The sequence below is a fragment of the Embleya sp. NPDC056575 genome (assembly GCF_042793325.1).
Classification (GTDB): Bacteria; Actinomycetota; Actinomycetes; order Streptomycetales; family Streptomycetaceae; genus Embleya.
Genome location: NZ_JBHTVA010000011.1, coordinates 129,038 through 186,176, shown reverse-complemented (window position 1 = coordinate 186,176; position 57,139 = coordinate 129,038). Strand labels below are relative to the sequence as shown.

At 70.1% G+C, this 57,139-nt stretch carries 53 protein-coding genes, 1 tRNA gene and 1 pseudogene (2 of these 55 cut by a window edge); 22 read left to right on the top strand and 33 right to left on the bottom strand.

What is annotated here, in order from left to right; translation table 11 throughout:
• The 4 genes from ACFRCG_RS11590 to ACFRCG_RS11575 form a co-directional block, all read right to left on the bottom strand.
• Positions 1–213, bottom strand: the 5' portion of a protein-coding gene (locus ACFRCG_RS11590; RefSeq protein ID WP_380030623.1) for a hypothetical protein. Its footprint begins 30 nt before the window's first position; only the first 213 of its 243 coding nucleotides appear in the window; it begins with the start codon at positions 211–213; its stop codon lies beyond the left edge, outside the window.
• Positions 210–482 carry a hypothetical protein gene (locus ACFRCG_RS11585; RefSeq protein ID WP_380030622.1) on the bottom strand — a complete coding sequence of 91 codons (273 nt, stop codon included), beginning with the start codon at positions 480–482 and terminating at the stop codon, positions 210–212. Before ACFRCG_RS11585 ends, ACFRCG_RS11590 begins: the two co-directional genes overlap by 4 nt.
• Positions 483–655: 173 nt before the next feature.
• Complete coding sequence (locus ACFRCG_RS11580) at positions 656–844, bottom strand: DUF397 domain-containing protein (RefSeq protein ID WP_380030621.1); 189 nt, start codon at positions 842–844, stop codon at positions 656–658.
• The gene (locus tag ACFRCG_RS11575; RefSeq protein WP_380030620.1) at positions 841–1,647 is read right to left on the bottom strand and encodes a helix-turn-helix domain-containing protein; all 807 of its coding nucleotides are present in this window, start codon (positions 1,645–1,647) and stop codon (positions 841–843) included. The genes ACFRCG_RS11580 and ACFRCG_RS11575 overlap by 4 nt, the downstream gene beginning before the upstream one ends.
• Before the next feature lie 152 nt (positions 1,648–1,799).
• Between ACFRCG_RS11575 and ACFRCG_RS11570 the strand changes: the two genes are divergently transcribed.
• Entirely contained in the window at positions 1,800–2,255 is a 456-nt protein-coding gene (locus ACFRCG_RS11570; protein WP_380030619.1) for a hypothetical protein, read from the top strand.
• Positions 2,256–2,534: 279 nt separating this feature from the next.
• A complete protein-coding gene (locus ACFRCG_RS11565; RefSeq protein WP_380030617.1) occupies positions 2,535–2,726 on the top strand; it encodes a hypothetical protein in 192 nt (63 codons plus the stop codon).
• A 191-nt stretch (positions 2,727–2,917) separates the two neighbouring features.
• Here ACFRCG_RS11565 and ACFRCG_RS11560 read toward each other — a convergent pair whose 3' ends face one another.
• The 11 genes and pseudogenes from ACFRCG_RS11560 to dnaA all read right to left on the bottom strand — a co-directional run bounded on the left by ACFRCG_RS11560 (position 2,918) and on the right by dnaA (position 16,923).
• Complete coding sequence (locus ACFRCG_RS11560; RefSeq protein WP_380030630.1) at positions 2,918–3,313, bottom strand: hypothetical protein; 396 nt, start codon at positions 3,311–3,313, stop codon at positions 2,918–2,920.
• A gap of 39 nt (positions 3,314–3,352) precedes the next feature.
• A pseudogene (locus ACFRCG_RS11555) lies at positions 3,353–3,535 on the bottom strand (GntR family transcriptional regulator); the annotation flags it as partial.
• A gap of 537 nt (positions 3,536–4,072) precedes the next feature.
• A tRNA-Ile gene (locus ACFRCG_RS11550) sits at positions 4,073–4,146 on the bottom strand.
• A gap of 50 nt (positions 4,147–4,196) precedes the next feature.
• Positions 4,197–5,018 (bottom strand): DUF3566 domain-containing protein, encoded by an 822-nt coding sequence (locus ACFRCG_RS11545; RefSeq protein WP_380030616.1) that lies wholly within the window; start codon positions 5,016–5,018, stop codon positions 4,197–4,199.
• Between the two features lie 3 nt (positions 5,019–5,021).
• Positions 5,022–7,646, bottom strand: a complete 2,625-nt coding sequence (gene gyrA, locus ACFRCG_RS11540; RefSeq protein ID WP_126640253.1) for a DNA gyrase subunit A — start codon at positions 7,644–7,646, stop codon at positions 5,022–5,024.
• Positions 7,647–7,727: 81 nt separating this feature from the next.
• A complete protein-coding gene (gene gyrB, locus ACFRCG_RS11535) occupies positions 7,728–9,764 on the bottom strand; it encodes a DNA topoisomerase (ATP-hydrolyzing) subunit B (RefSeq protein ID WP_380003306.1) in 2,037 nt (678 codons plus the stop codon).
• 392 nt (positions 9,765–10,156) lie between these two features.
• Positions 10,157–10,663 carry a DUF721 domain-containing protein gene (locus ACFRCG_RS11530; protein ID WP_380030614.1) on the bottom strand — a complete coding sequence of 169 codons (507 nt, stop codon included), beginning with the start codon at positions 10,661–10,663 and terminating at the stop codon, positions 10,157–10,159.
• Positions 10,656–11,813, bottom strand: a complete 1,158-nt coding sequence (recF, locus tag ACFRCG_RS11525) for a DNA replication/repair protein RecF (RefSeq protein ID WP_380030613.1) — start codon at positions 11,811–11,813, stop codon at positions 10,656–10,658. Before recF ends, ACFRCG_RS11530 begins: the two co-directional genes overlap by 8 nt.
• Before the next feature lie 18 nt (positions 11,814–11,831).
• Complete coding sequence (gene gnd / locus ACFRCG_RS11520; RefSeq protein WP_380030611.1) at positions 11,832–12,773, bottom strand: phosphogluconate dehydrogenase (NAD(+)-dependent, decarboxylating); 942 nt, start codon at positions 12,771–12,773, stop codon at positions 11,832–11,834.
• Between the two features lie 200 nt (positions 12,774–12,973).
• Positions 12,974–14,107 (bottom strand): DNA polymerase III subunit beta, encoded by a 1,134-nt coding sequence (gene dnaN / locus ACFRCG_RS11515; RefSeq protein ID WP_380030609.1) that lies wholly within the window; start codon positions 14,105–14,107, stop codon positions 12,974–12,976.
• Positions 14,108–14,943: 836 nt separating this feature from the next.
• The gene (gene dnaA, locus ACFRCG_RS11510; RefSeq protein ID WP_380030608.1) at positions 14,944–16,923 is read right to left on the bottom strand and encodes a chromosomal replication initiator protein DnaA; all 1,980 of its coding nucleotides are present in this window, start codon (positions 16,921–16,923) and stop codon (positions 14,944–14,946) included.
• Positions 16,924–17,274: 351 nt separating this feature from the next.
• Here dnaA and rpmH point away from each other — a divergent pair, with 351 nt between their 5' ends.
• The 8 genes from rpmH (at position 17,275) to ACFRCG_RS11470 (ending at position 23,263) form a co-directional block, all read left to right on the top strand.
• Positions 17,275–17,412 (top strand): 50S ribosomal protein L34, encoded by a 138-nt coding sequence (gene rpmH, locus ACFRCG_RS11505; protein ID WP_010849920.1) that lies wholly within the window; start codon positions 17,275–17,277, stop codon positions 17,410–17,412.
• Between the two features lie 16 nt (positions 17,413–17,428).
• Complete coding sequence (rnpA, locus tag ACFRCG_RS11500) at positions 17,429–17,932, top strand: ribonuclease P protein component (protein ID WP_126640258.1); 504 nt, start codon at positions 17,429–17,431, stop codon at positions 17,930–17,932.
• Entirely contained in the window at positions 17,929–18,273 is a 345-nt protein-coding gene (yidD, locus tag ACFRCG_RS11495) for a membrane protein insertion efficiency factor YidD (protein ID WP_380003311.1), read from the top strand. The genes rnpA and yidD overlap by 4 nt, the downstream gene beginning before the upstream one ends.
• A 2-nt stretch (positions 18,274–18,275) precedes the next feature.
• Positions 18,276–19,442 (top strand): membrane protein insertase YidC, encoded by a 1,167-nt coding sequence (yidC, locus tag ACFRCG_RS11490; protein WP_380030607.1) that lies wholly within the window; start codon positions 18,276–18,278, stop codon positions 19,440–19,442.
• Between the two features lie 68 nt (positions 19,443–19,510).
• Positions 19,511–20,062, top strand: a complete 552-nt coding sequence (locus ACFRCG_RS11485; RefSeq protein WP_371863052.1) for a protein jag — start codon at positions 19,511–19,513, stop codon at positions 20,060–20,062.
• Between the two features lie 82 nt (positions 20,063–20,144).
• Entirely contained in the window at positions 20,145–20,897 is a 753-nt protein-coding gene (rsmG, locus tag ACFRCG_RS11480; protein ID WP_380030629.1) for a 16S rRNA (guanine(527)-N(7))-methyltransferase RsmG, read from the top strand.
• Positions 20,898–21,170: 273 nt separating this feature from the next.
• On the top strand, positions 21,171–22,103 hold the full coding sequence (locus ACFRCG_RS11475) for a ParA family protein (protein WP_246126980.1): 933 nt from the start codon (positions 21,171–21,173) through the stop codon (positions 22,101–22,103).
• Positions 22,100–23,263 (top strand): ParB/RepB/Spo0J family partition protein, encoded by a 1,164-nt coding sequence (locus ACFRCG_RS11470; protein ID WP_380030606.1) that lies wholly within the window; start codon positions 22,100–22,102, stop codon positions 23,261–23,263. The genes ACFRCG_RS11475 and ACFRCG_RS11470 overlap by 4 nt, the downstream gene beginning before the upstream one ends.
• Positions 23,264–23,746: 483 nt before the next feature.
• On the opposite strand, the gene ACFRCG_RS11465 is transcribed toward ACFRCG_RS11470, so the two are convergent.
• The 9 genes from ACFRCG_RS11465 to ACFRCG_RS11425 form a co-directional block, all read right to left on the bottom strand.
• Complete coding sequence (locus tag ACFRCG_RS11465; RefSeq protein ID WP_380030605.1) at positions 23,747–24,925, bottom strand: N-acetylmuramoyl-L-alanine amidase; 1,179 nt, start codon at positions 24,923–24,925, stop codon at positions 23,747–23,749.
• A 249-nt stretch (positions 24,926–25,174) separates the two neighbouring features.
• Positions 25,175–25,501, bottom strand: coding sequence for a thioredoxin (trxA, locus tag ACFRCG_RS11460; RefSeq protein ID WP_380030603.1), 327 nt, complete (start codon positions 25,499–25,501; stop codon positions 25,175–25,177).
• Positions 25,502–25,566: 65 nt separating this feature from the next.
• Positions 25,567–26,514 carry a thioredoxin-disulfide reductase gene (gene trxB / locus ACFRCG_RS11455; protein WP_380030602.1) on the bottom strand — a complete coding sequence of 316 codons (948 nt, stop codon included), beginning with the start codon at positions 26,512–26,514 and terminating at the stop codon, positions 25,567–25,569.
• Positions 26,515–26,679: 165 nt separating this feature from the next.
• Positions 26,680–27,630, bottom strand: coding sequence for an anti-sigma factor family protein (locus ACFRCG_RS11450; RefSeq protein ID WP_380030601.1), 951 nt, complete (start codon positions 27,628–27,630; stop codon positions 26,680–26,682).
• On the bottom strand, positions 27,627–28,340 hold the full coding sequence (gene sigM, locus ACFRCG_RS11445; RefSeq protein WP_380030600.1) for an RNA polymerase sigma factor SigM: 714 nt from the start codon (positions 28,338–28,340) through the stop codon (positions 27,627–27,629). Before sigM ends, ACFRCG_RS11450 begins: the two co-directional genes overlap by 4 nt.
• 85 nt (positions 28,341–28,425) lie before the next feature.
• Positions 28,426–30,315 carry a protein kinase family protein gene (locus ACFRCG_RS11440; protein ID WP_380030599.1) on the bottom strand — a complete coding sequence of 630 codons (1,890 nt, stop codon included), beginning with the start codon at positions 30,313–30,315 and terminating at the stop codon, positions 28,426–28,428.
• A 370-nt stretch (positions 30,316–30,685) separates the two neighbouring features.
• Complete coding sequence (gene murJ / locus ACFRCG_RS11435; protein ID WP_380030598.1) at positions 30,686–33,331, bottom strand: murein biosynthesis integral membrane protein MurJ; 2,646 nt, start codon at positions 33,329–33,331, stop codon at positions 30,686–30,688.
• A gap of 52 nt (positions 33,332–33,383) precedes the next feature.
• Entirely contained in the window at positions 33,384–35,804 is a 2,421-nt protein-coding gene (locus ACFRCG_RS11430) for a DUF6049 family protein (protein WP_380030597.1), read from the bottom strand.
• A complete protein-coding gene (locus ACFRCG_RS11425; RefSeq protein WP_380030596.1) occupies positions 35,801–36,262 on the bottom strand; it encodes an NUDIX hydrolase in 462 nt (153 codons plus the stop codon). The genes ACFRCG_RS11430 and ACFRCG_RS11425 overlap by 4 nt, the downstream gene beginning before the upstream one ends.
• Before the next feature lie 129 nt (positions 36,263–36,391).
• Between ACFRCG_RS11425 and ACFRCG_RS11420 the strand changes: the two genes are divergently transcribed.
• Positions 36,392–37,879, top strand: a complete 1,488-nt coding sequence (locus ACFRCG_RS11420) for a CCA tRNA nucleotidyltransferase (RefSeq protein ID WP_380030595.1) — start codon at positions 36,392–36,394, stop codon at positions 37,877–37,879.
• A 63-nt stretch (positions 37,880–37,942) separates the two neighbouring features.
• Here the strand turns inward: ACFRCG_RS11420 and ACFRCG_RS11415 are convergent, their stop codons facing one another.
• From ACFRCG_RS11415 to ACFRCG_RS11395, 5 genes are all read right to left on the bottom strand, one after another.
• Entirely contained in the window at positions 37,943–38,605 is a 663-nt protein-coding gene (locus ACFRCG_RS11415) for a hypothetical protein (protein ID WP_380030594.1), read from the bottom strand.
• Between the two features lie 144 nt (positions 38,606–38,749).
• Positions 38,750–39,214: a hypothetical protein gene (locus ACFRCG_RS11410; RefSeq protein WP_380030593.1), complete on the bottom strand. Its 465-nt coding sequence runs from the start codon at positions 39,212–39,214 to the stop codon at positions 38,750–38,752.
• Positions 39,215–39,383: 169 nt separating this feature from the next.
• Positions 39,384–40,703 carry an MFS transporter gene (locus ACFRCG_RS11405; RefSeq protein WP_380030592.1) on the bottom strand — a complete coding sequence of 440 codons (1,320 nt, stop codon included), beginning with the start codon at positions 40,701–40,703 and terminating at the stop codon, positions 39,384–39,386.
• A 144-nt stretch (positions 40,704–40,847) separates the two neighbouring features.
• Positions 40,848–41,927: an inositol-3-phosphate synthase gene (locus ACFRCG_RS11400; RefSeq protein WP_380003326.1), complete on the bottom strand. Its 1,080-nt coding sequence runs from the start codon at positions 41,925–41,927 to the stop codon at positions 40,848–40,850.
• A gap of 48 nt (positions 41,928–41,975) precedes the next feature.
• Positions 41,976–42,635 (bottom strand): PadR family transcriptional regulator, encoded by a 660-nt coding sequence (locus ACFRCG_RS11395; RefSeq protein ID WP_380003328.1) that lies wholly within the window; start codon positions 42,633–42,635, stop codon positions 41,976–41,978.
• Positions 42,636–43,170: 535 nt separating this feature from the next.
• Between ACFRCG_RS11395 and ACFRCG_RS11390 the strand changes: the two genes are divergently transcribed.
• Complete coding sequence (locus ACFRCG_RS11390; RefSeq protein WP_380030590.1) at positions 43,171–45,555, top strand: transglycosylase domain-containing protein; 2,385 nt, start codon at positions 43,171–43,173, stop codon at positions 45,553–45,555.
• Between the two features lie 147 nt (positions 45,556–45,702).
• Positions 45,703–47,160 (top strand): glycosyltransferase family 87 protein, encoded by a 1,458-nt coding sequence (locus ACFRCG_RS11385; RefSeq protein WP_380030589.1) that lies wholly within the window; start codon positions 45,703–45,705, stop codon positions 47,158–47,160.
• A gap of 91 nt (positions 47,161–47,251) precedes the next feature.
• On the opposite strand, the gene ACFRCG_RS11380 is transcribed toward ACFRCG_RS11385, so the two are convergent.
• The 3 genes from ACFRCG_RS11380 to ACFRCG_RS11370 form a co-directional block, all read right to left on the bottom strand.
• On the bottom strand, positions 47,252–48,283 hold the full coding sequence (locus tag ACFRCG_RS11380) for an alanine racemase (protein ID WP_380030588.1): 1,032 nt from the start codon (positions 48,281–48,283) through the stop codon (positions 47,252–47,254).
• Between the two features lie 127 nt (positions 48,284–48,410).
• Positions 48,411–49,529 carry a lipid II:glycine glycyltransferase FemX gene (locus ACFRCG_RS11375; RefSeq protein ID WP_380030587.1) on the bottom strand — a complete coding sequence of 373 codons (1,119 nt, stop codon included), beginning with the start codon at positions 49,527–49,529 and terminating at the stop codon, positions 48,411–48,413.
• A 220-nt stretch (positions 49,530–49,749) separates the two neighbouring features.
• Positions 49,750–50,085 carry a hypothetical protein gene (locus ACFRCG_RS11370; protein WP_380030586.1) on the bottom strand — a complete coding sequence of 112 codons (336 nt, stop codon included), beginning with the start codon at positions 50,083–50,085 and terminating at the stop codon, positions 49,750–49,752.
• A 247-nt stretch (positions 50,086–50,332) separates the two neighbouring features.
• Between ACFRCG_RS11370 and rpsF the strand changes: the two genes are divergently transcribed.
• From rpsF to ACFRCG_RS11325, 9 genes are all read left to right on the top strand, one after another.
• A complete protein-coding gene (gene rpsF, locus ACFRCG_RS11365; RefSeq protein ID WP_020557172.1) occupies positions 50,333–50,623 on the top strand; it encodes a 30S ribosomal protein S6 in 291 nt (96 codons plus the stop codon).
• Between the two features lie 74 nt (positions 50,624–50,697).
• Positions 50,698–51,300 carry a single-stranded DNA-binding protein gene (locus ACFRCG_RS11360; RefSeq protein ID WP_078976287.1) on the top strand — a complete coding sequence of 201 codons (603 nt, stop codon included), beginning with the start codon at positions 50,698–50,700 and terminating at the stop codon, positions 51,298–51,300.
• A 68-nt stretch (positions 51,301–51,368) separates the two neighbouring features.
• Positions 51,369–51,605 (top strand): 30S ribosomal protein S18, encoded by a 237-nt coding sequence (gene rpsR / locus ACFRCG_RS11355; protein ID WP_020557174.1) that lies wholly within the window; start codon positions 51,369–51,371, stop codon positions 51,603–51,605.
• 17 nt (positions 51,606–51,622) lie between these two features.
• Positions 51,623–52,069 (top strand): 50S ribosomal protein L9, encoded by a 447-nt coding sequence (gene rplI, locus ACFRCG_RS11350; RefSeq protein ID WP_078976286.1) that lies wholly within the window; start codon positions 51,623–51,625, stop codon positions 52,067–52,069.
• Positions 52,070–52,227: 158 nt separating this feature from the next.
• The gene (locus ACFRCG_RS11345; protein WP_380030585.1) at positions 52,228–53,772 is read left to right on the top strand and encodes a phenylacetate--CoA ligase family protein; all 1,545 of its coding nucleotides are present in this window, start codon (positions 52,228–52,230) and stop codon (positions 53,770–53,772) included.
• Positions 53,769–54,227 carry a DUF4188 domain-containing protein gene (locus ACFRCG_RS11340; RefSeq protein WP_380030584.1) on the top strand — a complete coding sequence of 153 codons (459 nt, stop codon included), beginning with the start codon at positions 53,769–53,771 and terminating at the stop codon, positions 54,225–54,227. Before ACFRCG_RS11345 ends, ACFRCG_RS11340 begins: the two co-directional genes overlap by 4 nt.
• Positions 54,224–55,336, top strand: a complete 1,113-nt coding sequence (locus tag ACFRCG_RS11335) for a hypothetical protein (protein WP_380030583.1) — start codon at positions 54,224–54,226, stop codon at positions 55,334–55,336. Before ACFRCG_RS11340 ends, ACFRCG_RS11335 begins: the two co-directional genes overlap by 4 nt.
• Positions 55,333–56,295 (top strand): hypothetical protein, encoded by a 963-nt coding sequence (locus ACFRCG_RS11330; RefSeq protein WP_380030582.1) that lies wholly within the window; start codon positions 55,333–55,335, stop codon positions 56,293–56,295. The genes ACFRCG_RS11335 and ACFRCG_RS11330 overlap by 4 nt, the downstream gene beginning before the upstream one ends.
• 155 nt (positions 56,296–56,450) lie before the next feature.
• Positions 56,451–56,660, top strand: a complete 210-nt coding sequence (locus ACFRCG_RS11325; protein ID WP_380030581.1) for a heavy-metal-associated domain-containing protein — start codon at positions 56,451–56,453, stop codon at positions 56,658–56,660.
• A gap of 69 nt (positions 56,661–56,729) precedes the next feature.
• Here the strand turns inward: ACFRCG_RS11325 and ACFRCG_RS11320 are convergent, their stop codons facing one another.
• Positions 56,730–57,139 carry the end of an MATE family efflux transporter gene (locus ACFRCG_RS11320; RefSeq protein WP_380030628.1) on the bottom strand. 874 nt of this gene lie beyond the right edge of the window, so the window shows 410 of its 1,284 coding nt (coding positions 875–1,284); its start codon lies off the right edge, out of view; its stop codon occupies positions 56,730–56,732.

Sequence of the window (57,139 nt, the reverse complement as noted above, 5' to 3'; positions counted from 1 at the left end):
GACGAGGACGCCGGAGCTGACTTCGTACTCGGTGATGACCCCGGCGAGGACGGCGGTGCGCCGGTCGGGGTTGCCGCGTATGGCGTCGCCGTAGGTGCGGGGCGAGTACGACATGGCGTCGACTTCGCTGTCGAATGCCCTCCGGGTCGAGGCGGAGAGGGCGTTGTAGCCGGTGAGCGCATTGTCGGTGTACTGGACCCGGTATTTGCTCATGTCTCGACCGGTGTCCCGTCGGCGTTGAACAGGCCGCGGTTGTCGCCCGCGGCGACTCGGGCGGCGATGGCGTCGTCGTGGGCGCGCATCTCGGGGGTTTTGGCCCAGGCGGAGGCGACGGCGGCGAGGTTGTCGATGTGGGCGTGGGCGATGTCGTGGTCGAACTGTTCGCGTTCGTGTTCGGGGAGGGCTGCGCGGATGTCGTGGAGGGTGCCGGGCAGCTCGATGGGCTGGCCGTTGTGGTGGGTGTGGATGACGTGGTCGCTCATGCCGCCCAGGGTGGCACCGGGGCGGCGGTGATCGGTAGCCGGCGCACTCGGGTGGAGCACGCGCCGGGCAATGCGCCCTGCGGGTGTCGGGCTGCCGGTGCATCATGGTCGGGTCCGGACATGGTTCGAGCCCGCCTCCAGCTGCCCTGGGGACGGGCTCGAACGCTGTCCGCTCAGCGAGTGGCGTCGAGGAATGCTGCCCATGCCTCGGTGCCGGCGCTGATGATCGGCGAATCGTCGACCTTGCTGTCGCGCACGCCGACCGAGCTGGTCAGCGGGGCAACCTCGACGCAGTCGCCGCCCTGATTCCCGCTGTAGCTGCTCTTTCGCCACGTGCCCGTGGTCGCGCGCTCACTGCTCATAGGGCTCCTGCAATCTTCTCGATCAGTTCGACGGACTCTGCCGCCCGGAGGGCTTGCGTCTGGATCCTGCCATGCCGCTGAGCGATCACCGCAGCCTGCTCCGGGTCCGACACCCAGGACCCGCCGGCCTGGCCCTCGATGTACACGAGGTCCCGTCCCTTGTGGGTGCGAATCAGGATCATCGGCCCTTCGAGTCCGCTGTGTTCGTCGATGTCCGTGGGCATCACCTGGATCGTGACGTTGCGCATGTGCGCGCACTCGACGATCCGCTTCAGCTGCTCGCGGAGTACCGGTTTCCCGCCCAGGGAGCGACGCAGCACGGCTTCTTCTATCACGAAGCCGAGCACGGCCTGGGGCTTACGGGTAAGAAGTTCCTGCCGCGCGATTCGGGCGGCGACGAGACGATTCACCTCCTCGTCGTCGAGTGGTGGAACGCTGGCGCTGATGGCCGCGTGCGCGTATGCCTCGGTCTGCAGTAGTCCGGGTACGGCGAGCGGGTTGAACGAGTACAGGCTGACGACCTTGGTCTCCAGCTCCGCGTATTCGCGGAACTTGCCCGGGAACAGGGGGCTGGAGAGGGGTTCGATCGCGGCGATCAACGCGCCGTTGGCCTGGAGGAGTTCGTCGAGTGCCCGGATGGTGTCGGGGTTGGGCACGCGTACTCCGCGTTCCCACGAGCTGATCGTGTGTGGGGAGTTGCCGACGGCTTCGCCGACTTGCGTCACGGTCATGCCGAGTTGGTCGCGCAGGTAGCGCAGTTGGGCGCCGAAGATCTGTGCGGCGGGGTTCGCTTGTCCGTCCACTTGCATGTGCCTCCGGTGTACGGGCGTGTACGTGTGGGGCGTCGTGCTGTACGGGCGTGTACGCGGCCCATGAGGCCGGGCGATCACGTGTACACGTGCTGTACAGGCGTCGCTACTGGTCACGGTAGAGGCTGCACGGCAGGCTCGTGAACATGACAGCGGATCAGTTCCCGTTCGCGGTGGCTGCGGTGCCCTATCGGGCGGCGTGGGTGCCGGCCGACGGTATCGAGCAGGTCGGCGCCGGCGTCGAGTTCGACGCGGTGCGGGTCAAGGGTCTCCTGGGGCACGAGGTGGCGTGCGCTTTGGACGTTGCCACGTCCCACCGGGTGGGCCCGGTCGTCCTGGAGGACGCCGAGGGTGACGATACGGCGGCGTACCTGTACTACCTCGTTGCTCGGGGTGAGGGGATCGCCCGCAAGTGGGCGCCGGGGATTCGAGTGTTCGGATTCCCCGACCAGTTGATTCGGGTCCCGGCGCTGTGGGGCAACACCTTCCCGTTGCGGTGGCGTTGCCCGCCCACTCGCGAGAACGAGTTCGTCGACGCTGAGCTGTTGCACCGGGTGCTGTGCAAGATAACGACCTGGTCTCCGCATTCCTCCGACGGCTGACGAGCCGTCCTCCTGCCGCGATGCACGGGCATGCTCGCGGCCTCCGGCCCGGCCCGCGACCCCCACCGCGCCGCCGGGCCGGCCCCAGCGGGCCGACCGCATCATCCGTTCTGCGGAGCGGCCCTGGCCCGGTCGTCGCTGAATCGACGGCCGGGCCCCGACTCCCGCCTTGCCGAGAACGTTCCCCCGACGGCGGCCGGGCGGGCACCCTGCGGGGCCGCGGCGAGCAAGGGGCCGCCGCGGCCCCGCATCCACCACTCACTCACGATGGAGACCACAATGGCCGACCGACCGCTCCGGCGAGGCGACAAGGTGGAGTACGAGCCGCCGGGCAGCGGCGTGCGCTGGTCCGGGGTCCTCCTCACCAGCGACCCGGCTGCGGACACCCTGGAGGTCTCGGGGTATCCGCCTCACCCGGAGCGCTGGACCGCGCCGCGCGCCGATGTGAGGCTGCGGCGCTCGAACATCTAGGCCGGGCCTGCCTCGCCAATGATCACTGAGCGGAGTCGGTCGGCCGCATGATCTTGCCCGCCCAGGGCAGGCGAGCTAGGAATAGAACCGACATTCCCCCATGAACCACCGCTCGCCCGGGCGGTGCATTCGGGCGGGGCCGCGTCGGGGGAACCTTCCCCGCGGCTGTGGAGGCAATGGCCCCGCCCCTCCTACGAGTTGCGTACCCGCCAGCGATCCCCCGGCAACACCAGGTCCTCCGCCGTAACGGGCCTGCCGTCGGCGGCGAACCACACCAGCGAGACGATGAGGAGACCGGATCCGATGGTCACGCCGAGCACGCCGGCCTCGCCTGCGACGGCGCTGCGCATCCATGTCTCTCCGTGGTGGGTGACGGCGGGTCCGCGGTCCTCCGGCGGCATGCGCACGATGCGCAGGTGCGACGGGCGGGAGTTCAGGTCGAGGTACTCGGTCGTCTCGACGGTCAGCGTCGTGCCCGGTGGGACATCCAGAAGGGCGGCTTGGTCGGGCGTGGCCGCCGCTTCGCTCCGCCAGCGGTCGCCCGTCCCGTGTGGCCAGGGTGCGGTCGGATCCGTCATCGTCCTCACGGCGACAGGGTGCGTGACAACCAGGCGGTACCGCTGCTGGCCGGCCACGAGTCCATCCGCACGGAGGAGCGCTGTCGCCTTCGCGGCGGGCCCATCCCCGATGCCGTAGTGCCTACGGAGTTGGCGTCGGCTGGGGAAGGCGCTACCGGGTGGCAGGTCGCCTTCGAGAATTCGTCTGCGAAGGTCGTCTGCGACGCGTAGATATTGAGCGTCGGCCGGCACGGAGCGACGCTAGCCACGACGTCGTGATCTTGTAACTACAAGATGTTTGCAGTAGACAACGAGCTTCCGCCCTGTTGGGCGGTATGTCGTCCGGCCCGGGTCCACGCTCCGCATCCCCCGGGTCGGGCCCGATGCGGCCCGAGAGGTCGCACGGCCGCCCCGAGTGCACAGACGCGCTCGGGGCGGTCTACTGTTCGTGGCGAAGCAAAAGACCCCCTCCGGTTTCCACGGAGGGGGTCTCTTCCGATGCGAGAAGAACCGGGGCGGCGAACCGCCCCAGCCTCCACTCCCCGATCGGAATCGAGGACGCATCCGACGGGCTGGGCCCGTCCCACACAACTGACCATAGAGGGCGGCGCCGACACTCACCATCGATTCGGAAGATGATCATCCGATCGAGGGAAGATCGACACGTGTCATCGCCGACCGCCGCTCCGTGGGGATGTGGACGGGATGTGGATTCTCAAGATCCAAAAAGCAGTGAGACTCGGCCGCCGAGAACGGCGCCCGAGCCTCTGACCTGCTAATTAACTACCGTGGGCCTAACAGGACTTGAACCTGTGGCCTCTTCCTTATCAGGGAAGCGCTCTAACCGTCTGAGCTATAGGCCCGCGTGCGTGCTCAGAGAGCGTACCGCACCGCTTGCCCGCCACCAAAATCCTTAGTCCTCCTCCGCCAGGGTGACCTCGATGCCTCCGGTGAAGGATGCGGTGAGGTTGTAGAGGAAGGCGCCGAGTGTGGCCAGCGCGGTCACCAGGATGACGTCGACGATGGCCACGATGCCGCTGAAGAAGAGCGTGTTCTTCAGGGACAGGGAGTGTTGGAGGTCGAAGCCGGAGTTGTTCTCCGACTGGGTCGCCTCCTTCACCGTGTCGCCGACCGAGGCGAATACGCCGAGGCCGTCCAGCACCAGCCACAACACGGTCACCGCCACCATCAGCACCACGCCCAGTGCCAGGGACAGCAGGAAACCGACCTTCATCACCGACCACGGATCCACCCGCGCCGCCCGCAGTCGGGCCCGCCTCGTGCGCGCGCTCGGCCGCGGTTGCGGCTCCGGGCCCGAACCGGGCCGGCCCCCCTGCTGCGCCATGGGCTGCCCCGGTTGGTGGGCGGCCGACGGGGTCCCGCCGGCCGGGGTGCCCCGGATCGGGCGCGGCGTGGTGATCGTGCCGCCCGCCGTCGGACGGGCCGCCGCCGGCCTGCCGTTGACCGCGGCCGGCGGCCGCTCCGTACCCTCGCTCGCCGCAGCCGCGGCAGGGAAGGGGGACGCGAACGGGGTCGGCCCCGCGGGACGCGGCGGATGCGCCGCCGCGTCCCGGGAGGGCCCGGCCCCGTGCGCGGGGGGTGGACCGGCCGGCTTCGGCGGCACCGCGTCCGGCGGCACCGCCTCGCCGCGACCCGTGCTGTCAGCGCGCCCGCCGGTTCGACCCCGGTCGGCGCGCTCGCCTCTCCCGCCGGCCGACTTCCGGTCTGTGCTCACGCGTCACCCTTCCTGCCCGCCGGGCGCGACCTCCCCTGCGATGGTGGAGGTCGGCTCGTGCGTGCCATCGGCCGCACCGGCTTCGGCCCCATCGACCTCAGGGTCGATCTCGGCCTCGGGCTCAGGTTCGGCGTTACGTGCGATGCCGACAACGGCGTCGCCCTTACCCAGGTTGATCAGCTGCACACCCATCGTGTCACGTCCGGTGTGCCGGACACCCGCGGCGCGGGTACGGATCACTCCGCCGCCGAGGGTGATGGCCAGGATTTCATCCGTGTCGTCCACCACGAGCGCCCCGACGAGTGAACCGCGGTCCTCGACGATCTTGGCGGCCTTGATGCCGAGGCCCCCACGACCCTGGACGCGATACTCGTCCACACTGGTTCGCTTCGCGAAGCCCCCATCGGTGGCGGTGAACACGAACGTGCCCTCGCGCACCACGTTCATCGACAACAGTTCGTCGCCTTCGCGGAAGCTCATGCCCTTCACCCCGGACGTCGCGCGACCCATCGGCCGCAACGACTCGTCCGTGGCGGTGAACCGGATCGACTGCGCCTTCTTGCTGACCAGCAGCAGGTCGTCGTCCGCGGAGACCAGCTCGGCACCGATCACCTCGTCGTCGTCACCGGCCTCGTCCGAGCGCAGGTTGATCGCGATCACGCCCGCGGAGCGGTTGGTGTCGTACTCCTTGAGCGCGGTCTTCTTCACCAGACCGGCCTTGGTCGCGAGCACCAGATACGGCGCGACCTCGTAGTCGCGCAGGTCGAGCACCTGGGCGATCTTCTCGTCGGGCTGGAACGCCAGCAGGTTGGCCACGTGTTGCCCACGCGCCTCACGACCGGTGTCCGGCAGCTCGTACGCCTTCGCCCGATACACCCGGCCCTTGTTCGTGAAGAACAGGATCCAGTGGTGCGTGGTGGTCACGAAGAAGTGGTCGACGATGTCGTCCTGCTTCAGATGCGCCCCGCGCACACCCTTGCCGCCGCGCTTTTGCGAGCGGTACAGGTCGGTCCGGGTGCGCTTGACGTAGCCGCCCCGGGTGATGGTGATGACGATGTCCTCTTCGGCGATCAGGTCCTCGATGGACATGTCGCCGTCGAAGGGCACCAGCTGGCTGCGCCGGTCGTCGCCGAACTTCTCGACGATCGCGGCCAGTTCCTCGCTGATGATCTGCCGCTGCCGCTCCGGCGAGGCCAGGATCGCCTGGTAGTCGGTGATCTTCGCCATCAGTTCGTCGTGCTCGGCGGTGATCTTCTGGTGCTCCAGCGCGGCCAGCCGGCGAAGCTGCATCTCCAGGATCGCGTTGGCCTGGATCTCGTCGATCTCCAGGAGCCCGATCAGGCCGGTACGCGCCTCGTCCACCGTGTTCGAGGCGCGGATCAGCGCGATGACCTCCTCGATCGCGTCGAGGGCCTTGAGCAGACCGCGCAGGATGTGTGCGCGCTCCTCCGCCTTGCGCAGCCGGAAGCGGGTCCGCCGGATGATCACCTCGATCTGGTGGTCCACCCAGTTGCGGATGAACAGGTCGATCGAGAGCGTGCGCGGCACACCGTCCACCAGCGCGAGCATGTTCGCGCCGAAGGTGTCCTGCAGCTGGGTGTGCTTGTACAGGTTGTTCAGCACGACCTTGGCCACCGCGTCGCGCTTGAGCACGATCACCAAGCGCTGCCCGGTACGCGAGGAGGTCTCGTCGCGCACGTCGGCGATGCCGCCGATCTTGCCGTCCTTGACCAGGTCGGCGATCTTCTGCGCGAGGTTGTCCGGGTTGACCTGGTAGGGCAGTTCGGTGACCACCAGGCACTGCCGGTTCTGGATCTCCTCGACCTCGACCACGGCACGCATGGTGATCGAGCCGCGCCCGGTGCGGTACGCGTCCTCGATGCCGCGCCGGCCGACGACCAGTGCGCCGCTGGGGAAGTCCGGGCCCTTGATCCGCTCGATCAGGGCGTCCTGCAGCTCCTCCGCGGACACGTCCGGGTTCTGCAGGAACCACTGCGCGCCCGACGCGACCTCGCGCAGGTTGTGCGGCGGGATGTTGGTCGCCATACCGACCGCGATGCCGGCGGACCCGTTGACCAGCAGGTTCGGGAACCGGGCCGGCAGAACCGTCGGCTCCTGGTTGCGGCCGTCGTAGTTGTCCTGGAGATCGACGGTCTCCTCGTCGATGTCCCGGAGCATCTCCATGGACAGCCACTTGAGCTTGCACTCGGTGTACCGCATGGCCGCGGCCGGGTCGTTGCCCGGCGAGCCGAAGTTGCCGTTGCTGTCCACCAGCGGCATGCGCATCGACCACGGCTGGGCCAGGCGCACCAGCGCGTCGTAGATGGAGGTGTCGCCGTGCGGGTGGTACGTACCCATGACGTCACCGACGACGCGGGCGCACTTGTAGAAGCCCTTCTCGGGCCGGTAGCCGCCGTCGTACATCGCGTAGAGCACGCGCCGGTGCACCGGCTTGAGGCCGTCACGCACGTCGGGTAGGGCGCGCGAGACGATCACGCTCATCGCGTAGTCGAGGTAGCTGCGCTGCATCTCGGTCTCGAGCCCGACCGGCTCGATCCGCAGGCCGCCGGTGCTGTTGACCGCGTCCTCCTGGTCGCCTTCGGGCGCCGGGGTGTTCTCATCGGCCATTGCTGGTCAATGTCCTTTCGAGCTGTGACGTGGGGCCGACTCGGATGTGGATATCCGCCGGCAGGCGGATGCCCCGGCCGGTCAGATGTCCAGGAACCTGACGTCCTTGGCGTTGCGCTGGATGAACGAGCGACGAGCCTCGACGTCCTCACCCATGAGCACCGAGAACAGTTCGTCGGCCTGGGCCGCGTCGTCGAGGGTGACCTGACCCAGGACGCGGTGGTCGATGTCCATCGTGGTCACCCGAAGCTCCTCGGCGTTCATCTCGCCGAGGCCCTTGAAGCGCTGGATCGAGTCGTCCTTGGCCCGCTTGCCCGCCTGTCGGCCGAGTTCGAGCAGCGCGTCGCGCTCGCGGTCGGAGTAGGCGTACTCGAAGTCGTCCCGGCTCCACTTGATCTTGTACAGCGGCGGCCGGGAGAGGTACACGTGGCCGGCCTCGACCAGCGGGCGCATGAAGCGGAACAGGAAGGTCAGCAGCAGCGTGTTGATGTGCTGACCGTCGACGTCGGCGTCCGCCATCAGGATGATCTTGTGATAGCGCAGCTTCTCGATGTCGAAGTCCTCGTGCACACCGGTGCCGAAGGCCGAGATGAGCGCCTGGACCTCGGTGTTCTGCAGGATCTTGTCGATCCGGGCCTTCTCGACGTTCAGGATCTTGCCGCGGATCGGCAGGATCGCCTGGTACATCGGGTCGCGGCCGGACTTGGCCGAGCCGCCGGCCGAGTCGCCCTCGACGATGAAGATCTCGCACTTGGACGGGTCGTTGCTCTGGCAGTCGCTGAGCTTGCCCGGCAGCGAGGCGGTCTCCAGCAGACCCTTGCGCCGGGTCAGGTCGCGCGCCTTGCGCGCCGCCATCCGCGCGGTGGCCGCCTGGATGCCCTTGCGGATGATGTCCGCGGCCTCGCTCGGGTTGCGGTCGAGCCAGTCGGTGAGGTGTTCGTGCACCACCCGCTGCACGAACGTCTTCGCCTCGGTGTTGCCCAGCTTGTCCTTGGTCTGGCCCTCGAACTGCGGGTCGCCGAGCTTGACCGAGATGATCGCGGTCAGACCCTCGCGGATGTCCTCGCCGGCGAGGTTCTCGTCCTTCTCCTTGAGCAGCTTCTTCTCCCGCGCGTAGCGGTTGATCAGCGCGGTCAGCGCGGACCGGAAGCCCTCTTCGTGGGTGCCGCCGCCATGCGTGTGGATCGTGTTCGCGAAGCTGTGCACACCCTCGGTGTACTGCGAGTTCCACTGCATCGCGACTTCCACCGAGATGGTGCGCGACTTGTCCTCGGCCTCGATGTCGATCACCGAGGGGTGGACCAGCTCGCCCTTGCGCGAGTTGAGGTAGCGCACGAAGTCGGCGATGCCGCCCTCGTAGTGGTACGTGACCGCGAGCTGCTCGCCCTTCTCGTCCACGTGGTCCGGGCGCTCGTCCCGGAGCGAGATGGTCAGGCCCTTGTTGAGGAAGGCCATCTCCTGGAAGCGCCGGGAGAGCGTCTCGAACGAGTAGACCGTGGTCTCGAAGATGTCCGGGTCGGCCCAGAAGGTGACCGTGGTGCCGGTCTCGGTGGCCGCCTCGTGCCGCTCCAGCGGCGCGGTGGGGGTGCCCAGCTTGTAGTCCTGTGTCCAGCGGTAGCCGTCGCGGCGGATGTCCACCGCGAGGCGCGAGGACAGCGCGTTGACCACGGAGACGCCGACGCCGTGCAGACCGCCGGAGACCGAGTAGCCGCCGCCGCCGAACTTGCCGCCGGCGTGCAGGATGGTCAGGACGACCTCGACCGCGGGCTTCTTCTCCACCGGGTGCATGTCGACCGGGATACCGCGGCCGTTGTCCACCACGCGCACGCCGCCGTCGGCGAGGATCGTCGCCTCGATGTGCGTCGCGTGCCCCGCCAGCGCCTCGTCGACCGAGTTGTCCACAACCTCGTAGACGAGGTGGTGCAGACCGCGCTCACCGGTGGAACCGATGTACATGCCCGGGCGCTTGCGGACCGCGTCGAGGCCCTCCAGGACCTGGATGTCGCTCGCGCCGTAGGACTGCCCGTTGCTCGCGGCAGAGGTTTCCGGCGAGCCGGCCACGTCATTCTCCTTGGGGTTGCCGGAATCGGCCACGAAGCGCCCTTTCTGGCACAGCACGGCTCCCTGCCCGGGAGCAGGAACGGCAGGGTGCGTCGAAGGGCAGGCAGCCGGCCCGACGCGCCCCCGGGCACGGAGCCGCGGAAGTCGAAACAGGATCCGCATGAGCGGTATTGCTGGTTCAGTCTACCGGTCGGGGCGACACAAAGATGGGTTCCCAAGGGCCCTGTGTTCGCGTGTGGCGCCCTGATGTGCCCTGTCGCATGTCCCCCCACTTGCCCCGGGGTCCCGAATCGCTCTCATGCCTGTCCACGCGGCGCGGGCGACTCGGATGGTGACAGCGTGTCAGACCGGTATGACACCGGACACATCGCCCCCGCCGGCGCGGTCGCCGGCGGCCGGCGCACCCGCCCGGATCGGCGCGGGCCGCGTGGCCCGTGGCCGAAAACCGTCTACGGCTGGGCGCGCCACGCGCCCCGGCGGCGCTCCTGGGCCGGACCGAGGACACGGATGTAGGTGACGGTGCCGTCACCCAGCTCCTGGTTGAGCCTGGCGAGCAGTTTCGGTGCGAGCCAGCGCAATTGGGTGGCGTAGTTGTCGGATTCGGCGCGCACCACGAGTTCGCCGTCCTCGAAACGTTCCGGACGGCAGTTGGCCGCCAGCGCCGGGCCGACGATTTCCGGCCAACGCTGGAGTACGCCGTGCACCGCCGCCGGGGTCTGCCAGCCGCGCTCGCTGACCAGGCGCCCCATGATCTGCCGCAGGGGCTGGGGGTCGCGGTCGTCGGGTCCGGAACCGCTGCGTTTCAAGCCACGCCGGGCCCGGTCCTGGTCCTGCCGATGGTCGTACCGGGTGCGCGCCTGGGCCCGGGCCTGGGTCAGCGCGGCGCGGGCCAGATCGATGCCGCGCGTCGGCTCGGCCGCGCCGGCGGCGGGCGGGATGTGGTCCTCGTCACTCACCTTCGGCCCCCGTCCCCTCGACCTTCCGCACCTCGCCGGCGGCGACGTCGTAGCGCGCGCCCACGAGCGCGGGCGGCACGTCCTCGGCCACCGCGGCCGTGACCAGCACCTGCTCGCCGTGCGCGACCATCTCGGCCAGCCGCGCCCGCCGGGTGACGTCCAACTCGGCGAACACGTCGTCGAGCACGAGCACCGGCTCGCCCCCGTCCGCGCGCAGCAGTTCGTAGGAGCCCAGCCGCAGTGCCAGCGCGTACGACCAGGACTCGCCGTGGCTGGCGTAGCCCTTCGCGGGCAACGGACCCAGCCGCAACACGAGATCGTCCCGATGCGGGCCGACCAGGGTCTGTCCGCGCTCGACCTCCGCCGCCCGACCGGCGGCGATCGCGGCGGTGAGCACCGCGTGGATCCCCGCCCGGTCCGAGGGCAGCGGGTCCTCCGACATCGAACTGCGGTAGTCGAGCACGATCGGTCCACCGCCTGTGGACAACGCGTCGTACGCCTTGTCCACCAGGGGCTGCAGCGCGGCGACCAGGTCGAGCCGGGCCGCGGTCAACTCGGCGCCGGTCGCGGCCAGATGTTCGTCCCACACGTCGAGCGTGCTCAGCGCCCCGCTGCGGCCTCCGCCCGCCCGCCGGGCCAGCGCCGCGGTCCGCAGCAGCGTGTTGCGCTGCTTGAGCACCCGGTCGTAGTCCTGCCGCACCCCGAGCATCCGGGGAGTGCGCGCGGTCAGCAACTCGTCCAGGAACCGGCGGCGTTCCCCCGGGTCGCCCTTGACCAGGGCCAGGTCCTCCGGCGCGAACAGCACGGTGCGCAGCAGCCCTAGCAGATCGCGCGGCCGGGTGGCGGCCGCGCGGTTGATCCGGGCCCGGTTGGCCTTGCCGGGGTTGATCTCCAACTCGGCCAGCGCGCTGCGGCCGTCCTCGCGGACGATGCTCGCGCGGACGTAGGCCCGCTCGGCGCCGAGCCGGACCAGGGGCGCGTCGGAGGCGACCCGGTGGCTGCCGAGCGTGGCCAGGTAGCCGATCGCCTCGACCAGGTTGGTCTTGCCCTGGCCGTTGGGCCCCACGAACGCGGTCACGCCCGGTTCGAGGGGAACCTCGACCCGGGCGTACGACCGGTAGTCGACGAGTGACAGGTGCGCTACATGCATGGGCGGGCGGGCTGCCGGTCAGCCCGCGTCGGCCTCCTTCGGCGGCGTGACGTCGGCGCCGGGGGCGTCGGCGCCCTTGTGCGTCGACGCGGCGGTGACCGCGTGCCCACCGAACTGGTTGCGCAGCGCGGCGACCATCTTCATCTGCGGCGAGTCGTCCTGACGCGAGGCGAACCGGGCGAACAGCGACGCGGTGATCGCGGGCAGCGGTACGGCGTGGTCGATCGCCGCCTCGACCGTCCAGCGGCCCTCGCCGGAGTCCTCCGCGTAGCCGCGCAGGCCCTCCAGGTGCTCGTCGTCGTCCATCGCGCGCACGGCCAGGTCGAGCAGCCAGGAACGGATGACCGTGCCCTCCTGCCAGCTGCGGAAGACCTCGCGCACGTCGGTGACCACGTCGGCGGCCTCGAGCAGCTCCCAGCCCTCGGCGTAGGCCTGCATCAGCGCGTATTCGATGCCGTTGTGCACCATCTTGGCGAAGTGCCCGGCACCGACCTTGCCCGCGTGCACGAAGCCGGCCGGACCCTCGGGCTTGAGCGCGTCGAAGATCGGCCGCACCTTGGCGATGTCGGCCGCCTCCCCGCCGCACATCAGCGCGTAGCCGTTGTCCCGGCCCCACACGCCGCCGGAGACGCCGCAGTCGACGAAGCCGATGTCCTTCTTGGCCAGCGCCTCGGCGTGCTTGATGTCGTCCGTCCAGCGCGAGTTGCCGCCGTCGACGACCACATCGCCCGGGGACAGCAGTTCGCCCAGCTCGTCGATCGTGGCCTGGGTCGGCGCCCCCGCCGGCACCATCACCCACACCACGCGCGGCTCGGCGAGCGTGTCCACAAGTTCCTTGAGGCTGTGGACGTCCGCCACGTCGGGGTTGCGGTCGTAGCCCACCACTGTGTGGCCCGCGCGGCGCAACCGCTCGCGCATGTTGCCACCCATCTTGCCGAGGCCGACGAGTCCGAGCTGCATCCTGAAATCCTTCGTTCGCTGCTGCGATGCCGGGTGGGGCACCGCCGAGGCCGCTTCCGCACCCCCGGCGCCCTCGTAGGGGCGGGGGCTTTCACCGCGTCGACGGTACGCGGGTAGCGGTTGCCCGTGCGGCCGCGGGGTATGCACCGGCGCGCCGGCCGAACCCGGTTGTGCCCCGGCCCGGTTCGACGCCGCCCGGATCAGCCGGAGAGCCGCACCGGCATGATCAGGTAGCGGTACTCGTCGGTGGCCTCGGCCTCCACGTCGGGCTTGCCGGTCATCACGGCGGGCTTCGTGGACGTGGTGAAGGAGATCTGGGCGACCGGGGAGTTGATCGCGCTCAGCCCCTCGAGCAGGAACGTCGGGTTGAAGGCGATCGAGATCTCCTCGCCCTCCAGGCCCGCCTCGATCGCCTCGGACGCCTGCGCCTCGTCGCCGGAGCCGGCTTCGAGCACGAGTCGGCCGTCGGAGAAGGACAGCCGCACCGGGGTGTTGCGCTCGGCGACCAGGGACACGCGCTTGACCGCGTCCACGAACGGCGCGGTCTCGACGGTGGCGACCGTCTCCGACTGCTCGGGGAACAGCGCGCGGTACTTGGGGAATTCGCCTTCGAGCAGGCGGGTGGTGGTGCGCCGGCCCGAACCCTCGAAGCCGATCATGCCCTCGCCGATCTTGTCCCCGGACAGCGCGATCTGCACGCTGTCGCCCTGGGTCAGCGACTTGGCGGTGTCGTTGAGCGTCTTGGCGGGCACCAGGGCCACCGCCGAGGAGAGGCCGTCGGCCTCGGGCTTCCAGTGGAACTGACGGACCGCGAGCCGGTATCGGTCGGTGGCGGCCAGGGTGACCAGGTCGCCCTCGATCTCGACCCGGACGCCGGTCAGCATCGGCAGCGTGTCGTCGCGGCCGGCGGCGATGGCCACCTGGGCCACGGCGGCGGCGAAGACGTCGCCCTCGACGGCACCCGCGGCGGTGGGCATCTCCGGCAGCGCCGGATAGTCCTCCACAGGGAGTGTGGGCAAGGTGAAGCGGGCGCTGCCGCAGACCACGGTCATCTTGGCGCCGTCCGTGGACACCTCCACGGGACGGTTCGGCAGGCTCTTGGAGATGTCGGCGAGCAGTCGCCCGGACACCAGCACCCGGCCCGGCTCGTCCACCTCGGCCTCGACGCCGCCCCGGGCGGAGACCTCGTAGTCGAAGCTGGACAGCGTCAGCCGCTGATCGGCCGCCTCCAGGAGCAATCCGGCGAGGACGGGAACCGCCGGCCGCGCCGGGAGACTCCGCGCGGTCCACGCCACCGCATCAGCGAGAACGTCACGCTCGACCCGGAACTTCACCGGTTCACCGCCTCCTGCCGTTGCCGGCCGTCTGTCGTTTGGTCGCCGTTCGTTTCGGCGTCGGTGTCGGGCCGTCGGGGCCTACCACCGGGACACAGTCTGACGCACCGCGCCGACAGCCCGCGCAGCCCCCGGCAAACCCGCAGTCCACAGATTCGGCCCGTCCCGACCGTTTTCCGTGGATCGATCTTGAACTACGCGTGGTCGTAGTAGTAGGGGGTGTGGATACCGTGGATAACCGGTATATGCGCAGGTCAGAGCCGCTTTTTTATCCACTTCGGGGTGTGGGTGGACCCGTGGATAAACCCCCTGTGTCTGTGGATGCCCGAATTGGCTCCACAGGCCGTCCCCAGCCGTACCCCCGGTTGTCCCCAATCAATCCCCAGGTTGGGGGCCACTTGTCCCCACCCCCTGCGGACGCCATTCGGCTCGGGATTCACCGTAAGGGGTGAAACCGGCCCGACTGTGGACAGATCCGTGGACAACCTGGGGACAAGCCGCGAATTTCGGTGGACGGGACGTGGACAACCGGACAACGCGGCGATGGACGGCGCGGCACGGGAAGGTTATCCACAGTCTGTGGAGGATCCCGCTCCACATCACCACAGGAACCTGACCTGCCGGCTCGCCGGCGTTTTCCCCAGGTTCTCGCAGCCATTGTGGGGAACTCGACGGTAAACAGGTCGTCCCCATGGTGTGGATGCCCGACTCGGCGCTGATCGGTGGATAACTCACCCTCATCGGAGCCGATGAGATGAAGGTCACATCGCACACAGGAAGGCCGGCGCCCCGAAAAGGGAACGCCGGCCGGCCCGAGCGGGTGATCGGGGCTCGAATCAGCTCTTGATCCGGTTCGTCAACTCGGTCACCTGGTTGTAGATCGACCGCCGCTCGGCCATCAGCGAGCGGATCTTGCGGTCGGCGTGCATCACGGTGGTGTGGTCGCGCCCGCCGAACTGGGCGCCGATCTTCGGCAACGACAGATCGGTCAACTCGCGGCACAGATACATGGCGATCTGGCGCGCGGTCACCAGCACCCGGCTGCGCGAGGTGCCGCACAGGTCCTCGACGGACAACCCGAAGTAGGCCGCGGTGTGCGCCATGATCGTGGTCGCCGTGATCTCGGGCCCCGCGCTGTCCGGAATCAGGTCCTTGAGCACGATCTCGGTCAGCTGCAGGTCCACCGGCTGCCGGTTCAGGCTCGCGAACGCGGTCACCCGGATCAGCGCGCCCTCCAGCTCGCGGATGTTCCGGGAGATCTTGCTGGCGATGTACTCCAGCACGTCCGGCGGCGCGTTCAACCCCTCCTGGATCGCCTTCTTGCGCAGGATCGCGATCCGGGTCTCCAATTCGGGCGGCTGCACGTCGGTCAACAGCCCCCACTCGAAACGATTGCGCAGTCGGTCCTCCAGGGTCACCAGCTGCTTGGGCGGCCGGTCCGACGAGATGACGATCTGCTTGTTCGCGTTGTGGAGCGTATTGAAGGTGTGGAAGAACTCCTCCTGGGTCTGCTCCTTGGTCTCCAGGAATTGGATGTCGTCCACCAGCAGAACGTCGACATCTCGATAACGTCGGCGGAAGCCGTCGGCCTTGCCGTCGCGGATCGAGTTGATGAACTCGTTGGTGAACTCCTCCGAGCTCACATACCGCACCCGGGTGCCCGGATACAGGCTCTTCGCGTAGTGCCCGATCGCGTGCAGCAGGTGGGTCTTGCCCAGCCCCGACTCGCCGTAGATGAACAGCGGGTTGTACGCCTTCGCGGGCGCCTCGGCCACGGCCACCGCGGCCGCGTGCGCGAACCGGTTGCTGGAGCCGATGACGAAGGTCTCGAACAGGTACTTGGGATTCAGCCGCGCGGCCGGCTCGTGCTCGACCACCCCGTGCTCGCGACCGGTGCCCGGCCGGGCCAGCCGCAGCGGCCGATTCCCGGGCACGTCGGCCGGTGGGACCGAGGGCGGCGACTGCTGCGGCGGCTGCGGGGCGCCCGAAATCGGCTCTCTGTCGCCGGATTGATGTGTCGAGGTATCCACAAAGCTGTGGACGGAGGATGTGGAAAAGCCGGGTGCTCCGAAGAGGTCTTCCCGATCGGCGAAGAGTGTTCCGTCGGACGGCGGGATTCCCGGATGATCGGACGAGCCGCCCGGTCCGCCGCCGTATCCGTATTGATCACGGGAATCGCGCGGATCACGGGCGTCCCGGTGGTCGCGATCACGCGGATCCCGACCGTCCCTGCCCTCGCGCGCCTCCCGGGGATCACGCGCCTCGCGCGCCTCGCGGGGATCACGTGCCTCCCGGGGATCACGCTGGTCCCGGTACGGTCCGGGCGCGTAGCGCTCGTGCGGGTAGTCCTGCTGATACTGCGGCTCGGCGTACGGGTCCCGGTCCTGACGATACGGCTGCTGGCCGTACGGCTCCTGCGGGTAGGGCTCCTGGGGGTAGCCGTCGCGGCCGTAGCGGTCGCCGTAGGCGGGACGCCCGTACGGGCCGGGGTTGTAGTCGTCGTGCCGGGGCGAGCGCTCGTGCCGCTCGGGCACCTGCTCCGGCTCGCCCGCCCCCGGCTCGACGCTGACCGCGAAGCGGATCGGCCGCCCGAAACCGTGGCTCAGCGCGTCCGTCACCACCTGGCGGAGCCGGGTCTCCAGCACTTCCTTGGCGAACTCGTTCGGCACCGCGAGCAGCGCGGTGTCGGAGAAGAGGGTCAGCGGCTGGGTGCGCTGGAGCCATCCCTTGTCCTTGGCCGTGACCGAGTCGTCGGTGGCCAGTCGTTCCAGGAACCGTGCCCAGACCGCGGCGAGGTCGCTGGTGATGTCAGCCACAGTGCACGCTCTTTCATTGCATCGACGCAGGTCTCGGGAGGGCTCCCAGTGTCCCGGACCCCGGGAGCGAGCGCTCCGGTCCGACTCCACCAGTTCACGGTAGTGGCGGCCATCCACCTGCTCAAGCCGTTGTCCACAGCCTGTGTACAGCCTGCGCGACGGGGCGTTTCCGCAGGTGGGCGACGTGCCCCGGATCCCCCATTTGACCCCGTCCCCTGTTGGTACGTACCGTGGGCCGGTCTAGTTGTCTGACGACCGCTGCCGCATGTCCGAGATCATGTCGATGCGGACGTACGGTGGTGGCCGGCGGTCTTTTCTGCCGGCCCACGATTCAAATCCTGGAGCCCCCGAGTGAGCAAGCGCACCTTCCAGCCGAACAACCGTCGCCGGGCGAAGACCCACGGGTTCCGGCTGCGCATGCGCACCCGTGCCGGTCGCGCCATCCTTGCTGCCCGTCGCCGCAAGGGCCGCGCGGAGCTTTCCGCCTGAGTTCGCGGATCTCTCCGTGCTGCCTGCCGATAACCGGCTGAGGCGGCGCGAGGACTTCGCGATCGCGGTTCGCCGCGGGCGTCGAGCCGGCCGTCCGAGCCTGGTCGTCCACCTGCATCGCCAGGAGACGAGCGGGCTCGGCGCGCCCACGCACACCCCGGCGACCGCGCAGCCGTCCGAGCCGGACACCCTGCGCCAATCTGTGGCAGAGGACCCGCACGCGGAAGTGGAGCACGCTCCACCACCGCGTGCGGGTTTCGTCGTGAGCAAGGCCGTCGGCCCCGCTGTTGTCCGTAACGTCGTCAAGCGTCGGCTACGCCACCTCATACGCGATCGGATGGCCCTGCTCCCGGCAGGTAGCCTGGTCGTGGTACGGGCATTGCCACCCGCAGCCCAGGCGGACCATTCCGACCTGGCACGGGATCTGGACGCAGCGTTCGACCGGCTCCTGGGCCGGGCCGGGCGCCCCGTCGCGGTTCGAGCGGATGGGCCCGCGGCCAAGCCGGGAGCGACGGCGTGAAGTACCTGTTCATGGGGTTCATTCGGGTCTATCAGTGGACGATCAGCCCGATGCTGGGGCCGGTGTGTCGCTTCTACCCGTCGTGCTCGCATTATGGGTATGAGGCGATGTCCGTGCACGGTGCCGTCAAGGGCACCTACCTCACCGTGTGGCGCATCCTGCGCTGCAACCCCTGGAACTCTGGCGGTGTCGATCCTGTGCCGCCGCGCACACGCCGACCGTGGCGACTTCCCGAGCGGAAGTCGCGCTCGGAGTCGGAGCCGCAGGAGCGGCAGCAGACGTCCAGCACCGGCCGTACCGAGCCCGCGCCCGGTGCGAACACCACCGCCCGAGGAGCTTGACCGTGGGGATTCTTAACCCCCTATATACCGCCGTCTCGTGGATCATCGTCCAATTCCACTCGTTGTTCAGCCCGATCTTCGGCAAGAACAGCGGCTGGTCGTGGGGGCTGTCCATCGTCTGCCTCGTGGTCGTCATCCGGATCTGCCTGATCCCGCTCTTCGTGAAGCAGATCAAGGCGACCCGGGGACTCCAGGCGCTGCAGCCGCGGATCAAGGAGATCCAGAAGCGGTACAAGGACGACCGCGAGCGGCAGTCCCAGGAAATGATGAAGCTCTACAAGGAGACGGGCACCAACCCGCTCTCGAGCTGCCTTCCGATCCTGGTGCAGTCGCCGTTCTTCTTCGCCCTGTTCCACGTGCTCCAGCGGGTGTCGCAGAACAAGACGGTCGGCGTCATCGACCGCGACCTGGTCAACAGCGCCCAGCAGGCGCACATCTTCGGCGCGCCGATCGCCGCCAAGTTCACCGACTCGGCGGCCAAGATCGAAAGCCTCGGGGCCGACATCACCACGGTGCGCATCGTCACGGTCGTGATGATCATCCTGATGTCCGCGTCGCAGTTCTTCACCCAGCGCCAGCTGATGACGAAGAACACCGACCCCGCTTCGCTCGTGGGCAACCCGTTCGCGAAGCAGCAGAAGCTGATGATGTACGCGTTCCCGATCATGTTCGCGGTCTTCGGCATCAACTTCCCCGTCGGTGTGCTCGTCTACTGGCTCACCACCAACGTGTGGACGATGGGTCAGCAGCTGTTCGTGATCAACCGCAACCCCACCCCCGGCAGCCCGGCGTTCAAGGTGCGGCAGGAGAAGCTGGCGGAGAAGGCGCGCAAGCAGGGCAAGGTGTTGCTGCCCGACGGCAAGCTGATGGACCAGGCCGAGTACGACGCCCAGCAGGCCGAACTCAAGGCCCAGGCCGCCCGGCGCCAGCAGCCCACCCGACTGACCAAGTCGCAGCGCAAGGCTCGGGCCCGGGACGAGGCGGAGGCGGCCGGTGCCGACGCCGAGGAGAGCGCCGAAGCCGATACCGCGACGCGCAACGGCTCGGGTACACCCGCCAGGTCGAACGGCGCGGTCAAGGGCTCGACCGCGCGGACGCCGCACTCCGGCGCGCGCAACGCCGGTCAGCGCCGGCAGCCCCAGGGCCGGAAGCACCCGAGGAAGAAGTGACCGCCCTCGACGGGCCGGCCGCCGCCCACCCCCACGACTCGCTCACTCGTCCACAAAGGAGTTCCCCTGTGACGGAAGGCACGACCCCCGCCGTCGACTCACCCGCCGCGTCGCGTCGGATCACGCTCACCGCGGAGGAGATCAGCCGTCTGGAACAGGAGGGTGAGATCGCCGCGGACTACCTGGAGGCCCTGCTCGACATCGCCGACCTCGACGGCGACATCGACATGGACGTCGAGGGCGGGCGCGCGTCGGTCTCGGTGATCGCGGGCGAGGAGAGCGAATCCTCCGGCGCCGACCTCAAGCGCCTCGTCGGTCGTGACGGTGAGGTCCTGGAGGCCCTGCAGGAGCTGACCCGACTCGCGGTGCACCGGGAGACCGGCGAGCGCAGCCGGCTCATGCTGGACGTGGACGGGTTCCGTGCCGCCAAGCGGGCGAACCTGGCGCGGATCGCCGGTGAAGCGGTGGAACGGGTCAAGGCCGCGGGTACCTCGCTCAAGCTCGAGCCGATGACCCCGTTCGAGCGCAAGGTCGTGCACGACACCGTCGCGGAGGCCGGACTGCGCAGCGAGTCGGAGGGCGAGGAGCCCAATCGCTGCGTCGTCGTCCTGCCCGCCTGATCGGATCCCCGGATCCGTTTCCGCCAACCGTCGCGCCGGCCCCACCTGCACCACAGGTGGGGCCGGCGCCGTTCTTGGGATGATGTTCCACGTGAAACGTCAGGACGACACGACCCCCGACCCGCCGGCGGACGAACGCGCGCCCGAGGCTCCGGAAGCGGCAGAGCGGCTCTTCGGGGCCAACCTCGACCGCGCGATCCGCTATGCCGACATGCTGGCCGGCCCCGGCGTGCGCCGCGGCATGGTCGGTCCGCGTGAGGTCGGCCGGCTCTGGGAGCGGCACCTGCTCAACTGCGGGGTGGTCGCCGAATTGATCGCGGAGAACGCGATCGTGCACGACGTCGGTTCGGGTGGTGGTCTGCCCGGCATTCCGCTCGCCCTGGTCCGTCCGGACCTGCGGATCACCCTCGTCGAGCCGCTGCTGCGGCGCACCACGTTCCTCGACGAGGTGGTCGACGAACTGGGCCTGGACAACGTACGGGTGCTGCGCGGCCGTGCCGAGGAGGTGCGCGGGCGTACCTGGGCCGACGTGGTCACCGCGCGCGCGGTGGCGCCGCTGGCCAAGCTCGCCGGATGGGGGCTGCCCCTGCTTGCCTCCGGCGGCGAGATGTTGGCGCTCAAGGGCGACTCGGCCGCCGACGAACTGCTGGAGTCGGAGGCGGATCTGCGCAAGCTCGGCGCGGTGTCGTGGGCGGTCGCGCACGCGGGTGCCGGGATCGTGGATCCGCTGACCACCGTCGTCCGGGTACGGATCGGCACCGTCGCGCCCAAGGAGTCGAAGGCGGCCAAGGCGCGCCGAACCGCCAAGCCGGCCCGGCGGCGCCCCGCCAAGTAGGCGAACTCGTCCACGGGTTGGGCCGGACGGCTGAAACGCCGTTCCTGCCCGCTCGGGGTGTGTCGTGAACGCCGTCCCCCGACCCCACCCGGGATCGTGTTTCACGTGAAACGCCTTCCGTGGAAACGCTTCTACTCACCTGAGGCGCGCCGGAACGTGACACCCTCTGAGGGTGCCGCCGCAGTGCGTGGTCATTCCGTCGGCCCGAGTTCCCATGTCGCCGCGGCAGGAGAGGAGAGTGGACCGTTGCCGTCCGAGTATCCGACAGCCTCGATGCCGGCGCCCCGTGTGGGTGCCGCCGTCGACGTTTCACGTGAAACAGAGGCGCCCGGTATCGAAGACACCCCGATCGCCCGAGCGGCCAGACAGGCCGTGGAGACGATGGGGCGCGCCTCGGAGGGATTGCCCCGCCCCGAGCGCACCCGCGTCATGGTGGTCGCGAACCAGAAGGGCGGCGTCGGCAAGACCACGTCGACCGTGAACCTTGCGGCCGCGCTGGCGATGCACGGCGCGCGCGTGCTGGTGATAGATCTCGACCCCCAGGGCAACGCCTCCACCGCGCTCGGGGTGGACCATCACGCCGGCACGCCGTCGATCTACGAGGTGCTGGTCGAGGGTCGCGACCTGGCCGAGGTCGTGCAGCCCGTGCGCGACGTCGAGGGACTGTTCTGTGCCCCGGCCACGATCGACCTCGCCGGGGCCGAGATCGAACTCGTCTCGCTGGTCGCTCGGGAGAGCCGGCTGCAACGCGCGATCGCCGCCTACGAGCAGCCGCTGGACTACATCCTGATCGACTGCCCGCCCTCGCTCGGGCTGCTGACGGTGAACGCGCTCGTGGCGGGCGCCGAGGTGGTCATCCCGATCCAGTGCGAGTACTACGCGCTGGAGGGGCTGGGCCAGTTGTTGCGCAACGTGGAACTGGTCCGCGCACACCTGAACCCGAACCTCGGCGTCTCGACGATCCTGCTGACGATGTACGACGCCCGGACCCGGTTGGCCTCGCAGGTGGCCCAGGAGGTGCGTGACCACTTCCCGGACGAGGTGTTGCCCACCGCGATCCCGCGTTCGGTCCGCATCTCCGAGGCGCCCAGCTACGGGCAGACCGTGATGACCTACGACCCGGGGTCCACCGGAGCGTTGTCGTATCTTGAAGCGGCTCGGGAGATGGCGCTGCGCGGTGTGGCGAAGGCGAAGGAGGAAGTATGAGCGGACAACGCAGGGGATTGGGCAAGGGGCTCGAATCGCTCATCCCGGCCCGGCCGTTGAAGCCGTCCTCCTCCGCCGCGGCGACCTTGCGGAAGATGGCGGAGATAGCGACGGACGAGTCGGCCCTGTCGCCGACCTCGGTGCCGTTGCAGGACGCGCCGAAGACCGAACCCGCTGCGCCGGCCGCGCTGTACGCCGAACTGCTCGTCGATCTGATCGAGCCGAACCCGCGGCAGCCGCGCGAGGTGTTCGACGAGGACGCGCTGGCCGAACTGGTGCAGTCGATCCGGGAGGTGGGCGTCCTCCAGCCGGTCGTGGTGCGCTCGACCAACGAGGGCAGCTACGAACTGGTGATGGGCGAGCGCCGGTTGCGGGCCTCCCGGATCGCCGGGCTGACCCGCATCCCGGCGATCGTGCGGGTGACCAACGACGACAAGATGCTGCTCGACGCGCTCCTGGAGAACCTGCACCGCGCCGAGTTGAACCCGCTCGAAGAGGCATTGGCCTACCAGCAGTTGCTGGAGGAGTTCCGGTGCAAGCAGGAGGAGCTGGCGGATCGTATCGGTCGTTCGCGTTCGCATCTGAGCAACACGATGCGGCTGCTGCGGCTGCCGATGGAGGTGCGCACCAAGGTGGCGGCGGGCACGTTGCTCGCCGGGCACGCGCGTGCGTTGCTGGCCCTGCTGGATCGGCCCGACGAGCTGATCAGGCTGTCGAAGCGGATTATCGCCGAGGGCATGACGGTGCGTACGGTCGAGGAGATCGCGCGCACGATCAACAACGAGGAGCCGGCGGCGAAGCCGAAGGCGCAGAAGCCGCGTCCGGGCGCGATCGTGGCACCCGCGCTGAACCATCTCGCGGATCGGCTCAAGGACCGGTTCGAGACCGAGGTGAAGGTGGTGCTCGGTCCGAAGAAGGGCAAGATCGTCGTCGAGTTCGCCTCGGTCGAGGACCTGGAGCGCATTCTCGCCTCGATGGCGCCCGGCGAGGGTGACCAGTTCGCCAAGCAGCTCGCCGAGCGGGAGGTGCCGAGCCAGGCCGGGCGCGCTCGCGGCACGGCGGCCGGTGTCACGGCGCCGGCGGAGGAGGCGGGAGCCGGGGCGACGTCGGCCGCCGCGGACGACGCGGACGACGCGGAGACTTCGGTGCTCGTCCCGTAGGCGGCATCGCCATGGGCCGGGAGCGGCTCGGCAAAGGAAGGTGGGGAGGGGCCCGTGGTCGTTGACCGCGGGCCCCTTCCTTGCTTGTGTTTCACGTGAAACGCGCCGCCGCCGGAGATCGCGGCATGCCGATGTTTCACGTGAAACCTGTTCGCACCCCTGGAGGGACGATGAGGTCGAAGTGCTGGATCCTGGCGGGTCTGGGTGTGGGCGCCGTCGGCGGGTTCGTCGGCGGCCTGCTCGGTGGCTCGCCGCGGTCCCGGGTGCCCGGTCCGCCGCCGTGGACGCCCGCGGGCCCTGCGATCCCGGTCCATGCGCTGCCGCAGGGCTCACGGTGGCCCCTGGATCGGGCCGGCTCGACGGATGGGACCGCCCGGGCACGGCCGGGCGGGCAGCCGCGATCGGTGGGGGCGCGGGAGCAGGTCGGGGAAGGGATCGATCCGGCGTGTGGTGATCGTCCGCCGCCCGCTCCGGCGCGGACGGTCAGGTGAAGACGGGCAGCCGCAACATCCCGGTGGGCACGTCCTCGTCCGGCGGCAGGTAGAGCCGCTGGAGGGCCACGACGACCGATTCGGCGGCGTGGTCGCGGAATTCCGAGGAAGCCAGTCGGGCCGCGTCGTCCACGTTGGTGAGGTAGCCCATCTCGATGCGCACGGCGGGCATCCGGGTGCGCCGCAGCAGTGTCCACGCCTTGCCGTGGGTGCGGCCGTCCACCATGCCGGTACGCGCCACGAGTTCGCGCTGGACCAGGCTCGCGAAGTGCTCCCCGGTGGGCGAGCGGCGCCCGTATCGGTCGCTGCCGCTGCCGTAGTAGTAGCACGCGACCCCGGCGGCACGCGGACTGTCGTTGCGGTCCGCGTGCAGGGATATCACGATGTCGGCGTCGGTGGCGTTGGCGAAGGCCGCCCGCTCCTCCTCGCCGATGCCGTCCTCGGCCGGCCCGCGGGTGAGGTAGGCGCGCACGCCCAGGGCGGACAGGCGGCCCTCCAGGCGCCGGGCCAGGTCCCACATCACCTCGGCCTCGGTCAGCCCGTGTGCGACCACGCCGGCGTCCGCGCCGCCGTGGCCCGGGTCGATCACCACGGTCTTGCCGGCCAGCGAGGGGCCGGAGCGGTGCAGCAGTTCGGACTCGCGCATCGCGTGTGGTTGGCCGCCGACGACCGTGCGCGCGAGCCGGTCGAGGGCTCGGAACGTGGCCGGTCCGCACGTACCGTCCGCGCCGAGTCCGTAGTTGCGTTGGAATTCGCGCAGGGCGCGCTCGGTGGCCGGGCCCAGGATGCCGTCCACCCGGCCGCAGTCGAAGCCCATGTCGAGCAACCGCTGCTGAAGGGTGGCCACATCGTCCCCGACGGTGGGGTGGCCGGCCGAGTAGGACAACATGCGGTCGCCGAGGCGCCACCGTGCCTCGTCGAGGTGACGGTAGGTCTCCGGGCCGACGACGCCGTCCACGGTCATCGCGCGCTGCTGCTGGAAGTGCCGCACGGCGAGGTCCACGGAGTGGTCGAACACCGCGTCCGCGTAGCCGCCGAGGTCGTCCGGACCGCCGGTGTCGGTCGGCCTGGGGGCACCGGCGGGCAGGAGGCCGAGCAGCACCAGTTTGGACCTGATCTCGGCCACTGCGGGGCCGGTGTCACCGCGTCGGTACCGCCGCTGCATGGTCATGGAAAGAAGTCCTCCCGAGTTTTGACGCAACACTCGATCGTACGCGCGCATCCGGTCGTTCCCGTACCGGAGCGGGGGTCCGGGGGCCTCGATTCCACATCGCACGCCGGGGCGGGTCGGGCGCGCGGTCCGGCGGTGCGCGGCGCGTGGCGCGCGTCCCGGTCGTCGCCGGCCGGTACGCCCTGACACGCGCGAAGGGCGCTCCCCGGTTCCGGGAAGCGCCCTTCGCGCACGGCCGATGCGATCGACTCAGATGAGCCCGTCGAGCTCCCGCAGAAGCGCCGCCTTCGGCTTGGCACCGACGATCGTCTTGACGATCTCGCCGCCCTGGAACACGTGCAGGGTCGGGATCGACAGCACGCCGTAGCGGGTGGTGATCTCCGGGTTCTCGTCGATGTTCAGCTTCGCCACGGAGAGCTTGTCGCTGTTCTCCGCCGCGATCTGCTCGAGCGCCGGGGCGATCTGGCGGCAGGGGCCGCACCACTCGGCCCAGAAGTCGACGAGCACGGGCTTGTCGCTCATCAGGACGTCGGTGTCGAAGGTCTTGTCGGTGACTGTGGTGGTGGCCCCTGCCATGGGTTGCTCCTCGGTGTGCTGGGGGTGGGACGGATGAAGGACGGGCGACGGGGTGCGGGCGCGGGTCAGGCGCTCGCGCCGTCGGCGAGCGAGGCGAGGTAGTGCTCGGCGTCCAGGGCGGCCGCGCAGCCGGTGCCGGCCGCGGTGATCGCCTGGCGGTAGGTGTGGTCCACGACGTCGCCCGCCGCGAAGACGCCGGTGAGGTTGGTGCGCGTGGTCGGCGCGTCGACCTTGATGTAGCCCTCGTCGTCGAGGTCGATCTGGCCGCGCACCAGCTCGGTGCGCGGGTCGTGGCCGACCGCGATGAACAGGCCGGTGACCGCCAGGTCGCGCAGCTCGCCGGTGACGGTGTCGCGCAGCCGCACGCCGCTGAGCTTGCCCTCGCCCCGGATCTCGGCGACCTCGCTGTTCCAGGCGAACGAGATCTTCTCGTTCGCGAACGCCCGATGCTGCATCGCCTTGCTCGCGCGCAGCTCGTCGCGGCGGTGGATCACCGTCACCGAGCGGGCGAAGCGGGACAGGAACGTGGCCTCCTCGATCGCCGAGTCGCCGCCGCCGACCACCGCGATGTCCTGGTCGCGGAAGAAGAAGCCGTCGCAGGTGGCGCACCAGGACACCCCGCGGCCGGACAGCGCGTCCTCGTTGGGGAGGGAGAGCTTGCGGTAGGCCGACCCGGTCGCCAGGATCACCGCGCGCGCCTTGTGCACGGTGCCCGCGCTGTCGGTGACCGTCTTGACGTCGCCCGCGAGGTCGACGGCGACGATGTCGTCCGGCACCAGCTCGGCGCCGAAACGCTCGGCCTGCTTGCGCATGTTGTCCATCAGGTCCGGACCCATGATGCCGTCCGGCCAGCCGGGGAAGTTCTCGACCTCGGTGGTGTTCATCAGCGCACCGCCCGCGGTGACGGCGCCTTCGAAGACCAACGGCTTCAGGTCCGCGCGTGCTGCGTAGACGGCGGCCGTGTACCCGGTCGGACCGGATCCGATGATGATCACGTTGCGGACGTCGCTCACGCTGAGCCTTCCCTGGTTCCTTGTCGAGCCTCGTGCCGGAGGTCGGCGTCGGCTGTGCGGGTCTGCGAAACCCGCGCCCCGAGAGATGCGGTGTCTCGTTCGACAACGGATCCTAGGCGCGCACCATTCCCGGGTCACAACGCCGCGGGTGCGGCGTGCCGGGGATCACCTTCTCGGTACCTCGGTGCTCAACAGGAGCGCGCCGGCGAACCCCGTCGAGGGGGGTACGGCGGCCGGCGGGCTCGCCGAGGCGTCGGCGGTGGAGCGCGGGACGCACGACGCGTCCACGATGTACACCCGGACCCGGTCGGTGCTCGGGCCGGGCAGGACCACCACCCACGCGGGCTTGCCGGTATAGCTGCCGGGGTCGGCGGCCAACGCCCGCGGCGCGTCGGGACCCACGGCGGCGGCCACGCACGCGGGCAACTCGCGCGGCGCGCGGTCGGCGCGGTGCAGCAGCAGCGAGACCTGGTCGGCCAGTCCGGCGGCGGTGTACACCCTCGGCGCGGCGGTGGACGCCGTCAGCGGGGTCTGCGGCGTGTGCTCCTCCGCGTTCGCCCCCGGGCGCTCGCCCGACGTGCCGGGCGGGGCGGCGGCCTTGGGCGCGGACGCGTCGGCGTTGCTCTTGACGGCGCTCGACCGGTGGTCCGAGTCGCCGTCGTCGCCGGTGCCGACCACGATCGTGACGCCCAGGGCCACCGCGGCCGCGGCGGCGGCGATCAGGAGCAGCGGACCGCGCCGCCGACGGCGGGCCCGGTCGAGCGGGACGACGACGTGCTCGGCGGGTGGTGCGCCGTGCCGGGTCGGCGGGGTGTTCGGCGCGCGCGGCGGTGTCACGGCCGACACCGGCATCGGCAGCGGCTTCGGCGGCTCGGCGGGGCGCGGCGGCGGCAGCGCGGCCAGGGCCAGCGCGTCGTCGATCCGGGCGATCACGTCGGCGGGCATCGGCTCGGCCGGTTGTCCGCCGAGCAGTTCGCGCACCTCCGCGAGCGCGTCGCGGGTGTCGCGGCACTCGGCGCACTCGGCGAGGTGCGCGTCGAGCGCGGCGGCCTCGGCCGTGGTGAGCAGTCCCTCGACGAGGTCGGACAGCACCTCGACGTCGATGTGCTCGCTCATCGTGTGCCACCTCCCTCCATGCTCGTGCCGCCCGTATCGGGGGTCGGACCGCCGGCTCGTGGGCGGTCGTCCGTCGATGGGACGGATTGTCCGGCCGCGGGGTTCCCCGGGGACCCGGCCCGGCCCGGTGGCCCGCTCTCGCGCAGGTGCCGCACCAGGGGCAGGAGCTTGGCCCGACCGCGGGCGCAGCGACTCTTGATGGTGCCGGACGCGACGTCGAGGATCCTGGCCGCCTCGTCGACGGGATAACCCTCCATGTCCACCAGGACGAGCGCGGCGCGCTGCTCGGCGGGGAGGGTGGCCAGCGCGGCGAGCAGCGCCTCGCGGGTCTCGCCCCGGACCGCCGGATCCTCCTGCGCGGGCGCGGGCAGCCGCTGATCCAGATCCTCGGGCAGCGGTACCGCCGGGCGGGCGGCACGGCGGCGGGCCCGGTCCAGGCAGGCGTTGACCACGATCCGGTGCAGCCACGTCGTGACGGCCGCGCGGCCCTCGAACCGTCCCGCCGCACGGTAGGCGGAAACCAGGGCGTCCTGGAGGGCGTCAGCGGCTTCCTCGCGGTCCCCCAGGGTGCGCAGCGCCACCGCCCACAGCCGATCGCGGTGCCGGCGTACGAGTTCGCCGAACGCGTCGGGGTCGCCGTGGGTATGCCGGGTGAGCAGATCGGCGTCGGTGACGTCCGCGTACGCCGATCCGCCGCGCTCGGTACTCACCGCCTACCTCCCCTGGGCCCGGGGTCGTCCCGGCATGCGATGCGGCGCCGCCGGAGGCAGGTCCGGCTCGATCGTTCGGACAAGGTCAGCTGTTGACCGTGAAGGTGATCTCGCGCCAGGCGTTTTGATGCCCCGGCGTGTAGATGTGGTAGCCGTTGACGTCCTGGAGAACCTTGGGCATCGCGGTCATCAGGACCAGCACGTACTGGGTCTTGGTCGCCTGGTCGGAACGGATGCTCACCTCGGCCGCATCGGTCGACTTGCCGCCCACGGTGGTGGTGAAGGCGTCCTGGCTCGACGGCATCGACGTGGCACCCGGCGCGGCTTTCAGCGTGATGGTGGTGGTGGCTCCGCCGGTGCCGAGCGCGAGGTCGAGGCCGCGGACGTCCATCGGTTCGCCGAGGTCGTAGATGATTCCGTACCCCTTGCGGCCGTTGTAGTCGACCGTCGGTCCGTCCTTCATCATGTTGGTCTGCCAGTACGTGTCGCGGTTCTTGTCGTAGGTCTTCGCCACGTCGTCCTGATCGACGGGCGCGCCGCCGATCGAGATCTCCGTGCCGCGCGTGGGGATGGCCTGCCGCGTGGGTGCCGGAGCCACCGGAGCCTGGGTCGGCGTGCTCGACTGGCCGCCGCTCTGCTTCTCCAGGGGCGGTTTCTTCTTCTCGCCGTCGCCCACGTGGCTGGCCACCTGCCACGTCACCAGCACGATGGCGAGCACCACCAGGACCGCGACCGCGCCCTTGACCGCGGCGCCGAACCGGCCGCCCAGCGGCGGTGGCGGGGTGACCGGCGGTCGGGCCGGGCCGTTCGGGCCGCGGCCGCCGCCGGAGTAGCCCGCCGAGGCGTAGACCGTCCGGTTCGGCGTCGGGGTGTAGATCGGGTACTCGTCGGGCTCCGGGCCGCCGACGATGGTGTTCTGCTCCGGCGGGTGCATCTCCGGGATGGCGGTGATCGCCGCGGACAGCTCTCCCGGTGTCTCGAACGCCGGTTCGTGCTTGACCTCGTGGCCGAGCGCGCGCATCGCCAGGGCGGCGAGCGTGTCGTCCACGCCGGCCCGGATCTGGCCGGGCGCGCACAGCCTGCCGCTGGTGAACGGCGCCGCCTGCAGGCCGTATTCGGTGCCCTCGACCCAGCGTCGGGTCAGCGCGGCGTACATCAGCCGGCCGACCGCGTGCGTGTCGTCGCGGGCCGCGTCGGTGGTGTCGTGTCCGTACAGCGCGGCCTCGACCGCCAGGCCGACGATCTTGTACTGGCCGGTGTGCATGCGCAGCACGTTCTCCGGCGTGAGCCGCAGGTGCGACAGGCCGGCGCGGTGTGCGACGGACATCGCCTGGGCGAGCGCGCGGGTGAGTTCGTAGACCTCGTGCGGCGGCAGCGGGGCGCTTTCGAAGACCTTGGTGAGGTTGTCCGCGTCGGGCAGCCACTCCTTCACCACATAGATCAGGCCGTCCTGTTCGGCGCAGTCGAGGACCTGGACGAAGCGGGGGTCGCCCATCAGCGCGGCGGCGCGGGCGGCGGCGATCACCGCCCGACCGTGTTCACCGCCGGCGGGGACGATGTGTACGCCCACCGCGCGCCGCAACTTCTCGTCCACCGCGCGCCAGGTCTCGCTGCGGCCGTTCTGGGACAGGCGGTGCTCGAGCCGGTAGCGCTCGGCGAGTCGGGTGCCTCGGCTGACCCGGGGGGCGGGGGGCTCCGGGGCGGGCGCGGGCTCGGGCTCGGCCGGCGCGCCGCCGGTGTCCGCGTCGCCGTCGCCGTCGTCGGTCGGTTTCCGCACTGCCGGTTCGGCCGCCGCCTCGGTGTTCTTCGCGGTCTCGGTCGGCTCGGCGGTCTCGGCCGCCGCCGCTTCGTCGGACGCGGGACCGGCGGGCGACCCGGGCTCGGAGCCGGCGTCGGGTTCGGGCTCGGAACCGATGGGCAAAACCGTGGTGGTGGTTCCGGAGGTCTTCTCGTCCGAACCGACACGTTTGTCCAACGATGTGTCAGAAGCCTTTGTCGGTACGGGGTTTGCCTCACCCGTCGCTAGGTCGACGGATCCTGCGGTTCGGTCCGTCACCTCGGCCTCATCCTCCTCGTCGGCACACTCATCGTAGAGGTGAGGCTTCTCGGGCCGTTGGTCAGGGACGACCTCTACATACCTTGAGACTCCCGGACCCCACTTCGGGTTGCCTCCTCGCAAGATCCGAAACGGAAACCGAGACCGGCGTATCGGGAGCATTACCCCCGTTTCGCCGAGAGCCACACCCTCACTCGCCCCATGGTGGTGCATCCCACACCGTTCCGCCCGCCGAATTCCCGGTGGGAATCCGGCGGGCGGGGGTGGTACGGCCGTGCGCGTGACCCGGTCAGCGGCCGAGTCGGCCCTTGATCATCCCGGTCATCGCGCTCATCTCCTCGACGCGCATGCGGTTCGCCGCGATGAAGAACACCACGAACATGGTCACGATCCCGGCGCCGACCGCGATCGCCGAGCCGCCCATGGCCGAGCCGAAGTGGCCGGTGCACACCCGGGCCACGAAGAACGCCGCGGCGCCGCCGATCCCGGCGGCGATCAGCAGCCGGGTATAGGTCCGGGTCACCCGGCGGCCGTCCAGGTCGCCGAGCCGCTTCTTCAGCCGTTGCGCGGCCAGCAGCACGCCGACGAGGTAGGCCAGGCTGTAGCCGCCCGCGATGCCGACACCGGCCCACTTGGTGGGCAGCGCGACATAGGCCAGGCCCGCGAAGGCCGCCTGGGCGCCCGCGATCCACACGGTGTTCAGGAACGGTGTCCGGGTGTCCTCGTACACGTAGAACCCGCGCAGCAGCACGTACTGCGCCGAGTACGGGATCAGGCCCAGGCCCAGCGCCATCAGCATGTAGCCGATCCAGTGCGCGCTCTGTTCGCCGGTGGGCGCGAAGATGAAGCCGCCGATGTCCCGGCCGAGGGCCACGAAGATCACCGCGCAGGGGATCATCGCCACCGCCGACAGGCGCAGGCCGGAGGAGATGTCGCCGCGCACGCTGGCCTCGTCGCCGTCGGCGGCGGCGCGACTCATCCGGGGCAACATCGCGGTCATCACCGACACGGTGATCACCGCCTGGGGCAGCTGCCAGATCAGCAGCGCGCTGCTGTAGGCGGTGAAGCCGACGCCGAACTGGATGTTCTGGTCCCGCGCGTCGACGTCGATCGCGGTGGCGAGCTGGGTCACCACCAGGTAGCCGGCCTGGTTGGCCAGCACGAACAGGAACGTCCACTTGGCCAGCCCGAGCGCCTTGCCCATCCCCGAGCCGCGCCAGTCGAAGCGCGGCCGGAAGCGGAACCGGGCCGACTTGAGATACGGGATCATCGCCATCGACTGCACGACCATGCCGAGCAGCGTGCCCAGACCCAGCAGCCGGATCTCGTCCGGGGTGATGGTGTCCGAGTTCTGCCCGGTGTTCTTCTGGGTGCCGGCCACCCAGATGTACAGGCCGAACGTCGCGATGATGACGATGTTGTTCAGGACCGGGGTCCACATCATCGGGCCGTAGCGCTCGCGCGCGTTGAGGATCTGCCCGAACAGCACGTGCAGACCCATGAAGAAGATGATCGGCAGGCAGTAGCGCGCGAAGGTGATCGCGAGCTCGTAGTCCTGATGATGTTTGGCCAGCGAGTTCGCGAACGCCCGGATCAGCAGCGGCGCGCCGAACCAGGCCAGCATCACCAACCCCGCCAGCACCGTCATCACCAGCGTGAGCAGGCGGTTCGCGTACGCCTCGCCGCCGTCGTCGTCCTGGCGCATGGCCCGCACCAGCTGCGGTACGAACACCGCGTTCAGCGCGCCGCCGCCGACCAGGATGTACAACAGCGTCGGCATCGTGTTGGCGACGTTGTAGGTGTTCGCCAGGATCGCGGTGCCCAGCGCCGCCGCGGCGACCAGGTTGCGGACGAAGCCGGTCATCCGCGACACGATCGTGCCCGCGGCCATCACGGCGGAGGACCGCATTATCCCGCCGAGCTTGCTGCCCTTCCGGCCGCCGCCGCCGACCGGGATGCCGGCCATGCGCTCCTCGGCGCCCGAGCCGGGCATCCGATAGACGGGCGAGGTGGACGGGTTCACCGGGACCGGCGGGGCGTCGAGGACGGCGCTCGCCGACATCGACGCGGCGGCCGCCTCGGCCCGGTGCTGGGTCTCGTAGCGCTGGTACGCCTCGGTGTACGAGGGCATGCCCGCGATGTCGCCGGCGAGGCCGAGGTTGATGCCGGTCAGCGTCTGGTCCATCAGCCAGCCGCCGGGGCGGTCGTAGTCGCCCCAGCCGCCCTGGCCCTGTTGCGGGCTCGGCTGCTGCGGAACGTACGACTGCTGCTGGTACACCTGCTGTTGGTGCTGCTGTTGCGGTTGTGGCTGCTGCGGTTGTTGCGCGTAGTTCTGCGCCTGCGGCGCCTGTGGCTGCTGTCCGTACGGGTCGCCGGAGCCGTAGCCGCCGTGGTCGCCGTACTGCTGCGGCGCGCCCGAGGGGTCGTAGTGCTGCGCGGGGTCGTACTGCCGAGAAGGGTCGTACGGCGCCGCCTCGGGGGTGAAGATCTCGTCCACGCCCACGTACGGGTCGTTGCCGGGCGGATCGCTCAACTCGTCGCGAAACCACGCCCCGCCGTCCTGCGCGGGCTGCTGCTGTTGCTGCTGCCCGTAGGGGTCGTAGCCGCCGCCCGACTGCGCGCCGTAGGGATCCCCGTAGGCCGGTTCGGGACCCGCGCCGTAGCCGCCCTGGCTCGGATAGCCCTGCTGCGGGTACTCGGGCTCGCCGTAGCCCGGGTGCGCGTTGGGGTCGAGATAGCCCTGCTCCCCGGGGTGCGCGTACGGATCCGGCGGTTGCGCGGCGTAGGGATCGGCCGGCTGCCCGTACGGATCGACGTACTGCTGCAGGTAGGGGTCGGCGGGCGGCCGACGCCGGTAGGGATCGTCGTGCGCGCCGTCGTCCGGCTCGGCGGAGCCGCCGGTGTACGGCTGACGTTCGTCGCTCCGGTCGCTCATGCGGGCGGGCCCTCGTCTTCTCGGTCAGGTTGAGTGTCCGGTGCCCACTTTCTCATTCGGGGCGGTCGGTCGTGGATCCCAACGGTGTGTGTCCGTGCGGGTCGCCCGGATCGGGCGGTCTGTTCCCGCCGGCGTGCGGGTGCGTCGGACGGGGTGGCGACCACCCCGATATCGGCCGGATCCGGTCCCCGTCGGCGTCGTCCGGGGGATCGGACTCCGCCGGCGGATCGACCTCGTCCTCACCATCCTCGCCGTGCGTGTCCCCGGCAAGGGCCGCCTCCCGGCGCTTGCGCAGGAACGCGCGGAGCGAGAACACCGCGAGCAGGAACGCGAGGCCACCGATGATCCAGCGGGTCAGCGCGTCGATCGTGGTGGTGTTCACGAAGAACGACTGCGCCGAATTCACCGCCCGCCCATCCGGGGTGAGCAGCGCCACGTCGACCATGACCTTGCCGTTCGCGGCCGATTTCGCCGAGATCGGCACCTCGAGCCGGCGGCCGTCGGGCACCGTCACGGTGGCGGGGTCGCCCAGCTTGAGCCGGTTGGGCTGGTGCGAGGTGACCGCCACCCGCACGTTGATCGGCTGCTGGAGGTTGTTCACCACGGTCACCGGGATGTTGCCTTCGTCGCCGGACAGCGTCACCCCGGTTCTGCGGATGATGTAGACGAGCGATTCCAGCTCGCGCAGTCCCCGGGTCACGCCCAACCGGTAACGATCCGCTCCCTGCGTGTCGCCGCGCCACGAGGTGGCCAACATGCGCAGGAGCGCGGGGTCGAACGGGCCGGTCACCCGCTCGGGCCGGGTCAGGATCGAGGCGAAGGTCTGCATCGACCGGGCCAGGTTGTCGGTCTCCGCCAGGTATTGCGCGCTCGGCTCGGAGGCGCGCACGCCCTTGGGGTAGGCGGCCGACTTGCGGGCGGGCAGTGGACCGGGCTCGGCGGCCAACTCGGTCAGTCCGGTGGGTTGCGTCCAGTCGGCCGACGCGGCCATCACGTCGCGCAGCACGCCCGCCAGCGCGGTGTCCATCAGCCGCGGCGGGGCGATCAGCACGCTGCGGGTGGGCTTGAGCGTGGGCTCCTGCAACACGATGGTCAAGAACTCTGCGAGCAACTGCTGGGTGGTCAGCACCGCCTGGCCCGGCGCCCTGGTGTCTGCGGCCAGCAGCGTGTCGATGTCCGGGTCGGTGACCAGCGCGGTGCCCTTGTCGGCGCCCGGCAGGGACGCGGTGGCCAGCGGTGTGACGTTGAGGTCCTTGGCCGGCGGCAGACTCGCGCCGGCGGTGATCACCGTGCCGGCGCCGCTGTTGCCCGCCAGGGAGACGATCGACGGGTCCAGCGCGCCGGAGGCGGGCCAGGCGACGTCGGCCCGCGCGGGCCTGCCCAGGGTGCGCTGGAAGACCTCGGCGGATCGGATCTGGGCCTCGGTCAACAGCGGGCGCAGGTCCGTCTTGTCGGCGTCGAGCGCGTGCGCCACGGCGGCGATGTCGGTGTCGCCGTACGGGAGGCCGATCACGGGCTGGGGGCCGATGGCGCCCTTGAGCCGGTCCAGCCATCCGGCGGCGGTCTGACCGCCGCCGCCCGCCAGGGTGTTCGAGATCTGGTTCGGCGTCGCCTTGGCCGTGTCCTCCTCGGCCGGCGGCTTGCCGTCCTTGGTCTTCTTCGGCTTGCCCGGCTCCAGGCTGCCGGGCGGCGCGACCCGGTAGCCGCCGGCCATCTCGGCGGCCGAGTCGAGCAGTTCGGGGTCGATCGCCCAGTCGACCTTCATCCCGCCGCCGATCGCCGCCAGTTCGTACAACCGCCCGCCCGGGGCGAACAGCGCGGCCAGGTCGTCGTCGCGGAAGACCGTCGTCTGGCCCTCGTCGCCGAGAGTGGTGCCGTCGCGGTGCGGTCGATCGACCAGCGGCCAGACCATGCCGACCCGCAGTTTCGGTACGTTCTTCAGACCGTTCTTGCCGACCCACGGCAGGAAGGTGCGGGTGGAGCCGACGACCCGGCCGCCGACCCGCGCCTCGATCGCGAGCGGGTACGCGCCGGCCTCGCCCAGGTTGAGCGCGTCGGCGCGAATGTTGAACGACCACGGCCGGCCCGGCCCCGAGGCCGGCACCTGCACGGTCACCGGCTTGACCTCACGCACCAGGGAGCCGTTCGACTGGCCCTCCTCGGGCGAGGAGATGCCGCTGCGGAAGAGCGGTTCCGAGGTGCGCATCCGCACCGCCAGCTCCACCGTGTCGAGCGGCTTGGAGCCGCTGTTCAGCACCTGGCCCTCGACGGTGATGGTGCTGCCGGGCTTGGCGATCGGGGTCATCTTGGTGATCAGGATTCGGACGCCGTCGCCGTCGGCGGCGCGCACGACCGTCGGTGGCAGCGCGCCGAGCAGTGTGACGGCGAGCAGCAGGGCCAAAAGCAGCACACCGGCCACTCGACCGCGTCGCGGCGGCATCCCGGCCTCGGAGCGGATCCGGCGATCGCTCACGCGCTGTCCGCCAACAGCTCCGGGGCGAGTATCGCCAACCGTCGTTCGTCGGGGTAGGCGAGGCGCGCGGAGAGCGCGCCGAGCGGAACCCAAGCCACCGCTTCGACCTCGATGTCGTCGTCCGACAGATCCCCGCCCGCCGCCTCCATGAGGTAGTGGTGGACGGTCTTGTGCACCCGCCGGTCCGGCGCGGTGAACCAATAGTCGATCACGCCGAGCGGAGCCAGCACCCGACCCACGATGCCGGTCTCCTCCTCGACCTCGCGCAGCGCGGCGTCCACCACGCTCTCACCGTCCTCGATGTGCCCCTTGGGCAGCGACCACAACAGCCGGCCGCGTCGATCCCGGCGGGCGATCAACGCCGCGCGCAACGTGAGCCGATCGATCACCAGACCACCCGCCGAGGTCTCCTCGACCACCTGCAGCCGACGGCGCGGCGGCGTGGTCTCGGAAGGCATCCGCCAAGCTTAGTGCGACACGCGCCACGCCATCACGCCATGATCACGCCGGCACGCCGACCGCGTGCGAGGGCGGCCCCGGCATAAACCGCGCGAGAGCCGCGGCGTCGACCCGTAACCTTGTCTCCCGTGCCGAACGCCAAGAACACACCCCTCCCGGACGACCCGCCGGCCGGCGGCGAGCTGAGCGCCGTCCAGCGCCGCGCCGTCACCGAACTGTTGCGCGTCGCCCCCGTCGCCGACGACCTCGCCCGCCGCTTCGAAGCGGCCGGGCACACGCTCGCCCTGGTCGGCGGCTCGGTGCGGGACGCCCTGCTGGGCCGGTTGGGCAACGACCTCGACTTCACCACCGACGCGCGCCCCGAACAGGTGCTGGCGATCGTGCGCCCCTGGGCGGACGCGGTGTGGGACGTGGGCATCGCGTTCGGCACGGTCGGCTGCCGCAAGAGGCTCGCCGGTTCGCCCGACTACCAGATCGAGATCACCACCTACCGCTCCGAGGCGTACGACCGCACCTCGCGCAAGCCGGAGGTCTCCTACGGCGACTCGATCGAGGACGACTTGGTCCGGCGCGACTTCACGGTCAACGCGATGGCGGTGGCGCTGCCGGGGATCACGTTCGTGGACCCGCACGGCGGGCTGGCCGACCTGGCCGCGCGCGTGTTGCGCACCCCGGGCACGCCCGAGGCGTCCTTCGGCGACGATCCGCTGCGGATGATGCGGGCCGCGCGCTTCGCCGCGCAGCTCGACTTCGAGGTCGCGCCCGAGGTGGTCGCGGCGATGTCGGACATGGCCGAGCGGATCGAGATCGTCTCCGCCGAGCGGGTCCGCGACGAGCTGAACAAGCTGATCGTGTCCGATCACCCGCGCAAGGGCCTGGAGCTGCTGGTCACCACCGGCCTGGCCGAGCACGTGCTGCCCGAGCTGCCGACGTTGCGCCTGGAGGTGGACGAGCACCACCGGCACAAGGACGTGTACGAGCACACGCTGATCGTGCTCGAACAGGCGATGGCGCTGGAGCCGCCGGGCGAGCCGGACCTGGTGCTGCGCCTGGCCGCGCTGCTGCACGACATCGGCAAGCCGCGCACCCGGCGCTTCGAGGCGGACGGCCGGGTCTCCTTCCACCATCACGAGATGGTCGGCGCGCACATGTCCCGCAAGCGGCTCAAGGCGTTGAAGTATCCGAAGGACGTCACCGACGACATCACCCGCCTGGTCGAGCTGCACCTGCGCTTCCACGGCTACGGCACGGGCGAGTGGACCGACTCGGCGGTGCGCCGCTATGTGCGCGACGCGGGTCCGCTGCTCGATCGGCTGCACAAGCTGACCCGCTCGGACTGCACCACCCGCAACAAGCGCAAGGCGGCCACGCTGGCCCGGGCCTACGACTCGCTGGAGCAGCGGATCGCGCAGCTCGCCGAGCAGGAGGAGCTGGACTCGATCCGGCCGGACCTGGACGGCAACGAGATCATGAAGCTTCTGGAGGTGCCGCCGGGCCCGCTGGTGGGCAAGGCCTACCGGCACATGCTGGAGCTGCGCCTCGAGCATGGCCCGATGGACCACGAGACGGCCGTCGCCGCGCTGCGCGAGTGGTGGACGGCGAACGCCCGGGCCTGAGCACGCACGAAGCCCGCCGGTGGGACGACCGGCGGGCTTCGGTGTCGTACGGGTGCGGGGCGCCTACTCGAACTTGGCGCCCTTTTCCTCGAGTTCCTTCTTCTTCGCCTGGAAGTCGTCCTCGGTGACCTGCATCGTGCCGATCGGGTCGAGCGCCTTGACGTCGGCGAGAGTGGTCTTCGAGGTGAAGGCCATGCAGACCACGCCCTTCTTGGAACCGGTCCAGTAGAAGGTCGCGAAGGCGCCCGAGCTCTCCGGCAGGTCCTTGCACTTGTCGGAGTTCGAGGAGCCGTCGATCTTCCTGACGACCTTCCACTTGGCGTCCGGCGAGTCGCACTTGGCGATCTTCGGCATCTTGGACTTGCCGATGCCGCCTTCGATGTGGGCGAGGCAGTCGCCGGCCTTCGCGGTGGTGGCGTCGTCCTTCTTGTAGTTCTTCGCGACCAGGCCGACGATGGCCAGGACGACCAGGACCGCGATCGGGATCAGGATCTTCTTGAGCTTGCTCTTGCGCGGCGGGGGCGGCGGCGGGCCGCCGTAGAAGCCCGGCTGACCGGCGGGCGGGTATCCGCCCGGCTGACCGGGCTGCTGCCCCCAACCCTGCTGCGGCTGGCCCGGCTGCTGCTGCCACCCGCCCTGCGGCGGCGGCTGCTGACCGGGCTGCTGGTTCCAGCCCTGGTTCGGCTGCTGCGGGCCGTTGGGGCCGGGCGGGAAGGGATTGGACATGGGGGCGATCTCCGTTGCAGGGGACTGGTGAGACAGTCCGGAACACTAGGGGTCCGGCCGGACACGCGCAGCGGGGATTCCCCTTACACCGGTCGAGTGTGAGCGGAATAACGGGCATAAAGCGCTATTCACAGGTGACGCGGATTATTTTCGTGCCCCGAGACACAGTACGAAGCGGTCCTGCGCGGGATCCGAGACCAGCGCGATCGGATCGCCCGGCAGCGAATCGCAGACGTCGGTGTCCGTCGTGCCCTGGACCCGTTCGATCACGATGAAGCGGGCCTGCGGGTCCTCGCACGGGACCGGGTCCGCGTCGATGCTCGTCTTGTCCCGCAGGCAGTCGCCCTCGTGGATGCGGACCCCGTCGCCGTCGTCCTTGTGCACGTACCACCAGCCTCCGGCGGCCGTCCCGCCGCCGATCAGCAGCACGGCCAGGGTCGCGATCAGCACCGCGCGGCCACGCCGCGGGCGTTCGGCCGCCCGCCGGCTCGCGCGCCCGTCGACCCGCGGCCGGTGAACCACCGGGACGTGCGGGGCGGCCGGTTCGCGGGCGGCGAACTCGTGCCCGTGCGGCGGAGTGCTCTCGGTCCATGCCGGTCTGTACGGCAAAGGATTGTTTTCACCCGGACCGGCGTCGTTGGACACGGAGTATCTCCAGAGGTGCCGAAAATCGCTGGATGTGCAGATTAGAACCTCGGCCTCGTCATTGCACTACCCACGGGTAATTTCTTGGAGATGTGCGGCGGATTAAATGCCTCACCTATTCATGAAAGGGACATCACGGCCGGTCGTCGCCCGCCGGTGAGCCCTCGATGATCACCGGAGGGTGTCGGCGCGACGCCAGGCCGTACAGGACTCCGGTCAGCGTGTACACCCCGGCGACCCCGAGCAGCACCGCCGGGGACCGACCGTCGTCGGGCAGCCCGAGCGCGGCGACCGCGGCGGCGCCGACGAACGCGACGTTGAAGAGCACGTCGTAGACGGAGAACACCCGACCCCGGTACGCGTCGTCGACGGTGGTCTGCACGATCGTGTCCACCCCGATCTTGGCGCCCTGCGAGGTCACCCCGAGCAGGAAGGCGCCCACCACCATCGGCGCGAACAGGAACGGCAGCCCGAGCGCCGCCTGGCACACCGCCCCGGCCAGCGCGCACACGCCGATCCAGGTCGGGACACCGATCCGCGCGGTGACCCCCGGCGTGATCACGGCCGCCACGAAGAAGCCGAGCGCGGACACGCTCACCGTGATCCCGAAGGTCGCCAGACCGCCGTCGGTGTTGCTCGGATCGTTGAACGTGTTGCGGCACAGCAGCACCGTCATCACGGTCAGCACGCCGTAGCAGAACCGCATCGCGGTGATCGCGGCCAACGCGTGCGCGGGCGCCCGGCGCCGCCACACGTGCACCGCCCCCTCGCGCAGCCCCCGGGCCACCGAGCGCAGCGCCTCGCGCACATCCGGCAACACCCGGTCGGGATCGGGCCCGAGCAGATCGCTCGGCATCGTCGCGGCGACCGCCGCCGAGCCCAGGTACAGCAGGCCGGACACCACGATCACCAGCGCGGTGGCCCCCGAACCCTCGGCCAGGAGCGCGTGCACGAGCACCGCGGCCCCGCCGCCGACCGCCGCCGCCACCGTGCCGGCCGTGGGCGACACCGAGTTCGCCGTCACCAGCCGCTCGGCCGGCACCACACGCGGCAGCGACGCGGACAACCCGGCGAGCACGAACCGGTTCACCGACAGCACCACCAGGGCCGCCGTGTAGAAGACCGGATCGGGCACCCCCATCAGCACCAGCGCGGCCGTCACCGCCACCAGCACCGCGCGCAGCAGATTGCACCGCACCAGGACCTGCCGCCGCCGCCACCGGTCGAGCAGCACCCCGGTGAACGGCCCCACCAGCGAATACGGCAGCAGCAGCACGGCGAACGCGGTCGCGATCGCCGCGGCCGAGGTCTGCTTCTCCGGCGAGAAGAACGCCTGCCCCGCGATCGCGACCTGGAAGGCGCCGTCGGACAGCTGCGAGGTCAGCCGGGTGGCGAAGAGCCGACGGAAGTCGCGCAGCTTCAACAACGAGCGCAGATCACGGATGAGGGCCACGGCGCCCACCGTAGCCGGCGGCGGGCGTCGCACCCGAAACGGGCACCGCCGCGCGCGGGTACGCCGAAGGCCCGGCTCCTGGAGGGGAGCCGGGCCCTGGGTCACTCGAAACGCACCGCGGGGATGCGGGCCGAGCGGAGCGGGTCAGCGCTCGATGTCGCCCTTGATGAAGGACTCGACGGCGTTGCGGGCCTCGTCGTCGAAGTACTGCACCGGCGGCGACTTCATGAAGTAGGAGGACGCCGACAGGATCGGGCCACCGATGCCGCGGTCCTTGGCGATCTTCGCGGCGCGCACGGCGTCGATGATGACACCGGCCGAGTTCGGCGAGTCCCAGACCTCGAGCTTGTACTCCAGGTTCAGCGGCACGTCGCCGAAGGCGCGACCCTCGAGGCGCACGTACGCCCACTTGCGGTCGTCGAGCCACGCGACGAAGTCCGACGGGCCGATGTGCACGTTGTCCGAACCGAGGTCGCGGTCCACCTGCGAGGTGACCGACTGCGTCTTGGAGATCTTCTTCGACTCCAGGCGCTCGCGCTCCAACATGTTCTTGAAGTCCATGTTGCCGCCGACGTTCAGCTGCATGGTGCGCTCGAGCAGGACACCGCGGTCCTCGAAGAGCTTCGCCATCACGCGGTGCGTGATCGTGGCGCCCACCTGCGACTTGATGTCGTCGCCGACGATCGGCACGCCCGCCTCGGTGAACTTGTCCGCCCACTCCTTGGTGCCGGCGATGAAGACCGGGAGGGCGTTGACGAACGCGACCTTGGCGTCGATGGCGCACTGGGCGTAGAACTTCGCCGCGTCCTCGGAGCCCACCGGGAGGTAGCAGACGAGGACGTCGACGGCCTGGTCCTTGAGGACCTTGACCACGTCGACGGGGGCGTCGGTCGACTCCTCGATGGTCTCGCGGTAGTACTTGCCGAGACCGTCCAGGGTGTGCCCACGCTGCACGGTGACGCCCGACGGCGGCACGTCGCAGATCTTGATCGTGTTGTTCTCGCTGGCACCGATGGCGTCGGACAGGTCGAAGCCGACCTTCTTGGCGTCCACATCGAAAGCGGCCACGAACTCGACGTCACGCACGTGATACTCGCCGAACTGCACGTGCATCAGGCCGGGGACGCGGCTGTTCGGGTCGGCGTCCTTGTAGTACTCGACGCCCTGCACCAGCGAAGCGGCGCAGTTGCCCACGCCGACGATGGCTACGCGAACCGAACCCATTCCGGTTGCTCCCTGTGATCTCGACGAAGTCGCCACGAACCGGCGACCTCAGTTGTTGGATGCGGACGGGTCCGAGGCCACGTCCTGGGTGGGGGTCCGAAGCCGGTCGGCGTCCTTCGACGGGTCGACCGGGGTTTCGGGGCCGGGGGCGTCCGGAGTCGCTCCGGCGTGCCGCTCGGCGGTGATGAGCTCGTTCAGCCAGCGCACTTCGCGCTCGACCGACTCCAAGCCGTGTCGCTGCAACTCGAGGGTGTAACCGTCGAGCTTCTCCCGTGTCCGGGTCAGCGACCCGCGCACCCGGTCGAGGCGCTCCTCGAGCCGGCTGCGCCGACCCTCGAGGATACGCATGCGCACCTCGTGGTCGGTTCGACCGAAGAAGGCGAAGTGCACGCCGAAGTTCTCGTCCTCCCAGGCCGAGGGCCCGGACTCGGACAGCAGTTCTTGGAAGTGCTCCTTGCCCTGTGCCGTCAGCTGGTAGACGATCCGGGACCGCTTGCTGCCGGCGAGTGCCGTCACCTCCGGAATCTCCTCCGCGAGCAGACCCCGTTCCAGCAGGGACTTCAGGCACGGATAGAGGGTGCCGTAGGCGATGGCACGAAACGAACCGAGCACGGTGTTGAGCCGCTTGCGCAACTCGTAGCCGTGCATGGGGGAGTCGTGCAGCAGACCGAGGATCGCGAATTCGAGGACGCCACCGCGCCTGCTCATCGCCTTCCTCCATCCACTGCGGACCGGGCCGGACATGGGCACGGACACGACCGTGGGATACGGTCACAGCCGACCTTCGTCCGGCCGGGGCTGCTGCGCCCCCGGCTCGATGTACCGGCCCGATGTATCGAACCGATACATCGAGACGATAGGTCTCCTTGCCGTGTGGTGGCAAGGCGGCCGCCGGTGACTCGGGTCACAGGCAGGTCACAGTGAGGTCGCGAAAGCGGATCCGCGTAGTCTGTTCCGCCGTGTGGTACCTCAAGCCCCGCTTCCTGCGGAACCGCTTCCCATGGGCTTGCGTCCTGGGGAGCGGAGAGCCACGACCCGTGCGTCCGACCTCCGCGTCGTACGGCCGAGGAGTAGCGAACGCATGAGTGAACATCGCCGTAGATCACCGCAGCCGCGTCCCGAGGGGCGCGGTGGCTCGCATTCGGGGGGCGCGGGAGGGTCCGGGGGCGGCGGAACGCCACCCGGCGGCTCGTCGTTGCCCGACGGGCCCGGAGAGGGCGACGAGGAACGCCCGCTTTCGCGCGTGGAGGCCCGAGCGGCCGCCCGCGCCGGGGGCCGGCGGGCCGCCAACGGCGGGGCGGCCGGCGGCCGATCCCGATCCGAGGCCGGTCCGCCCCGGAGGAAGCGGTTCATCGACTACCCCAGGTACGGCAAGACCGGCGTTCGTCGCTGGTTGCCGTCCATCAAGCAGATCCTGGCGATGATCCTGTTCTTCTTCGCGTCGCTGATGGGGCTCGCGGCCCTGGCGTACGCGATGGTCAAGGTGCCCGACCCGAACGCGAACACGACATACCAGTCGAACATCTACTACTACGCCGACGGCGTCACCGAGATCGGGCGCACCGGGCAGGTCAACCGGCAGAACGTGACGGTGGACCAGATCCCCAAGCACGTGCAGAAGGCCGTGATCGCGGCGGAGAACCGGTCGTTCTACAGCGACTCCGGCGTCTCCCCCAAGGGTCTGCTCCGCGCCGGGGTCACCATGGTCAAGGGCGGTGACACGCAGGGTGGTTCGACGATCACCCAGCAGTACGTCAAGAACACGTACCTGACCCAGGAGCGCACCTTCAAGCGCAAGTTCAGCGAGATCTTCATCGCGCTGAAGGTCGACCGGCAGATGCGCAAGGACGACATCCTCGTCGGCTACCTCAACACCGCCTTCTACGGCCGCAACGCGTACGGCATCCAGGCCGCCGCGCAGGCCTACTACGGCAAGAACGTCGGCGACCTGAACGTGGCCGAGGGCGCCTACCTGGCCACCCTGCTCAACGCGCCGGGCATCTACGACGTGATCGAGTTCCCGGGCCAGCTGGACAAGGTCAAGGGCCGCTGGGCGTACGCGCTGGACGGCATGGTCAAGGAGGGCTGGCTGACCAAGGCCGAGCGCGAGACGCTCCAGTTCCCGATGCCGATCAAGCCCAAGCCCGCCGCGAACAAGGCCGGTCAGGCCGGTTACCTGATGAAGGTGACCGACCAGTACCTCAAGGCCAACAACGTGATTCCCGAGGCGAATCTGGCCCGGGGCGGCTACAAGATCGTCACCACGTTCGAAAAGCCCAAGCAGGACGCGGCGGTCGCGGCGGTGAAGGAACAGCTGACCTCCGAGCTCAAGCCGGACAAGAACGAGGCGGACCGCTACATTCGCACCGGCCTGGCCTCGGTGGTCCCCGGCGACGGAGCGGTGGTCGCGCTGTACGGCGGTCCGGACTTCGTCCAGCAGGAGTACAACGACGCGGTTCGGCGCGACATCCAGGCGGGTTCGACGTTCAAGCTGTTCGTGCTCGCGGCGGCACTGCGCAACGGCGGAGCCGACGGGAAACCCATCGGTCCGGACAGCACGTACAACGGTGACAGCAAGATTCCGATCAAGTTGCGCAACGGGCAGGTCTTCAAGGACGACAAGACCAACAAGGAGTACCTGGCCCCGAACGAGGGGGACGTGGACTACGGGCCCATCCCGATCACCAGAGCCATGGAGAAGTCGGTGAACACCGTCTTCCTCCAACTCGCCGCCGACGTCGGGCCGGAGAACGTGAAGAAGGCCGCCATCGATGCCGGACTGCCGCCGGATCTCGGCTCGTTCGATCCGACGCCGACGATGGCGCTCGGTGTCGCGCCGCCGAGTGCGCTGGACATGGCCGAGGCCTACGCCACGTTCGCGGCACGCGGTCTGCACGCCGATCCGTACTTCGTCAAGGACGTCACCCACGACGGCTCGAAGGTCGAACTGCCCAAGCACGAGCCGAAGCAGCTGTTCGACAAGAATGTCGCGGACACCGTCAACCAGGTCATGCAGCGGGTCGTGGACAACCCGCCGCTCAACGACGGCACCGGCCGCGCGGCCAAGGCGCTGGGTCGGCCCGTGGCCGGCAAGACCGGTACCACCGACGGCAACAACTCCGCGTGGTTCGTGGGATACACGCCGAACCTGGCCACCTCGGTGGCGCTGTTCCGGGAGGACCCGAACACCCACGCCCGCCTGTCCCTCAAGGGATTGGGCGGTCGCGACTCCGTGCACGGTGGTGACATCCCCACGCTGGTGTGGACCGCGTACATGAAGGGCGCGATGCAGGGGATGCCCAACGCCGACTTCGCGGTGCCGGGCGAGAAGTTCGAGGACCGGGACCGGGTGACCATCCCGCCCACGACCGCGCCGCCGACCACCAAGGCGCCCACCACCCCGCCGCCGACGACCAGCGCACCGCCGACCACGCCGCCGGCGACGACGACCGCGCCCGGAGGCGGCTCGCACGGCAGCAGTGGTGATCCCGGAGGGGGCGGGAACACCGGCAAGCCGACGAACACCGGCAAACCGACGAACACCGAACCCGGCGGCCCCGGCGGCGGTCCGGGCGGCCCTCGGGGTGGCGCCAACGGCTTCATCATCGGCGGCCGGGGCGGCGGCTGACCGACCCGGCCGACGTGCCGGACGCCGAGAACTCGGCGACGCTTCCGGCCAGGGCCTAGCCTTACGCGTGCCCCATCGCACCGGCGGTGGGGCACGCGTTGTCGTTATCCGGCCGGCGAGGGCAGCCTCCTCGTGGAGCGCGAGAGGATGGGCGCCATGACGCCGACATCGACCGAACCCGTCCTGCCGAGCCTCGACGATCCGGTGGTCCGGGCGGGCAGCGAGGTCGTCGGCGGGCCGGCCGGGCGCCGGATCCGATTCGTGGGCAACCGCTGGTGGAGCCCCGTGCGGGTGCTCGTCCTGCTCGCGGTGGCCTGCTTCGCGCTCGGGATCGTGCAGAAGAAGCCCTGCTACGACGGCGGCTGGTTCGCCGGCAGCACGCAGTACTCGCACGCCTGCTACAGCGACATGCCGCACCTGTACGTCAATCGTGGTCTCGCGGACGGGAAGATCCCGTACTTCCAGGAGACCGGCGACAAGGACATGAAGTTCCTGGAGTATCCGGTGATCACCGGCGGGGTGATGGCCTTCGCCGGCACCCTGGCCCGGGCCGCCGGGGACCTCACCGACGGCGATCTACGGGACGAACAACTGTGGTTCGTGATGATCAACGCGTTGATCATGATGGCCTGCGCGGTGGTCACCGTGATCGCGGTCAAGGGCACGTCGGGGCGCCGGCCCTGGGACGCCGCGATGGTGGCGTGCGCGCCGGCGCTGGCGCTCAACGGGTTGATCAACTGGGACCTGGTCGCGGTCGCGCTGACCGCGGTGGCCATGTGGTCGTGGGCGCGGCGCAACGTGGTGGTCGCCGGCGTGCTGATCGGCCTGGCGACCGCGGCGAAGCTGTATCCCGTGCTGCTGCTCGCGCCGCTGTTCCTGCTGTGTCTGCGCTCGGGACGGCTGGTCGCGTTCGCCAAGACGGCCGCCGCGGCGGTGGTGTCCTGGCTGGTGGTCAACCTGCCGGTGATGCTGGTGTACGACGGGCATTGGTACAACCGGCACGACTGGTACATCCGGGACGGCTGGAAGTTGTTCTACACGTTCAGCCAGGACCGACCCGCCGACTACGGATCGATCTGGCTGATCATCCAGCAGCGCGACGGCAAGACCCTGGAGGGCCTGAACACCTACGTCACGCTGAGCCTGGTGCTGTGTTGCCTCGCGATCGCCGCGCTGGTGATGTTCGCGCCGCGCCGGCCGCGCTTCGCCCAGGTGGCGTTCCTGATCGTGGCCGCGTTCATCCTGACCAACAAGGTCTACTCGCCGCAGTACGTGTTGTGGCTGATCCCGCTGGTGGTGTTGGCCCGACCGCGCTGGCGCGACTTCCTGATCTGGCAGGCCTGCGAGGTGACGTACTTCCTGGGCGTGTGGATGTACATCGCCTCGTTCTCCGGCAAGGGCCTGTCGCAGAACGCGTACCACGTGGCGATCCTGCTGCACCTGCTCGGCACCGCGTACATCTGCCTGGTGGTGGTGCGCGACATCCTGCGCCCGGAGCGCGACCCGGTGCGCGCGGACGGCAGTGACGACCCCTCGGGCGGTGTGCTGGACCGGGCGCCCGACGTGTTCGTGCCCGGCGCGATCCCGGCGCGGGCGAGCCACTGAGCGACGGCGGGACGGCGAACGGCCTCGGGGCGGCGGTGGGATCGCCGCCCCGAGGCCGTTCGGCTTCGTCGGGTCCTTCGGGCCCGCCGGGTCAGCGGATCGCGATCCGGTCGAAGTGCGTCGTGGTGTGCCGCAGTGCCGCCTCCAGCTCGTCGCCGGGCTTGGGCGGGGCCACGTCGTTGGCCAGGAACAGCAGGCTGACCTGCATGTGCGGCGGCTCGGCGAACCAGCGCTGCTTGCCCGCCCAGGTGAACGGGGACAACGAGCGGTTGACGGTGGCCAGCCCGGCGCGCGCGACGCCCTTGGCCCTCGGCATCACCCCGCGCACCGTCTTGGGCGCCTCCAGGCCGACCCCCTGCGCGGTGCCGCCGCTGACCACGACCAGGTGCCCGTCGCTCGGCGCCTTGCGCTGGCGGTAGCCGAACCGCTCGCCGCGCGCGATCCGCACCACGTCGAGCACCGTGCCCCGACTGGCCAGCGCGTCGTGGTCGCCCAGCCACAGGTCGGTGCCGATCCGCGGCCGGAACTCGGTGTCCGGGTACCGCTCGCGCAGCACCCCCAACTCGGCCGCGGTCAGGTGGCTGACGTACATCGTCCGCACCGGCAGGCGCGCCGCGCGCAGCCGCTCCACCCAGCCCACCACCTCGACGACCGGGTCGTAGCCGTCCGGGTGGTCCAGCGGCAGGTGCAGCGAGAAGCCCTCGAGGCGGACGTCGTCCATCCCGGTGCGGAGCTTGACCAACTCCTCCTCGGTGACCCCGTCGCGCTTCATCGTCGTCATGCACGCGACCACGATCCGGCAGCCCACCAGGTCCCGCGCGGCCTGCACGGAGGAGACCGTGCGGATGGTGCGATCCGGCAGCGGCACCGCCTCCTCGCCGCGCAGATACGGCGTGAGCACCAGGACCTTGCCGTCGAAGTAGTCCTTGACCAGCGCGGCCTCGTAGGTGGTGCCCACGGCCACGGTGTCCACGCACATCCGGGTGGCCTCCTCGGCCAGCCTCGGATTGGTGAACCCGTACCCGTTGCCCTTCATCACCGGCACCAGGCCGGGGAACGTGTCGCGGACCTCGTCCTGGTGCTTGCGCCACCGGGCGGCATCGACGTAGAGCGTGAGCGACATGGGCGTTTCGGGGCCTTCCGGGTGTGGGGCGTGCCTTGGGGGACGCGGGGCGAAGGCGGAGCACGCGACGTGGGCCGCGTCGCGGTGATCACGGGCGGCCGGCGACTCGGGTGTCGCCGGCGTTGCGTCAGCGGCGCGACATGTACATGTCGAGTGCCTTGTGCAGCATCTTGTTGAGCGGGAAGTCCCACTCGCCGAGGTATTCGACGGCCTGGCCGCCGGTGCCGAGCTTGAACTGGATCAGCCCGAAGAGGTGGTCGTTCTCGTCCAGGGTGTCACTGATGCCGCGCAGGTCGTAGGCCGAGGCGCCCAGCGCGTACGCGTCCCGCAACATCCGCCACTGGATCGCGTTCGAGGGCCGGACCTCGCGCTTGTGGTTGGCGGACGCGCCGTACGAGTACCAGACGTGGTCGCCCACGGTGACCATCGTGGTGGAGGCGAGCACCTCCCCCTCGTGCTTGGCCAGGTACAGCCGCATGCGCTCGGGGTCCTCGGCGTTGAGCGCCTTCCACATGCCCTGGAAGTAGGCCAGCGGGCGCGGGGTGAAGTGGTCGCGCACGGCGGTGACCTTGTAGACCTCGTGGAACACCGGCAGGTCGTCGTAGCCGCCCTGGACGACGTCGACGCCGGCCTTCGTGGCCTTCTTGATGTTGCGCCGCCACAGCTGGTTGAAGCCCGCGTGCACGTCGTCGAGGCTGCGCCGGACCAGCGGCACCTGGAAGACGTAGCGCGGCTGCACGTCGCCGAAGCCCGCCCCGCCCGAGGCGTCCTGCTGCCAGCCCAGGCCGCGCAGCTGCCGCTCCAGCTCGGTGCCGCGCTCGTCGGTCCAGTCGGGGGTCAGGTCGCGCAGCCGGTTCGCCGACTTGGCCGCGATCGCCTTCTTGATCGTCTCCGCCTCCCAGCGGGCGATCACCACGGGCGGGCCCATCTTGACCGAGAACGAACCCCGGCTCTTCAGGTGCGCGAGCATCGGGTCCAGCCATCGCCGCAGGTCGCCGTCGAACCAGTCGATGACCGGGCCCTCGGGCATGTAGGCGAGGTAACGCTTTATCTTCGGCAACTGCCGGTACAACACGAGTGCCGCGCCCACGACGGCGCCCGACTCGTCGATCCAACCGATGCTCTCGGATCGCCACTCACTCTTCACCGCACCCCAGGAGGGGCACTGAAGAAAGCTCACGGAGGGCCTGCCCTTGATGAAGGCCAGGTGCTCCTCGGCGGTGAGCGTCCTCAGGCGCAAAGACATGTAAGAGCTCCTCGATATCGGTTCGGCCGTGACAGAGGTTACTGCGCCTGCGGGCGCCATGGATCGTGTCGGGCGTCGCAGGCGGGACGGTACGGGGGCGATGCGGACCTTCACCGGCGAAGCGGGCGCCCGGATCGGCCGTGCGCGACGGGGCCGAAATCCGTGAGCGGCCCGCCGGATCCCGGTCCGGCGGGCCGCTTCGAGCGGGCGGTGCGGTGGGTCAGTACAGGCCGCCGTGGAACATGTTCATGAACAGTGCGACGGCCGAGACGCCGAGCGCGAGCACGGTGACCACCCGCTCCTCCGTGGTCGCCGAGAACATCTGGCTGACCAGGCCGGTCACCACACCGGCCAACGCGGTCCACGCGCCCAGGACGTGCATGCCCTTGAAGAACGCGCAGACGCCGGCCACCAGCGCGAACAGCACGACGGCGGCGACCAGCGCGTTCTCGCGCGGATGGGCACGGCCGTCGGAGTTGAGGGTCAGCCGGGGCCGGTGCGCCCCGGCGGGCGCCGCGGGCGCGGCGGACGCTGTGCGGCGGATCGTATGTGCCATCGCACACCTCCGGTGAGTGACTGCGGGACGGACCAATTTGTCCATATATCCATCCCCTGGCGCGACCGCCGTCATGCTCGGATTTCGAGACTGTCTGCCGGTCCGGGTACGCTGTACCGTCCGCTGCACTCTCGGCACCCCCTGAGCGTTTCGCCCATGGGGCCGCCTTGGCGTGGCGGCGATTACGCAAGCCCTCCTGCCACGGAGATCCCGTGGCCGACACAGTCCACAGGAGGTGGGTGTTCACATGCGTAGCTACGAACTCATGGTCATCCTCGACGCGGACCTCGAAGAGCGCGCGGTCACGCCGCTGCTCGAGCAGTTCCTCAATGTCATCCGCAACGACGGTGGCAAGGTCGAGAAGATCGACACGTGGGGCCGTCGTCGGCTCTCGTACGAGATCAAGAAGAAGTCCGAGGGCATCTACGCCGTCGTGGACCTGGCCGCGGAGCCCGCGACCGTCAAGGAACTCGACCGTCAGATGAACCTCAACGAGTCGGTGCTGCGGACCAAGGTCCTGCGTCCCGACCAGCGCTAGTCCGAGCTCGCGCACCACCAACCGCACCGCACGACGAAACGCAGCACTGCGCTGAAATCAGCGAAGGGGTCAGCATGGCAGGCGAGACCATCATCACTGTTGTCGGGAACCTGACTGCCGACCCGGAACTGCGCTTCACGCCCAGTGGTGCCGCCGTCGCGAACTTCACCGTGGCGTCCACGCCGCGCACGTTCGACCGTCAGACGAACGAGTGGAAGGACGGCGAAGCGCTGTTCCTCCGCTGTTCGGCCTGGAAGCAGCTGGCCGAGAACGTGGCGGAATCCCTCCAGCGCGGCACGGGCGTCATCGTCCAGGGCCGGCTGAAGCAGCGGTCCTACGAGACCAAAGAGGGCGAGAAGCGCACCGTCGTGGAGCTCGAGGTCGACGAGATCGGCCCGACCCTGAAGTGGGCGACCGCCAAGGTCACCAAGGCGAGCCGCGGAGGCGGCGGCCAGGGTGGCTACGGCGGCGGTCAGCAGGGTGGCGGCTACGGCGGTCAGCAGGGCGGCGGTCAGCAGGGAGGCGGCGGCTACGGCGGTCGTCCCCAACAGGGCGGTGGCGCACCCGCCGACGACCCGTGGGCCACTCCCGCAGGGGGCGGCCAGCAGCAGGGCGGCGGCGGCGCGGGGGGCTGGGGTCCCCCGCCGGGCGGCTACTCGGACGAACCCCCCTTCTAGGCCGGAGACGGCACAAGGGGCGGGTCGCGACCCGAGCTGAAGACTTCTGAAACGATCTGGAGAGCACAATGGCGAAGGCGCCTGCGCGCAAGCCTAAGAAGAAGGTCTGCGTGTTCTGCAAGGAGAAGATCTCCTATGTGGACTACAAGGACACCAACCTGCTGCGGAAGTTCATTTCCGACCGTGGCAAGATCCGCGCTCGTCGCGTGACCGGTAACTGCACGCAGCACCAGCGTGACGTCGCCGTGGCCGTCAAGAACAGCCGCGAGATGGCGCTGCTGCCGTACACCAGCACTGCTCGCTGAGAAAGGGTGATCTTGTCATGAAGCTCATCCTCACCCACGAGGTGACCGGTCTCGGTGAGCCCGGCGACATCATCGAGGTCAAGGACGGCTACGGCCGCAACTACCTCATCCCGCGCGGCTACGCGATCCGCTGGAGCCGCGGCGGGGAGAAGGACGTGGCGGCCATCCGTCGCGCCCGCAAGGTTCGCGAGATCCGCACGCTCGACCAGGCCACCGAGGTCAAGGGCCGGCTCGCGGGTCTCAAGGTGACGCTCCAGACGCGCGCCGGCGACACGGGCCGCCTGTTCGGCTCGGTCACCGTCGCGGACGTCGTGGCGGCCATCAAGGCCGCCGGCGGTCCGGACATCGACAAGCGGCGCGTCGAGATCGGTACTCCGATCAAGACCGTCGGGTCGCACCGCATCACGGTTCGCCTCCACCAGGAGGTGTCGGCCGCGCTCGACCTCGACGTCGTGCCCGCCTGACCCGAATCACCCGAACGGCCCGATCCCCTTGCGGGGTCGGGCCGTTCGGCGTTTTCCGAGTACCGAATGAGTAGTGGTACTCATGTCGCGCCCGCCCCCCGAGGCCCAGTCTGGACGTACACGCCGGGCGGGCCGGCGGGGCAAAGGGGCGGGCGGTCATGGCCAGATTCATCCGACAGTGGTTGCTGCGCGTGGTCAGCTTCGCGCTGACCGGGCTGTATCAGCTCTACCGGGTCCATCCCGTGGTGTGGCGCTGGACCGCCACCCACTATCGGCCGTGGATGCAGCGGTTCGCCCGTCGACACGCGTGGATGACCTGCCAGTTCGCCGCGCTCGACGTGCCCGCCTACCGCGACTTCCTGCGCCGGCACCGGTGGCGCTTCCGCTGGTTCGACCTCGCGTCGTATCCGGAGACGTCCAAGGAGAACTACGTCAAGGCGTATCCCGAGGACAGCCGCTGTTGGCTGGGCGCCCTGGAGGTGGCCGGGACCGTGGTGGACGAGTCGTCGGGCTCCTCCGGGACGCCGCACAACTGGCTGCGCTCGCGCCGCGAACTCAAGTCGGTGCACCGCAACGTGGCCGGCTACACGTCGATGGTCTTCCCCCGGCGCAAGTTGTTCGTGATCAACGCCTACTCGATGGGCGCGTGGGCGACCGGCACGAACACCGGAATCGCGATGGCGCGGGTGGCGATGGTGAAGAACACCGGCCCCGACATCGACAAGATCGTGGACACGCTGCGCCACTTCGGGCCGCGCTTCACCTACCTGGTCACCGCGTACCCGCCGTTCCTCAAGCATCTGCGCGACCGGCTGGACGCGGACGGCTTCGACTGGACCCGGCACCGGATGTACGGCTTCGTCGGCGGCGAGGGCATGACCGAGGCGCTGCGCGACTACCTGGAGGAGCGCTTCGTCAAGGTGCGCTCCGGCTACGGCGCCTCCGACCTGACGATAGGGATGGCCGGCGAGAGCGACGCGACGGTGTGGTTGCGCAAGCGGCTGCTGACCGACGAGCGGCTGCGCACCCGGATGCTGGGACCGGACGAGGGCCGGGTGCCGATGGTGTTCCAGTACAACCCGCTGGAGACCTACCTGGAGACCAACGCCGAGGACGAGGTGATCTGCACGATCAACTCGACCGCTGTGATGAGTCCGAAGGTGCGCTACAACATCGGCGACGAGGGCCGGTTGCTGACCTTTCCGGAGGTCGAGGCGATGATCCGGCCGGACCGGGAGGCGTGGGCCGACTGGGAGCGCGCGGCGCGGGTGGAGGGCATGCGGCTGCCGCTGCTGCTGCTGTTCGGCCGCAAGGACAGCACGATCTCCTACATGGGCGCGAACATCTATCCGCAGGATGTCGAGTACGGGCTCTACCGGGACAACCCGATGGCGGCGCACCTGGAGGGGTTCTGCCTGACCGTCGACGAGTACGCCGACCTGGAGAGCCGTCCGGTGGTCAACCTGCAACTGCGCGACGGGGCTTCGCTGGACGAGGCGGATCGGGAAAAGCTCGCCCTGGTGTGCCGGGAGGGTGTGGTGCGGCATCTGGCCCGGGTCAGCCGGGACTTCGCGCAGTCGCTCGCGGAGGATCCGACGGCGGCCGATGTACGGGTGCTGGTCCACGACTTCGGGACCGGGCCGTTCCTGCGCGGCACCACCCGGATCAAGAACGTCTATCTCGTGGAAGGGGAGCAGCGATGAGGACCACCGATTTCTCGGCGGCGCCGCCGCAGGCGCGCGGTGAGGCGATGTTCATCGGGGCCACGCACTACAGCGGTCCGCGTTCGCTGCTCTCGCTGGCCCGGCCGTGGTTGCGGATGGTGCGCACGATGAAGCGCATGGAGGGCTACCGCTGGCACAAGGTCTATCTGCAGGGGCCGTTCACGCTGGGCACCATCGCGGTGTTCGCCGACCGTGAGGCGCTGATGCGGTTCGCCCGTACGACCGCGCACCGCGATCTGATGTGCTGGATGACCGATCGGGGCGATCGTAACGGCACGGCGGGGTTCATCCGGCTCTTCGACGCGCGGCCCGACGGGTACAGCAATGGCGAGTGGCGGGCCGAGGGGCGCGAGATGGCGCACATCGAGGAGTTCACCCCGATCGGCCGCGAGGAGAGCGGCCCGCCGGTGCACCGGAAGGCGAAGAGGTCGTGACGCTCACTGTGGAGCGGGTGGGGTCTCGGCGCGCGTTGCGCGACTTCTGCGCGTTGCCGATGCGGCTGCACCCGAGGGAGCGCTATGTGCCGGTGCTGCGCGATCAGGTGCGGCGGTGGGCGCGGGCCGGGGTCGAGTTGTATCTGGTGCGCGATCGGGCCGGGCGGGTGGTGGGGCGCACCTGTACGCACACCGAGGCGCGGTTCGACGCCAAGTTGGGTGGGCGCCATCAGCTGTTCGGGCTCACCGAGTTCGCCGAGGACCCGGCGGTGTTCGCCCGGCTGGTGGAGCTGATCGAGGAGCGGGCCGTGCGGGCGGGGGCGCAGAGCCTGTTCGGGCCGGTGGCGCTGTTGCCGAACCAGACCGGCGGGGTGATCACGTCGGGGTTCACCGAGCGGGGCTTCGTGGACTCGGCGTGGAATCCGGCGCGATATCCCGAGACCTACGAACGGGCCGGATTCGCCCGACGGTTCTCGGCGTCGACGTGGATCTGTCCGGGGCTGGCCCAGCGGGTGGACGATCCGGCGGCGACGTATGCGTTCGACGACGCGCGGATCGCCGCCGAGCAACTGGTGGTCCGGCGCGGGTCGCGGCGTCGGTTGGCCGAGCAACTGCCGATCCTGCACACGATGTTGAACGCGAGCTTCGCGCAGCTGGGCTACTACACGCCGATCGCCCTGGACGAACTGCGGGCGCAGACCGAGGGGTTGGCGTATCTGCTGGACGAGTCGCTGTTGCTGTGGCTGGAGCGGGCCGGCGAGCCGGTCGCGTTCACCCTCGCGGTGCCGGACATCTCGGAGTTCCTGATCCGGATCCGCGGCGATCTGCACCTGGGCAACCAGGTGCGGCTGCTGGCGACCCGGGGGCGGTATCGCCGGGAGGCGGTGTTGATCATCAAGGGCACGGTGCCCGGGGCCCAGGGGCGCGGCTATCTCACCCTGCTCGCGCGGGAGCAGTATCGCGCGCTGCGGGCGGGCGGCTACGACACGTTGCGCAGCACGTGGGTCGAGGACGACAACAAGGCGTCGGCGGCGCAGTATCGCCGGATCGGCGGGCGGGAGCTGCATGGTCACACCTTCTACGCGAAGCCGGTCGGGAGTGCCCGATGAGCGCCGAACTCGCGGATCTGCTCCGGTTGGCCGGGCGGGCGCCGAGCGCGCACAACACCCAGCCGTGGACGGTGGCGCCGAGTGGCGCTCTGGGCTACGTGCTGTCCTGGGATCCGGCGCGGGCGTTGCCGGTCGGTGATCCCGGGCGGCGGGACCTGTTCCTGGGGCTGGGGGCTTTCGTGGAGGCGTTCTCGATCGCCTCGGCGGCGCTGGGTGTGCCGTTGCGGGTGGAGTACGCGGGGGCGCCGGAGCGGGAGCGGGGGGTGGTGGCCCGGTTCGTCCGGGCGGACGAGTGTTATCGCACTCCGTTCACGGCGGCGGAGCTGACCGGGCGGCGCAGTGCGCGGGGGGCGTACGAGCCGGGGGTGGTGCCGGACGCGGTGTTCGCGGAGGCGGTGGGCGCGTTCGCGGGGTCGGCGGGTCTGTGGCGGGGTGGGACCCGGGCGCTGGCGCCGCTGCTCGACGAGGCGGATCGGTGGATGTTCGGGGATCCGGCGCTGGTCGGCGAGTTGCGCCGGTGGTTGCGGTTGCGGGTGGGGCGGGAGTCGGCGCGGGACGGGTTGACCGGGCGGGCGTTGGCGTTGTCCGGGGTGGAGGCGCGGGCGCTGCACGCGGTGTTGCGCCCGGGGGCGTATCGGGTGTTGCGGCCGGTGGGGTTGGCGCGGGCGCTGGCGGCGTCCTCGCGGGGGGTGTTGCGCTACGACGGGAGTGTGCTGGTGGTGACCGCGCCGGCCGCGCCCGGGGATCCGGCCGAGCTGCTGGAGCCGGGGCGGGGGTTGTTCCGGTGTTGGTTGACGTTGGCCCGGCACGGCTACGCGACGCATCCGCTGAGCCAGCTGATCGACTGCGCGCGGACGGCCGAGGAGGTGGCGGGCCTGGTGGGGGCGGTGCCGTTGGCGGTGTTCCGGGTGGGGCGACCGGTGGGCGAGCCGGTGCGGTCGGCACGGTTGACGGACTGAGCGGGCGGGGGTGGGCGGTGCTCGGCGGGCTTCGGGCGGGTGATGGAATCGCTCGAAAGGGCGGTCGGGTCGGCTTGCCTTGATACCCCCTAGGGGTATAACTTCGTGATCGTGGAGCCGACGATGGCCTCCGCGTCGAGGAAAGGATCACCGTCATGAGCACCGCCACCTTCACCGTCAGTGGGATGACCTGCGGTCACTGCGTGTCCTCCGTCACCGAGGAGGTCTCCGAGGTGGCGGGCGTGACCGATGTCGTGGTCGAACTGGCCTCGGGTCTGGTCACCGTGACGTCGGCGCGGCCGGTGGACCCCGACGCGGTGCGCGCGGCGGTCGTCGAGGCGGGCTACGAGGTCGTCGGCGCGTGAGGCGAGGCCGTCCCGTCGGTCGCGCCGGCGGGACGGCGGGTTCGCCTTGGGGGATCGGCGCGGGCGCGCTCAGCGGCGGCCGGTCACCAGCCACGCGTCGGCGCGGACCCGATGGCCGAGCAGGATCACCCGGGCGAGCATGAAGGTCCCGATCGCCCACCACCACATCGCGATCAGGCCGCCGCCGAGGGCCAGCACCGTGCCCAGGGCCGCGCAGAACGCGGCCAGCACGAGGGGCATGGTGAGCGCGAGGTAGCGCCCGTCGCCCGCGCCGATGAGCACCCCGTCCAGGACGAACACCGCCGCGGCCATCGGCTGGAGCGCGGCGACCGCGAGCAGCGCGCCGGCCAGCAGGTGGCGCACCGCCGGGTCGTCCGTGAACAGCGGGATGTACAGCGGACGCGCCGCGACCACCACGATCGCGAACAGCGCCCCCGTCCACACTCCCCACACCAGCATCCGGCGCGTGGCGGCGCGGG

What these genes read in the sequence shown, in the direction of transcription:
- ACFRCG_RS11375 (WP_380030587.1), bottom strand. Translation starts at nt 49,529, where the DNA reads ATGTCTTTGCGCCTGAGGACGCTCACCGCCGAGGAGCACCTGGCCTTC.
- rsmG (WP_380030629.1), top strand. Translation starts at nt 20,145, where the DNA reads ATGTTCCACGTGAAACGTCAGGACGACACGACCCCCGACCCGCCGGCG.
- ACFRCG_RS11415 (WP_380030594.1), bottom strand. Translation starts at nt 38,605, where the DNA reads ATGTCCAATCCCTTCCCGCCCGGCCCCAACGGCCCGCAGCAGCCGAAC.
- ACFRCG_RS11395 (WP_380003328.1), bottom strand. Translation starts at nt 42,635, where the DNA reads ATGAGCAGGCGCGGTGGCGTCCTCGAATTCGCGATCCTCGGTCTGCTG.
- trxA (WP_380030603.1), bottom strand. Translation starts at nt 25,501, where the DNA reads ATGGCAGGGGCCACCACCACAGTCACCGACAAGACCTTCGACACCGAC.
- ACFRCG_RS11580 (WP_380030621.1), bottom strand. Translation starts at nt 844, where the DNA reads ATGAGCAGTGAGCGCGCGACCACGGGCACGTGGCGAAAGAGCAGCTAC.
- ACFRCG_RS11345 (WP_380030585.1), top strand. Translation starts at nt 52,228, where the DNA reads ATGGCCAGATTCATCCGACAGTGGTTGCTGCGCGTGGTCAGCTTCGCG.
- rplI (WP_078976286.1), top strand. Translation starts at nt 51,623, where the DNA reads ATGAAGCTCATCCTCACCCACGAGGTGACCGGTCTCGGTGAGCCCGGC.
- ACFRCG_RS11470 (WP_380030606.1), top strand. Translation starts at nt 22,100, where the DNA reads ATGAGCGGACAACGCAGGGGATTGGGCAAGGGGCTCGAATCGCTCATC.
- ACFRCG_RS11380 (WP_380030588.1), bottom strand. Translation starts at nt 48,283, where the DNA reads ATGTCGCTCACGCTCTACGTCGATGCCGCCCGGTGGCGCAAGCACCAG.
- ACFRCG_RS11450 (WP_380030601.1), bottom strand. Translation starts at nt 27,630, where the DNA reads ATGAGCGAGCACATCGACGTCGAGGTGCTGTCCGACCTCGTCGAGGGA.
- ACFRCG_RS11370 (WP_380030586.1), bottom strand. Translation starts at nt 50,085, where the DNA reads ATGGCACATACGATCCGCCGCACAGCGTCCGCCGCGCCCGCGGCGCCC.
- ACFRCG_RS11585 (WP_380030622.1), bottom strand. Translation starts at nt 482, where the DNA reads ATGAGCGACCACGTCATCCACACCCACCACAACGGCCAGCCCATCGAG.
- ACFRCG_RS11400 (WP_380003326.1), bottom strand. Translation starts at nt 41,927, where the DNA reads ATGGGTTCGGTTCGCGTAGCCATCGTCGGCGTGGGCAACTGCGCCGCT.
- ACFRCG_RS11325 (WP_380030581.1), top strand. Translation starts at nt 56,451, where the DNA reads ATGAGCACCGCCACCTTCACCGTCAGTGGGATGACCTGCGGTCACTGC.
- ACFRCG_RS11330 (WP_380030582.1), top strand. Translation starts at nt 55,333, where the DNA reads ATGAGCGCCGAACTCGCGGATCTGCTCCGGTTGGCCGGGCGGGCGCCG.
- ACFRCG_RS11425 (WP_380030596.1), bottom strand. Translation starts at nt 36,262, where the DNA reads ATGCCTTCCGAGACCACGCCGCCGCGCCGTCGGCTGCAGGTGGTCGAG.
- ACFRCG_RS11475 (WP_246126980.1), top strand. Translation starts at nt 21,171, where the DNA reads ATGCCGGCGCCCCGTGTGGGTGCCGCCGTCGACGTTTCACGTGAAACA.
- ACFRCG_RS11465 (WP_380030605.1), bottom strand. Translation starts at nt 24,925, where the DNA reads ATGACCATGCAGCGGCGGTACCGACGCGGTGACACCGGCCCCGCAGTG.
- ACFRCG_RS11340 (WP_380030584.1), top strand. Translation starts at nt 53,769, where the DNA reads ATGAGGACCACCGATTTCTCGGCGGCGCCGCCGCAGGCGCGCGGTGAG.
- ACFRCG_RS11385 (WP_380030589.1), top strand. Translation starts at nt 45,703, where the DNA reads ATGGGCGCCATGACGCCGACATCGACCGAACCCGTCCTGCCGAGCCTC.
- murJ (WP_380030598.1), bottom strand. Translation starts at nt 33,331, where the DNA reads ATGAGCGACCGGAGCGACGAACGTCAGCCGTACACCGGCGGCTCCGCC.
- rpsF (WP_020557172.1), top strand. Translation starts at nt 50,333, where the DNA reads ATGCGTAGCTACGAACTCATGGTCATCCTCGACGCGGACCTCGAAGAG.
- ACFRCG_RS11360 (WP_078976287.1), top strand. Translation starts at nt 50,698, where the DNA reads ATGGCAGGCGAGACCATCATCACTGTTGTCGGGAACCTGACTGCCGAC.
- gnd (WP_380030611.1), bottom strand. Translation starts at nt 12,773, where the DNA reads ATGCAGCTCGGACTCGTCGGCCTCGGCAAGATGGGTGGCAACATGCGC.
- ACFRCG_RS11570 (WP_380030619.1), top strand. Translation starts at nt 1,800, where the DNA reads ATGACAGCGGATCAGTTCCCGTTCGCGGTGGCTGCGGTGCCCTATCGG.
- ACFRCG_RS11565 (WP_380030617.1), top strand. Translation starts at nt 2,535, where the DNA reads ATGGCCGACCGACCGCTCCGGCGAGGCGACAAGGTGGAGTACGAGCCG.
- rpsR (WP_020557174.1), top strand. Translation starts at nt 51,369, where the DNA reads ATGGCGAAGGCGCCTGCGCGCAAGCCTAAGAAGAAGGTCTGCGTGTTC.
- gyrA (WP_126640253.1), bottom strand. Translation starts at nt 7,646, where the DNA reads ATGGCCGATGAGAACACCCCGGCGCCCGAAGGCGACCAGGAGGACGCG.
- recF (WP_380030613.1), bottom strand. Translation starts at nt 11,813, where the DNA reads ATGCATGTAGCGCACCTGTCACTCGTCGACTACCGGTCGTACGCCCGG.